This is a genomic window from Streptomyces sp. NPDC111507 (assembly GCF_055638955.1).
Genome location: NZ_JBVKBU010000002.1, coordinates 885,685 through 942,928, shown reverse-complemented (window position 1 = coordinate 942,928; position 57,244 = coordinate 885,685). Strand labels below are relative to the sequence as shown.

Here is a 57,244-nt window from a genome sequence, read left to right as displayed (position 1 = left end):
GCTGGACCTCCTGGGTGTCGTACGAGAGGGGGCCGTCGCCGTCGGCCGTCAGGGCCGTGTCGCCGTGCGCGTGGGGCTCGGCGGGGGCCGGCAGGAGCAGGTAGCCGTCGAGGTCCACCTTCGAGGCGCGCGAGCCGGAGGAGGGTGTCGCCAGGCTCCCGGCGGTGCCGACCACCTCGATACGCCCTCCGCCCAGCCGCACGTCCACAGTCCGGCCGTCGGTGAGCCGCGCTCCGCGCAGCAGCAGGGTGGCGGTGTCGGTCTGTCCCGACGAGGAGTGGGGTGGCTGCGGCTGACTGTCGGGCATCGCGCTCCTGGGGCTCGGGGGCGGCTGCGGGGAGGGGCGACTGGGGAGGTGGGGCGCTTCGGTTGAGGGGGGCGACCGGGGAGGCGGGCGCTTCGGTGGTGGGGGTGTGGGGTGGCTGGGTGGAGGAGTGGGGGGAGGGGTGGGAGGGGTGGGAGGTGGAGGGGTGGGGCGAGGTCGTGGGCGGTGAGGGGCAAGATCACGCAGCGTGAGTCGAGCCTAGGGTGGCGAGCCCTCCTCGTCCGGGAGGAGCGCAATAGTCGTACCGGTGTGGTCCGTGCACGGACAGAAAGCGGGACAGGAGAGCCGGGCACGCGAGTCGGGACGGCCGGACGGAGTCGCTGGTCGGCGGGGCGGAGAGGCTGGGACCGGGGGCTGCCGACCGGGCTGTGTGCCCGTGATCCGTGGGGCGTGAGCGGCCGGAGTCGCGGCCGTGACGCACCCTTCGTAAGGGGCCGGAGTCGCGGCGGCGAACGGCCGGGAACAGGCCGGGGCGGGTGCCGCGAAACGGATTTGGGCGATCGGCGGGCGAGCGTGTAATGTCTTCATCGCTCGCCCCAATAGCTCAGTCGGTAGAGCGTCTCCATGGTAAGGAGAAGGTCTACGGTTCGATTCCGTATTGGGGCTCTGGTGTGAGGGGTTCCCGTCGCGAGGCGGGGACCAATCGCATCACAGCGGTGTAGCTCAGTCGGTAGAGCAAGCGGCTCATAATCGCTGTGTCACCGGTTCAAGTCCGGTCACCGCTACAGACAGTAGCCGATTGTGGGGTCGGTCCTTCGATCGGCTACTCTTCTATGCGTTAATGTCCCATCCGTTCGTCAAGGAGCACTCCTGTGGCTGCCACCGACGTCCGCCCGAAGATCACGCTGGCCTGCGTGGAGTGCAAGGAGCGGAACTACATCACCAAGAAGAACCGGCGTAACGACCCGGACCGACTGGAGATGAAGAAGCACTGCCCGCGTTGCAACGCGCACACCGCGCACCGCGAAACGCGATAAATCAGGCTCGTACACGAGGCCGTCCCCAGTAACGGGGGCGGCCTCGCGTCGTTCACCGGCCGAGTGCCGACGTGCGAGTGATCGTCGAGCAGTCGCCGACAGTCCTCGTACGGGCATCGGTCCGAGAATCGCTGCACCGGCTGAAAACCAGGAGGTACCGAGCCCATGGCGCTCGACCAGTCCTTCGTGGGGCGGTCCTACCCGCCCACCGACCCCTATGAGGTCGGTCGGGAGAAGATCCGCGAGTTCGCGGAGGCCGTGGGGGACAGCAACCCGGCGTACACGGACCCGGAGGCCGCCAAGGCGCTCGGGTACTCCGATGTGATCGCCCCACCGACCTTTGTGTTCGCGATCACCTTCAAGGCCGCGGGGCAGGTCGTCCAGGACCCCCAACTGGGTCTCGACTACAGCCGTGTGGTGCATGGTGACCAGAAGTTCGCCTACACCCGTCCGGTGCGCGCGGGCGACCGGCTCACGGTCACCTCGACCATCGAGGCGATCAAGTCCATGGCGGGCAACGACATCGTGGACATCCGCGGTGAGGTCCATGACGAGGCGGGCGAGCACGTGGTGACGGCCGTCACCAAGCTCGTGGCGCGTGCGGCGGAGGAGGGCTGAGCATGACGGCGAAGATCGCGTATGACGACGTCGAGGTCGGTGCCGAGCTGCCGGCCCGGACCTTCCCCGTGACACGCGCCACGCTCGTGCGGTACGCAGGCGCCTCCGGAGACTTCAACCCCATCCACTGGAACGAGAAGTTCGCGGTCGAGGTCGGTCTTCCCGACGTCATCGCGCACGGCATGTTCACCATGGCCGAGGCGATCCGTGTCGTCACCGACTGGGTCGGTGACCCGGGTGCGGTCGTGGACTACGGCGTCCGCTTCACCAAGCCCGTCGTCGTCCCCAACGACGACAAGGGAGCGACCATCGAGGTCAGCGGCAAGGTCGCGGCCAAGCTGGACGACAACACGGTCCGCGTCGACCTCACCGCGATGAGCGCGGGGCAGAAGGTCCTGGGCATGTCGCGAGCGGTCGTTCGACTGGCCTGATGCCGTCATTTCGACTGGCCTGATGGCCGTCATGGAGGGCGAGGGTAGTAGCGGGTAAGGGGCGTCGGCTATTGGTCGGCGCCCCTTACGTACGTCTGGTCGCGCCTGGCCGTACCCGGTTCGTCCGTACCCGGTTCGTCCGTCCCTGGTCCGGTTGTCCGTCGTCCGAGATCCGGCTGTCTGCCGGCCGCGGTTCGGCTGTCCGCCGGTGGGTGGGTCGGGGCCGTGCCGGTGCGTCGAGCCCGTCGCCGCCGGATCAGACGTGGGCCGGGCAAGGGAACCGCTGCTCGATCCGGACGTAAGCGACGGGCTTGCGACGTACCGCCACGGCCCCTGCCGTGCGTGCCCGGGTGCCTGGTCGTGCGTGGCACTCGAAGCGGCTCCCGGCTACCGCTTGACTTAGTTAGTGATTGGGCACTAACTTAATCGCATGGTCAGGATGAGCGCAGACGAGAGGCGCGAGAGCGTCATCCGCGCGGCGATCGCGGAGTTCGCCCGGGGTGGGTACTACGGCACCTCCACCGAGGCGATCGCCAAGCGCGTGGGTGTCTCGCAGCCGTATCTCTTCCGGCTCTTCCCCGGCAAGCGGGCGATCTTCCTGGCGGCGGCGCGCCGTTGCATGGAGGACACCATCCGCACCTTCGGGGAGGCCGCGAAGGGCCTGGAGGGCGAGGATGCCCTGCATTCCATGGCGAACGCGTACACCAAGGCGATCGCGGAGCACCCCGAGCAGCTGCTGATGCAGATGCAGATGTACGTCGCGACCGCGGCCGCGGAGCGGGCCGGTGATCGTGAGCTCGGCGAGGTCGTACGGGCCGACTGGATGCGGCTGTGGGAGACGGTTCATCTGCCGCTCGGTGCCGAGCCGAACGACACGACGACCTTCATGGCGTACGGCATGCTCGTCAACTGCCTGGTGGCCATGGGTTTTCCGCCCGAGCACAAGGTCTGGGAAGGGATGTATCCGTCGGCGCGGGTCAAGGGTCGGCTGGAGAAGTAGGTAGGTAAGGCGGGGAAGCGGGTCTCGGCGCCCTTTTCTGCCCGTCAAAGTTAGTCATCAATAACTAACCATAGGGACGAACGCCCTTAGGGGGAGCGATGTCACAGCAGACCGCACGTCGCGGGGGAGCCACCTGGGCCCTCATCATCACCAGCGTCGCCGGATTCATGGCGGCTCTCGACAATCTCGTCGTCACCACCGCACTGCCCTCCATCCGCAAGGATCTCGGCGGAGCGCTGGACGACCTGGAATGGACCGTGAGCGCCTACACGCTCACCTTCGCCGTCCTGCTGATGTTCGGTGCGGCGCTCGGCGACCGGTTCGGCCGTCGTCGGCTCTTCCTCGTCGGTCTCTCCGTCTTCACCGGCGCCTCGGCGGCCGCCGCCATGGCGCCCGGCCTCGACTCGCTGATCGCCGCCCGCGCGGTCCAGGGCGTCGGCGCGGCGATCATGATGCCGCTCACGCTCACCCTGCTGACGGCCGCGGTGCCGGTCGCCAAGCGCGGCATGGCGTACGGGATCTGGGGCGCCGTGAACGGACTCGCGGTCGCTTCCGGGCCCCTCATCGGCGGCAGCCTCACCGAACACGTCTCCTGGCACTGGATCTTCTGGCTGAACGTTCCGCTGGGCCTCGCCCTGCTGCCCCTCGCCCGACTGCGGCTGGCCGAGTCCCACGGCACCGGCGCCCCGCTCGACATCACCGGCACCCTGCTCGTCAGCGGCGGTCTGTTCGGGATCGTGTACGGCCTGGTCCGCGGGCCGGCCGAGGGCTGGACCAGTCCGATCGTCCTGACCGGTCTGCTCGCCGGCGCCGCGCTGCTCACCGGCTTCGTCTTCCACGGCATCCGCGCCAAGAACCCGATGCTGCCGATGCGGCTCTTCCGCTCCCGTGCCTTCGCCGGGATCAACGCCGCGAGCCTGCTGATGTTCCTCGGGATGTTCGGCTCGATCTTCCTGCTCAGCCAGTACATGCAGGGCGTCCTCGGCTACTCGCCCACCCAGGCCGGCCTGCGGATGCTGCCCTGGACCGGGATGCCGATGCTCGTCGCGCCGATCGCCGGGTACCTCTCCGACCGCGTCGGCGGGCGTCCCGTGGTCGCCACCGGGCTCTTCCTGCAGGCCGCCGGGCTCGCGTACTACGCCACCGTGGTCGCCGCCCACGCCTCGTACGCCGCCCAGCTGCCCGCCCTGATCGTCAGCGGCATCGGAATGTCCCTGTACTTCGCCCCGGCCTCCAACCTGGTCATGTCCAGCGTCCGTCCGCAGGAACAGGGCATCGCCTCCGGTGCCAACAACGCGCTGCGTGAGGTGGGCGGCGCGCTCGGCATCGCGGTGATGTCCTCGATCTTCTCCGCGCAGGGCGGCTACGGGACCGCGCAGACCTTCGTGGACGGTCTGCGGCCCGCGCTCGTGGTGGGCGCGGCGGTGGTCGCCCTGGCGGGCGTCGCGGCGCTGCTCATCCCGACGGCGCGGCGTGCGGCTCAGACCCGGGTCGTCGCCCCCAAGCCGCCCCAGGGGCAGGATCTGGCCCAGGCGCCGGTTCTGGAATCCGCCTCACGCTGAGGCAAGGGAATCCGCCTCGCGGTGAGTGGGAGAGCAACCGCTCGCCGGTGGAGGGCCCAGGATCCAAACCCTTGATCGGTCCATCCCGTGCGCACACAGAAGCGGCCCCGCCTCGACCGGCGGGGCCCTTCTCGTACTCTTGAGCCCGTGCAGGAACTCCACGACGCCCCGCTCGCCCCGCTGACCACCTTCCGGCTGGGGGGTCCCGCGACCCGGCTGATCACCGCCACGACCGACGCCGAGGTGATCGCCGCCGTCCGAGAGGCCGACGACACCGGTACGCCGCTGCTGATCATCGGCGGTGGATCGAACCTGGTCATCGGTGACCAGGGCTTCGCCGGGACCGCCCTGCGCATCGCGACCACGGGCTTCGCCCTCGACGGTACGAGGCTGGAGCTGGCGGCGGGCGAGGTGTGGACCGACGCGGTCGCCCGCACCGTCGAGGCCGGGCTCGCCGGCGTCGAGTGCCTCGCCGGGATCCCCGGCTCCGCCGGCGCGACCCCGATCCAGAACGTGGGTGCGTACGGCCAGGAAGTGTCGTCCACCATCACCGAAGTGATCGCGTACGACCGCAGGGCGCGTGAGACGGTCACCCTGGCCAACGCCGACTGCGCCTTCTCGTACCGCCACAGCCGTTTCAAGGCCGACCCCGAGCGGTATGTCGTGCTGCGCGTCAGGTTCGAGCTGGAGGACGCGGACGGGCTGTCGGCGCCGATCAAGTACGCCGAGACGGCGCGCTCCCTCGGGGTCGAGCCCGGCGACAGGGTGCCGCTCGCCGCCGCCCGCGAGACCGTCCTGAAGCTGCGCTCCGGCAAGGGCATGGTGCTCGACCCCGAGGACCACGACACCTGGTCGGCCGGGTCGTTCTTCACCAACCCGATCCTCACGGACGAGGACTTCGCCGCGTTCCACGCGCGCGTGGCGCAGCGGCTGGGCACCGACGTCGCGCCGCCCGCGTACCCGGCGGGCGAAGGCCACACCAAGACCTCCGCGGCCTGGCTGATCGACAAGTCCGGCTTCACCAAGGGCTACGGCTCCGGACCCGCCCGGATCTCCACCAAGCACACGCTGGCCCTCACCAACCGGGGCCGGGCCACCACCGAGGACCTCCTCGCGCTGGCCCGCGAGGTCGTCGCAGGCGTCCGCGACGCCTTCGGGATCACCCTCGTCAACGAGCCGGTGACGGTGGGCGTGGAGCTCTAGGACCTGTCCGGCGGATCGCCCCGCGTCTGCGGCATGATCCGCCGGACAGGCCCTGGGCAGGGCTCCAGTTCCCGTACGCGACGCCGATCTAGTACGCGACTCCGACGCCCTGCTTCACCGTTCCGGGGTCGTTGACCATCGCCAGCATCGCGTGCGCCACGTCGGCGCGCCCGATGAACCGGCCCTTGAGCGGGAAGCCTCCGACGACCGTCCGGTACGAGCCGGTCACCGGCTTGTTCTGCAGGCGCGGCGGGCGTACGACCGTCCAGTCGGTCGTGCTCCGGGCCAGTTCGCCCTCCATGGCCGCCAGGTCGGCGTAGACGTCCTTCAGGATCAGCGAGATCAGGCCCCGCGCGGCGCGGTCGGCGAACGCCGCGCCCTCGGGGTCGGGACCGACCGGCCCCGCGCTCACCACCAGCAGTCGGCGCACCCCCTCGGCCTCCATGGCGCCCAGCACCGTACGGGTCAGCCGGGTGGCGATCCCGGCGTCCTTGCGGCTGCGGGCGCCGAGCCCGGAGAGGACGGCGTCCCGGTCCGCGACCGCGGGGCGCAGTGCCTGCGGGTCCGTGAGGTCCGCGCGGAACACCTCCAGGCCCGCACCCGTGACGGTCAGCCGCGCCGGGTCCCGTACGACGGCCGTGACCTGGTGGCCGGAGTCCAGCGCCTGCCGGACGATCTCCTGGCCGATGCCGCCGGTGGCCCCGAAGACGGTGAGTTTCATGACGTGATTCCCCTGGACGGATCGGGTGGGTGAGTATTCACTCACCTCTGCGTGCTCCTAGAGTGGGTAAGCACTCACCCACCCGTCAAGGCCTGACAGGGGTGACCATGGAATCCTTGGGGCCCATGCAGCAGAAACCGGCCCGGATCCGCATCCTCGACGCGGCGCACGAGCTCATGCTCACCATCGGCCTCGCCCGTGCCACGACCAAGGAGATCGCCAAGGCCGCGGGCTGCTCGGAGGCAGCGCTCTACAAGTACTTCCCGAGCAAGGAGGAACTGTTCGTCAAGGTGCTCAAAGAACGCCTGCCCCAGCTGACCCCGCTGCTGGCCGGCCTCGCGGCCGAGCCGGGCCGGGGCACCCTCCTGGAGAACCTCACCGAGATCGCCCGCCAGGCGGCCCTCTTCTATGAGCAGAGTTTTCCGATCGCGGCCTCCTTGTACGCGGAGACGCAGCTCAAGCGCCGGCACGAGGAGTCGATGCGCTCCATGGGGTCGGGCCCCCACATGCCCATCCGGGGTCTCGACGCCTACCTCCGCGCCGAACAGGACGCGGGCCGGGTTCGCGCCGGGGTCGACACCTACGCGGCCGCCTCGCTTCTGCTGGGCGCCTGCGCCCAGCGCGCCTTCGCCTACGACTCCAGCGAGGAGGGCAAGCCGCCGCCCGTGGACGAGTTCGCCCTGTCGGTCGCCCGCACGCTGCTGGGCGGAATCTCCGTTGCGGACGAGCCCTCGTGACGGTCACCCTGGCCCGATGAGACAAGCCCCCACGGCCATGCGGCGCTCCTTGTGCGGCTGAGCGTCACGGAGTTCACGCCGCGCGTCGGCCCCCACGCCTACCGGGTCGTCCAGCCGCGTCAGCTGCTGCGGCACACCACGCTCAGTGACCCCTTCGAAGGCTGGGGCTACCTCGTGGGCGACCACGACGGACTCGCCCGCCTCGCCGCGCTCTTCTCGTTCGCCGCGTTCTCCCGGCACACGATCGTGTACGTCCCGCTGCGGCGGAGCATCCCCAGGACCTACGTGCCCGGGGTGCCGGTCGACCTCGTCCTCGCCCACCGGTCGCCGGGCCTGCGTGCCTCCGCCTGGCCCGAACTGCGCCGTCGGCTGCGCGGTGGCACCCCGCGCATCGTGCGCACGAACGAGGAGCGCACCGCCGCCCACGCGGCCGCCTGGGAAGCGCGCTGGGAGCAGCGCTGGGACCGCCTCGACGCGCGGGACCGGATCCATCCGGCCGTACACGCGGGGACCCTCTTCCTCCTCGGCGCCCGCGACACCTTCGCCTCGGCCGCCACGCATCTGGAGGTGGCGGCCGGGTTCGGACCGCGTGGGAAGGGGGCCGCGAAGGGGCAGGACGTGCTCGTCGCCTCCCTCACCCCGCACCTGCCGCCGTCCCGAGGCCGTCACGTCGAGCTGGACATCGGCTTCCAGGCGTATCCGCCGTACACCCACTTCAGGCGACCGGGGCGGCCAGCCAGTCGTCGATGCCCGACAGCAGCTTCTCCTTGACGTCCTTGGGGGCCGCCGTGGCCCGCACCGACTGGCGTGCCAGCTCGGCCAGTTCCGCGTCCGTGAAGCCGTGGTGGTGGCGTGCCAGCTCGTACTGGGCGGCCAGCCGGGAGCCGAACAGCAGGGGGTCGTCGGCGCCGAGGGCCATCGGGACGCCGGCTTCGAAGAGGGTGCGCAGGGGGACGTCCTCGGCCTTCTCGTAGACCCCCAGGGCGACGTTCGACGCCGGGCACACCTCGCAGGTGATGCCGCGGTCCGCGAGCCGCTTCAGCAGCCGCGGGTCCTCGGCGGCGCGCACACCGTGCCCGATCCGGGTGGCGTGCAGGTCGTCCAGGCAGTCGCGGACCGACGCGGGGCCGGTCAGCTCGCCGCCGTGCGGCGCGGACAGCAGGCCGCCGTCCCGCGCGATCGCGAAGGCCCGGTCGAAGTCCCGCGCCATGCCTCGCCGCTCGTCGTTGGAGAGCCCGAAGCCGACGACGCCGCGGTCCGCGTAGCGCACGGCGAGCCGGGCCAGGGTGCGGGCGTCCAGCGGGTGCTTCATGCGGTTCGCGGCCACCAGGACGCGCATCCCGAGCCCGGTCTCCCGCACGGCCGAGTCCACCGCGTCCAGGATGATCTCCAGGGCCGGGATGAGCCCGCCCAGCCGGGGCGCGTACGAGGTCGGGTCGACCTGGATCTCCAGCCAGCCGGAGCCGTCCTTCAGATCCTCCTCGGCGGCCTCGCGCACCAGCCGCTGGATGTCCTCGGGCTCTCTGAGGCAGGACCGGGCCGCGTCGTACAGCCGCTGGAAGCGGAACCAGCCGCGCTCGTCGGTCGCCCTGAGCCGGGGCGGTTCGCCGCTGGTCAGGGCGTCGGTGAGGGCTTCGGGCAGCCGGACGCCGTACTTGTCGGCCAGCTCCAGCACGGTGGTGGGCCGCATCGAACCGGTGAAGTGCAGGTGCAGATGGGCTTTCGGCAGTTCAGAGAGATCACGTACGCGCTCCATTCCAGGATCCTGCCGTACGTTCCCGCCGTGTCGGTAGCGCTTTCCTCGTTAGTGGTCTTGCTCGCACGAAGAAGCGGGCCGTCTCCCCCCGGGGGGAAACGGCCCGCACACACGCGTGGAGCGCGAAAACGTCAGTCCCGTGCCTCGGCCAGGAGCTTCTGGATCCGGCTGACGCCCTCGACGAGATCCTCGTCACCCAGGGCGTACGACAGGCGCAGGTACCCCGGGGTGCCGAAGGCCTCACCCGGGACGACCGCGACTTCGGCCTCCTCCAGGATGAGCGCGGCCAGCTCGACCGTGTCCTGAGGGCGCTTGCCGCGGATCTCCTTGCCGACGAGGGCCTTGACCGAGGGGTACGCGTAGAAGGCGCCCTCGGGCTCGGGGCAGAGCACGCCGTCGATCTCGTTGAGCATCCGCACGATGGTCTTGCGGCGGCGGTCGAAGGCCTCGCGCATCTCGGCGACGGCCGTCAGATCGCCGGAGACGGCGGCGAGAGCGGCGACCTGGGCGACGTTGGACACGTTCGAGGTGGCGTGCGACTGGAGGTTGGTCGCGGCCTTGACGACGTCCTTCGGGCCGATGACCCAGCCCACGCGCCAGCCCGTCATGGCGTACGTCTTCGCGACGCCGTTCACGACGATGCACTTGTCGGCGAGCTCGGGGACGACCACCGGGAGGGAGTGGAATTCCGCGTCCCCGTAGACCAGGTGCTCGTAGATCTCGTCCGTCAGGACCCACAGGCCCTTCTCGGCGGCCCAGCGGCCGATCTCCTCGATCTGCTCGCGGCTGTAGACCGCGCCCGTCGGGTTGGACGGGGAGACGAAGAGCAGCACCTTGGTGTTCTCGGTGCGGGCGGCCTCCAGCTGCTCGACCGAGACGCGGTAGCCGGTGGTCTCGTCGGCGACGACCTCGACCGGGACACCGCCGGCGAGACGGATCGACTCCGGGTACGTCGTCCAGTAGGGCGCCGGGACGATGACCTCGTCGCCCGGGTCGAGGATCGCGGCGAAGGCCTCGTAGATGGCCTGCTTACCACCGTTGGTGACCAGGACCTGGGCGGCCTCCACCTCGTAGCCGGAGTCGCGCAGGGTCTTCGCGGCAATCGCGGCCTTCAGCTCGGGGAGCCCGCCGGCCGGCGTGTAGCGGTGGTACTTGGGGTTCGAGCAGGCCTCGATGGCGGCCTGGACGATGTAGTCCGGGGTCGGGAAGTCGGGCTCACCGGCGCCGAAACCGATCACCGGACGTCCAGCGGCCTTGAGTGCCTTGGCCTTGGCGTCCACGGCGAGGGTGGCGGACTCGGAGATCGCGCCGACTCGGGCGGAGACCCGGCGCTCGGTGGGAGGGGTTGCAGGGCTCATGGCACCCATCGTTTCAGACCGGAAACTCCCCCGGCACGCGGGTTTCACGGACTGAACACCAAGAGAACAACCGTCCGGATCCGGATCCCTCACCGGTCGATCTTCGGCGGACAAAGCCCGTACGGACACTTTCTGTTCGACGACCGGCCCCGGACCACGTACACTCTCACCTCGTTGGCCTTCACCGGCCGCACTCATCCGATGCACACCGAGCATCCGGGTGGATGCGGTACGTTGGGGGAAACAAAGGGTCGTAGCTCAATTGGTAGAGCACTGGTCTCCAAAACCAGCGGTTGGGGGTTCAAGTCCCTCCGGCCCTGCTACACACACCTTCGCCAGGATGTGTGCGCATGTACGTACCGCAATGCACCGCCGTGCGGCTCAACCGGGCGCGGCACGGCCACGACCCGGAATCAGGTGAGGACGAGTGACGGACGCCGTGGGCTCCATCGACATGCCTGATGCCGAGGCGCCCGAGTCTCAGAAGAAGGCCCGCAAGGGCGGTAAGCGTGCCAAGAAGGGCCCGCTGAAGCGCCTTGCCACTTTCTACCGCCAGATCGTCGCGGAACTCCGCAAGGTCGTCTGGCCGACTCGCAATCAGCTGACGACGTACACCACAGTGGTGATTGTCTTCGTCGTCATCATGATTGGCCTGGTGACCGTGATTGACTATGGGCTCAACCACGCCGCCAAGTACGTCTTCGGCTGAGCCGAGAGCGAAGGGCGCCGTCACCGGCGCCCCTTTCGCGCGTTCCACCCCCATGTATCCAGGAAGAAGCAGCCACCGTGTCTGACCCGAACCTGAACGATGCCAGCGAGTCGGTCGAGTCCGTTGACGACGAGCTCGACATCGTCGAGGGCGCGGACGTCGTGGACGAGTTCGAGGCTGCCGATGCCGCCACCGGCGAGCCCGCCGAGGAAGCGGCCCTGCACGTCGAGGACGAGTCCGGTGAGGACGTCGAGGACGAGGACGTTCCCGACGAGGCCCTCGCCGTAGACGCCGAGGAAGGCGACGAGGAAGAGGCCGAAGAAGAGGCCGAACCCGTCGACCCCGTCACCGCACTGCGCGAGGAGCTGCGCACGCTCCCCGGCGAGTGGTACGTCATCCACACCTACGCCGGTTACGAGAACCGCGTGAAGACCAACCTCGAGCAGCGCGCCGTCTCGCTGAACGTCGAGGACTTCATCTTCCAGGCCGAGGTGCCGCAGGAAGAGGTCGCGCAGATCAAGAACGGCGAGCGCAAGACGATCAAGCAGAACAAGCTCCCGGGCTACGTTCTGGTCCGCATGGACCTGACGAACGAGTCCTGGGGTGTCGTCCGCAACACTCCCGGTGTCACCGGCTTCGTGGGCAACGCCTACGACCCGTACCCGCTGACGCTGGACGAGATCGTCAAGATGCTCGCCCCGGAGGCCGAGGAGAAGGCCGCCCGTGAGGCCGCCGAGGCCGAGGGCAAGCCCGCTCCGCAGCGCAAGGTCGAGGTCCAGGTGCTGGACTTCGAGGTCGGCGACTCGGTCACCGTCACGGACGGCCCGTTCGCCACGCTGCAGGCGACCATCAACGAGATCAACGCCGACTCCAAGAAGGTCAAGGGCCTGGTGGAGATCTTCGGTCGCGAGACCCCGGTCGAGCTTTCGTTCGACCAGATCCAGAAGAACTAGCAGCTTCTGGACGTACGTCTTCCGAACAGGTCAGACGGGCTCACGCAGCCCGTCTGACCTGCTCGGTTTTTGGCCCCGCATGGATACCCGTTATCGTTGTGCGGTATGCCTCCATCCGGATGATCCGGGCGGAAGCTGAAAACTCTCACTAGGACCCGGAGAGAGCACATGCCTCCCAAGAAGAAGAAGGTCACGGGGCTTATCAAGCTCCAGATCCAGGCCGGCGCGGCCAACCCGGCTCCGCCGGTCGGCCCGGCGCTGGGCCAGCACGGCGTCAACATCATGGAGTTCTGCAAGGCCTACAACGCCGCGACCGAGTCGCAGCGCGGTTGGGTCATCCCGGTGGAGATCACGGTCTACGAAGACCGCTCCTTCACCTTCATCACCAAGACTCCGCCGGCCGCCAAGATGATCCTCAAGGCCGCGGGTGTCGAGAAGGGCTCCGGCGAGCCGCACAAGACCAAGGTCGCCAAGATCACCCAGGCGCAGGTCCGCGAGATCGCCACCACGAAGATGCCCGACCTCAACGCCAACGACCTGGACGCCGCGTCGAAGATCATCGCCGGCACCGCCCGTTCCATGGGCATCACGGTCGAGGGCTGACACCCACCTTCGTAGGAACCATGCGGCGCGAGCCGCACGTGGCAGGGCCTGCTCGGTCCGTACCACGACTCCTCAGAACACATCAGGAGCAGTAGTGAGCAAGCGCAGCAAGTCTCTCCGCGCTGCGGACGCCAAGATCGACCGGGAGAAGCTCTACGCCCCGCTCGAGGCCGTCCGTCTCGCCAAGGAGACCTCCACGAGCAAGTTCGACGGCACCGTCGAGGTCGCCTTCCGCCTGGGTGTAGACCCGCGCAAGGCCGACCAGATGGTCCGCGGCACCGTGAACCTCCCGCACGGCACCGGCAAGACCGCCCGGGTCCTGGTCTTCGCGACCGGTGACCGTGCCGAGGCCGCACTCGCCGCGGGCGCCGACATCGTCGGCTCCGACGAGCTCATCGACGAGGTGTCGAAGGGCCGTCTGGACTTCGACGCCGTCGTCGCCACCCCGGACCTCATGGGCAAGGTCGGCCGTCTGGGCCGTGTCCTCGGCCCGCGTGGTCTGATGCCGAACCCGAAGACCGGCACCGTGACCCCGGACGTGGCCAAGGCCGTGACCGAGATCAAGGGCGGCAAGATCGAGTTCCGCGTCGACAAGCACTCGAACCTGCACTTCATCATCGGCAAGACCTCCTTCGACGAGGCCAAGCTGGTCGAGAACTACGGCGCCGCGCTGGACGAGATCCTTCGTCTGAAGCCGTCCGCCGCCAAGGGTCGCTACATCAAGAAGGCCGCGATCAGCACCACGATCGGCCCCGGCGTTCCGGTTGACCCGAACCGCACCCGCAACCTCCTCGTCGAGGAGGACCCGGCCGCCGTCTGAGCCTTCCGCTCACCACGGTGACCGCGTCGCATACGCGTTCTTGGCACGGGCCCCGCAACCTTTCGAGGTGCGGGGCCCGTCCTCATTCCCGGATACGTGTGTCAGTGGGCTGCGTTAGCGTGCAGCTCTCAGGATTCGCATAGGGGTGGGACGAATGAAGAGCACGCACGTGCGCCGAGTGACCTTTTCGATCGCGTTGGTGAGCGCGCTGGCGGGAGTGGCGGCCTGTTCCTCGGGATCCTCCGGGGGCTCCGGCAAGGACGACAAGGCGGCCCAGGGCACGACTCACGTCAGCCCCATAGCGGCCCTGCAGTCGGCCGAGAAGTCCACCGGCGGCGCCGACACCGCCAGGGTCGAGTCCACGACGAGCCTGGGCACGCTGATGTCCATGAAGTCGGACGGTTCCATGGGCTGGGGCAAAGGCCTCACCGGTGACATGACGATCACGTACACCGGCGGCACGTTGGCCGAGGCGATGCGCAAGACGGGCAGCACCTCCATGCAGGCCCGCTATCTGTCGGACGCCTACTACACCAAGATGGGCGGGGCGTTCGCCGAGCACACGGGCGGCAAGCACTGGATCAAGTACGCGTACGACGACCTGGCGAAGATCGCGGGTGGCTCCGGCGCGTTCCTGAAGGACCAGATGCAGAACAGCTCGCCGAACCAGTCGGTGAAGCTCCTGCTGGCCTCCGGCGATGTGAAGAAGGTCGGCGAGGAGACGGTCCGCGGCGAGAAGACCACGCACTACTCGGGCACGGTGAACGTCTCGGACCTCGCGGCCAAGAGCTCCCACCTCACCGCGAGCCAACTCGCCTCCCTCAAGAAGCAGTTCACCCAGGCCGGCATCACGACGGAGGACGTCGACATCTGGGTCGACGGCAAGGATCTGCTCGTCAAGGCGGTCTCCAAGGGCGAGATGTCGAGCGGCACGATGTCCTCCACGACGTACTACAGCGACTACGGAGTGAAGGTCGCCGTCGTGGCGCCCCCGGCGGGCGACACGACCGACTTCAAGGACTTGCTGAAGACACAGGGTCTGACGCCGGGCAGCAGCGACACGTCGAGCGGGTCGGCCACCTCGAGCGGTTCAGGCACCTCGAGCTGAGGCTCCGGACGCCCAGAGGTCCAGGTACCAAGAAGCCCAGGTACCAAGAAGATCAAGTACCAAGTAACTCGATTACCAAGAAACTCAAAAGAATTCACGAGACCGCTGGAGCCTCCCTGGGCTACGCTGCGGGCGAAGTCTGTGTATCGCTCATGTGTTCCCTGGGGGGATCCTGATGTTTTCTGTGCGTAACTCCGTACGGCACGGAGCGGCGGGGGCCGCGCTCGCGGCCCTGGTCCTCGGAGGGGGCGCCGTCGCCTGTGGGAAGGGCGACGAGTCGCCGAAGATGACGCCCGCGGCGGCCGTGGCCAAGGCGGCGAAGAACAGCGAGGCCATCACCTCACTCAGCTACCGGATGACCGGCAAGGTCCCTGAGTCGGGCCGCGTCGAGGCCCAGGCGTCGATGAGCATGAACCCGCTGGCCATGAGCATGAAGATGACCGCTCTGGACCAGGGCGCCGACGGCAAGATGGAGATCCGGGTCGTCGACGGGGCGATGTACCTGGGCGGGGGTGCGGCCGCCGCCAAGGAGATGGACGGCAAGAGCTGGATGAAGTTCGACATCTCCGGGATGGCCAAGGGCTCCGGCGGCTCCCCGGGCATCGACGCGAGCAAGCTCTCCGACCAGGCCGAGCAGGACCCGTCCCAGGAGTCCACCTACCTGACCGGCTCCAAGGACGTGAAGAAGGTCGGCACCGAGAAGATCGACGGCGTGCAGACCACTCACTACAACGGCACGGTCACCCTCGACGAACTCCGCGCCGAGCTCAAGAAGAAGGACAAGGCGACGCGGGACAAGCGCGAGAAGAGCCTGAAGCAGTACGAGGAGCTGGGCGCCGACAAGCTCACGATGGACATGTGGATCGGGCCGGACGACCACACCAAGCAGGTCCGGGTGCGTGCCGCCTCCGACAAGGGCCCGCTCGACATGACCATGGTCTTCCTCGACTACAACAAGCCGGTGACGGTGAAGGCCCCGCCCGCCAAGGACACCGTCGACCTCGCGCAGATGATGAAGGACGCCCAGAAGGGCTGATCCAGCACTGAACCGTCGCTGAGCCGAGGCGCCGTGGGCGCTGAGCCGAGGCGCCGTCGAGTGCCGGAACGAGGCGCTGTCGAGCGGATTTGCTTGACAGCGACCCCGTCACGTACTGTTCCCCAGAAGCCAAAGACCGCTGGTCGTTGCCTTGTGCTCGCAAGAGGGCAGGGCGGCCGAAGGATCCGCTGAAACTGCGGACGACCCGCGTAGGTGACCGTGGATGTGCTCCCGGAGTTCGCTTGCCCCGCTTGCGGACGTACCGGTCGAGCTACGCCCCGTGCGCCTGCGCCGGGGCGTTTCGTTTTGTCCAGCCCCTTCTGAGCGGTCCTCATCACCCGGAAGGAGGCCGACGCTCTATGGCAAGGCCCGACAAGGCTGCCGCGGTAGCCGAGCTCGCGGACCAGTTCCGCAGCTCGAACGCCGCTGTGCTGACCGAGTACCGGGGTCTCACCGTGGCGCAGCTCAAGACGCTGCGTCGTTCGCTCGGTGAAGACGCCCAGTACGCCGTGGTGAAGAACACGCTGACCAAGATTGCGGCCAACGAGGCCGGGATCTCCACGCTCGACGACCTGTTCAACGGTCCGACGGCGGTCGCGTTCATCACCGGTGACCCGGTGGTGTCCGCGAAGGGTCTTCGTGACTTCGCCAAGGACAACCCCAACCTCGTCATCAAGGGCGGTGTCCTTGACGGCAAGGCGCTGTCCGCCGACGAGATCAAGAAGCTTGCGGACCTCGAGTCCCGCGAGGTTCTGCTCGCCAAGCTGGCGGGTGCCTTCAAGGGCAAGCAGACTCAGGCTGCCCAGCTCTTCCAGGCGCTCCCCTCGAAGCTCGTCCGCACCGTGGACGCTCTTCGTGCCAAGCAGGCCGAGCAGGGCGGTGCCGAGTAATTCGGCTCGCGCATTGACCGCCGCCTGGGCAGTTCCGCCTAGGCAGTGGTCGCAGCGGGCCGAAAGTACGCCCGCCTCACATGTACATCCGGCACCAGCCGAATAAGTGGAAGGATCGCCCCTCATGGCGAAGCTCAGCCAGGAAGACCTGCTCGCGCAGTTCGAGGACATGACCCTCATCGAGCTCTCCGAGTTCGTGAAGGCGTTCGAGGAGAAGTTCGACGTCACCGCCGCCGCCGCGGTCGCCGTTGCCGGTCCGGCCGGCCCCGCCGCCGTCGAGGCCGTCGAGGAGCAGGACGAGTTCGACGTCATCCTCACGGGTGCCGGCGAGAAGAAGATCCAGGTCATCAAGGTCGTGCGTGAGCTGACCTCCCTGGGTCTGAAGGAGGCCAAGGACCTCGTGGACGGCGCCCCGAAGCCCGTTCTCGAGAAGGTCGCCAAGGACGCCGCCGAGAAGGCTGCCGAGTCCCTCAAGGGCGCCGGCGCCTCCGTCGAGGTCAAGTAGTCCCACGGGCCCGCTGAGGGCCCCTCGCGAGCTGATACAGGACTACTAGTGGACCTGTAACGCTGACGCACTGAGGAGCGATCACCCAACTGGGTGGTCGCTCTTCGGCGTTCCGGGGGCCAGGTGGCGGCTGCCTTGCACTGTCGGTGGCGACGAGTATGGTGATCTTCGTTGTGCCTCCGGCCGAGCCCGTGACGGGCTGCAAGACGGGCTGCAAGACAGGTTGCACGTGACGATCGCGGCACTTGCTTAGGGCATGGGGGGCCTTGACGAACCGCACGCAGCGCGCAATTCTCAGGACGCGTCGTCACAACGATCCGGATCCGAGGCATGGATCGGTGGCGAAGAGGGCAGTATCGATGTGCATTGAGGGCGTGGCTTGCCGCAGGTGTTGAGAACAACGATGGTCTCAAGAAACCGGGACTGGACATCAGTGGGCCTAGTGGCTACACTGACCCTTTGCGCTGCCTGTTAGCTGCCTCCTGCCCGTCACCAGGGGCATGCCCTCGCGTGAGCACCGATGACTAGATCATGCCTGACCTGGCCTTTTGGCTGAATCGGGAACGGACTGTCTCTGTGCCCACAGTGGGGGGCCGGTACGCGCGTAGTGAGTCCGAGCCCTCGGAAGGACCCCCTCTTGGCCGCCTCGCGCACTGCCTCGACCGCGAATACGAACAACGGCGCCAGCACCGCCCCGCTGCGCATCTCCTTTGCAAAGATCAAGGAGCCCCTCGAGGTTCCGAACCTTCTTGCGCTGCAAACCGAGAGCTTCGACTGGCTGCTCGGCAACGACGCGTGGAAGGCTCGTGTCGAGGCGGCTCTGGACAACGGACAGGACGTCCCCACGAAGTCCGGTCTGGAGGAGATCTTCGAGGAGATCTCCCCGATCGAGGACTTCTCCGGGTCGATGTCCCTGACGTTCCGGGACCACCGCTTCGAGCCCCCGAAGAATTCCATCGACGAGTGCAAGGACCGCGACTTCACGTACGCGGCCCCGCTCTTCGTCACCGCCGAGTTCACCAACAACGAGACCGGCGAGATCAAGTCCCAGACGGTCTTCATGGGCGACTTCCCGCTCATGACCAACAAGGGCACCTTCGTCATCAACGGCACCGAGCGTGTCGTGGTGTCGCAGCTCGTCCGCTCGCCGGGCGTCTACTTCGACTCCTCCATCGACAAGACGTCCGACAAGGACATCTTCTCCGCGAAGGTCATCCCGTCCCGGGGTGCCTGGCTGGAGATGGAGATCGACAAGCGCGACATGGTCGGTGTCCGCATCGACCGCAAGCGCAAGCAGTCCGTCACCGTTCTCCTGAAGGCTCTCGGTTGGACGACCGAGCAGATCCTCGAGGAGTTCGGCGAGTACGAGTCCATGCGCGCCACCCTGGAGAAGGACCACACCCAGGGCCAGGACGACGCGCTGCTCGACATCTACCGCAAGCTGCGTCCGGGCGAGCCCCCGACCCGCGAGGCCGCGCAGACGCTTCTTGAGAACCTCTACTTCAACCCGAAGCGCTACGACCTCGCGAAGGTCGGCCGTTACAAGGTCAACAAGAAGCTGGGCGGCGAGGCCCCGCTCGACGCCGGGATCCTGACCGTCGAGGACATCATCTCGACGATCAAGTACCTGGTGAAGCTGCACGCCGGTGAGACCGAGACCGTCGGTGACAACGGCACGCAGATCGTCGTCGAGACGGACGACATCGACCACTTCGGCAACCGTCGTCTGCGCAACGTCGGCGAGCTCATCCAGAACCAGGTCCGCACGGGTCTGGCTCGTATGGAGCGCGTCGTCCGCGAGCGCATGACGACCCAGGACGTCGAGGCGATCACGCCGCAGACCCTGATCAACATCCGGCCGGTCGTCGCCTCCATCAAGGAGTTCTTCGGCACCAGCCAGCTGTCGCAGTTCATGGACCAGAACAACCCGCTGTCGGGTCTCACCCACAAGCGCCGTCTGTCGGCTCTTGGCCCGGGTGGTCTTTCCCGTGAGCGGGCCGGCTTCGAGGTCCGTGACGTGCACCCCTCGCACTACGGCCGCATGTGCCCGATCGAGACCCCCGAAGGCCCGAACATCGGTCTGATCGGCTCGCTCGCCTCCTACGGCCGGGTCAACGCGTTCGGTTTCGTCGAGACGCCGTACCGCAAGGTCACCGGCGGTGTCGTCACCGACGAGGTCGACTACCTCACGGCCGACGAAGAGGACCGATTCGTCATCGCGCAGGCCAACGCGCCGCTGACGGACGAGCTCCGCTTCGAGGAGTCCCGCGTTCTGGTCCGCCGTCGTGGCGGAGAGGTCGACTACGTCCCCGGTGAGGACGTCGACTACATGGACGTCTCGCCGCGCCAGATGGTGTCGGTCGCGACCGCCATGATCCCGTTCCTCGAGCACGACGACGCCAACCGTGCCCTCATGGGCGCGAACATGATGCGCCAGGCCGTGCCGCTCATCAAGTCCGAGGCGCCGCTGGTCGGCACCGGCATGGAGTACCGCTGCGCGGTCGACGCCGGTGACGTACTGAAGTCGGAGAAGGACGGTGTGGTCCAGGAGGTCTCCGCGGACTACGTCACCACCGCCAACGACGACGGCACGTACACCACGTACCGCCTGCACAAGTTCTCGCGCTCGAACCAGGGCACCTCCGTCAACCAGAAGGTTGTCGTGGACGAGGGCGCCCGGGTCATCGCCGGTCAGGTTCTGGCCGACGGCCCGGCGACCGAGAACGGCGAGATGGCGCTCGGCAAGAACCTGCTCGTGGCGTTCATGCCGTGGGAGGGTCACAACTACGAGGACGCGATCATCCTGTCGCAGCGCCTCGTGCAGGACGACGTCCTCTCCTCGATCCACATCGAGGAGCACGAGGTCGACGCCCGTGACACCAAGCTCGGCCCCGAGGAGATCACCCGGGACATCCCGAACGTCTCCGAGGAGGTCCTCGCCGACCTCGACGAGCGCGGCATCATCCGCATCGGTGCCGAGGTCGTCGCCGGCGACATCCTGGTCGGCAAGGTCACGCCCAAGGGTGAGACCGAGCTGACCCCGGAGGAGCGCCTGCTCCGCGCGATCTTCGGTGAGAAGGCGCGCGAGGTGCGCGACACCTCGCTGAAGGTGCCGCACGGTGAGATCGGCAAGGTCATCGGCGTCCGCGTCTTCGACCGTGAAGAGGGCGACGAGCTGCCGCCGGGCGTGAACCAGCTGGTTCGTGTCTACGTGGCGCAGAAGCGCAAGATCACGGACGGTGACAAGCTCGCCGGCCGTCACGGCAACAAGGGTGTCATCTCCAAGATCCTGCCGATCGAGGACATGCCGTTCCTGGAGGACGGCACCCCGGTCGACATCATCCTCAACCCGCTCGGTGTCCCGTCCCGAATGAACCCGGGACAGGTCCTGGAGATCCACCTCGGCTGGCTCGCCAGCCGCGGCTGGGACGTCTCCGGTCTCGCCGACGACTGGGCGCAGCGACTGCAGGCCATCGAGGCCGATGTGGTCGCCCCGGGCACCAACGTCGCCACCCCCGTCTTCGACGGTGCGCGTGAGGACGAGCTCGCGGGTCTGCTGCAGCACACGATCCCGAACCGGGACGGCGAGCGCATGGTGCTCCCGACCGGCAAGGCGCCGCTGTTCGACGGCCGCTCCGGCGAGCCGTTCCCGGAGCCGATCTCGGTCGGCTACATGTACATCCTCAAGCTCCACCACCTGGTCGACGACAAGCTGCACGCCCGCTCGACCGGTCCGTACTCGATGATCACCCAGCAGCCGCTGGGTGGTAAGGCCCAGTTCGGTGGCCAGCGCTTCGGTGAGATGGAGGTGTGGGCGCTGGAGGCGTACGGCGCCGCTTACGCCCTCCAGGAGCTGCTGACCATCAAGTCCGACGACGTGACCGGCCGCGTGAAGGTCTACGAGGCCATCGTCAAGGGCGAGAACATCCCCGAGCCCGGCATCCCCGAGTCCTTCAAGGTGCTCATCAAGGAGATGCAGTCTCTCTGCCTCAACGTGGAGGTGCTGTCCAGCGACGGTATGTCCATCGAAATGCGTGACACCGACGAGGACGTCTTCCGCGCGGCGGAGGAGCTCGGCATCGACCTGTCCCGGCGCGAGCCGAGCAGCGTCGAAGAGGTCTGACGGGAGTTCGGCGGGCCTTTGAACGCCCTTGGAAAAGGTGCATAAGGCCCGCCGGCCCCAGGACCCCCGTTTCAGACCCCAAGACTTACAACCCTGAGAGGGATTGACGCATAGTGCTCGACGTCAACTTCTTCGATGAGCTCCGGATCGGTCTGGCCACCGCTGACGACATCCGTCAGTGGAGCCACGGCGAGGTCAAGAAGCCCGAGACCATCAACTACCGCACCCTCAAGCCCGAAAAGGACGGACTCTTCTGCGAGAAGATCTTCGGTCCGACCCGGGACTGGGAGTGCTACTGCGGTAAGTACAAGCGTGTCCGCTTCAAGGGCATCATCTGTGAGCGCTGCGGCGTCGAGGTCACTCGCGCCAAGGTGCGTCGTGAGCGGATGGGCCACATCGAGCTGGCCGCTCCCGTCACCCACATCTGGTACTTCAAGGGCGTTCCGTCGCGTCTGGGCTACCTGCTCGACCTCGCCCCGAAGGACCTCGAGAAGGTCATCTACTTCGCGGCGTACATGATCACGTTCGTCGACGAGGAGCGCCGCACCCGCGACCTGCCCTCGCTGGAGGCGCACGTCTCCGTCGAGCGTCAGCAGATCGAGAACCGTCGCGACGCCGACCTCGAGGCCCGCGCCAAGAAGCTCGAGACCGACCTGGCCGAGCTCGAGGCCGAGGGTGCCAAGGCCGACGTGCGCCGCAAGGTGCGCGAGGGTGCCGAGCGTGAGATGAAGCAGCTGCGTGACCGTTCGCAGCGCGAGATCGACCGTCTCGACGAGGTGTGGACCCGCTTCAAGAACCTGAAGGTCCAGGACCTTGAGGGTGACGAGCTCCTCTACCGCGAGCTGCGTGACCGCTTCGGCACGTACTTCGACGGTTCGATGGGTGCCGCGGCGCTGCAGAAGCGCCTGGAGTCCTTCGACCTCGACGAGGAGGCCGAGCGCCTCCGCGAGATCATCCGCACCGGCAAGGGCCAGAAGAAGACCCGTGCGCTCAAGCGCCTCAAGGTCGTCTCCGCGTTCCTGCAGACCAGCAACAGCCCCAAGGGCATGGTGCTCGACTGCGTGCCGGTCATCCCGCCGGACCTGCGTCCGATGGTGCAGCTGGACGGTGGCCGCTTCGCGACCTCCGACCTGAACGACCTGTACCGCCGCGTGATCAACCGCAACAACCGTCTGAAGCGACTCCTTGACCTCGGTGCCCCCGAGATCATCGTGAACAACGAGAAGCGCATGCTTCAGGAGGCCGTCGACGCGCTCTTCGACAACGGCCGTCGTGGTCGCCCCGTCACGGGCCCCGGCAACCGTCCGCTGAAGTCCCTCAGCGACATGCTGAAGGGTAAGCAGGGTCGATTCCGTCAGAACCTGCTCGGCAAGCGTGTGGACTACTCCGCGCGTTCCGTGATCGTCGTCGGTCCGCAGCTGAAGCTGCACCAGTGTGGTCTGCCCAAGGCCATGGCGCTGGAGCTCTTCAAGCCGTTCGTGATGAAGCGCCTGGTCGACCTGAACCACGCGCAGAACATCAAGAGCGCCAAGCGGATGGTCGAGCGCGGCCGCACGGTCGTGTACGACGTCCTGGAAGAGGTCATCGCGGAGCACCCGGTTCTGCTGAACCGTGCGCCCACGCTGCACCGCCTCGGCATCCAGGCCTTCGAGCCGCAGCTGGTCGAGGGCAAGGCCATCCAGATCCACCCGCTCGTCTGCACCGCGTTCAACGCGGACTTCGACGGTGACCAGATGGCCGTCCACCTGCCGCTCTCCGCGGAGGCGCAGGCCGAGGCCCGCATCCTGATGCTGTCCTCGAACAACATCCTCAAGCCCGCCGACGGCCGCCCGGTCACGATGCCGACCCAGGACATGGTCCTCGGTCTGTTCTTCCTGACCACGGACGGCGAGCTGCGCGACGTCAAGGGCGAGGGCCGTGCCTTCGGCTCGACCGCCGAGGCGACGATGGCGTTCGACGCCGGGGAGCTCGCGCTCCAGTCGGCCGTCGACATCCGCTTCCCGGTGGGCACCATCCCGCCGCGTGGCTGGACCCCGCCGGCGCAGGAGGAGGGCGAGCCCGAGTGGCAGCAGGGTGACACCTTCCGCCTCCGTACGACCCTGGGCCGTGCGCTCTTCAACGAGCTGCTGCCCGAGGACTACCCGTTCGTCGACTACTCGGTGGGCAAGAAGCAGCTCGGCGAGATCGTCAACGACCTGGCCGAGCGTTACCCCAAGGTCATCGTGGCGGCGACGCTCGACAACCTGAAGGCGGCCGGCTTCTACTGGGGCACCCGCTCCGGCGTCACCGTGGCCATCTCCGACATCGTCGTTCCCGAGGCGAAGAAGGAGATCGTCAAGGGCTACGAGGCGCAGGACGAGAAGGTCCAGAAGCAGTACGAGCGCGGTCTGATCACCAAGGAAGAGCGCACTCAGGAGCTCATCGCGATCTGGACCAAGGCGACCAACGAGGTCGCCGAGGCGATGAACGCGAACTTCCCGAAGACGAACCCCATCTTCATGATGGTTGACTCGGGTGCCCGAGGAAACATGATGCAGATGCGTCAGATCGCCGGTATGCGTGGTCTGGTGTCGAACGCCAAGAACGAGACGATCCCGCGTCCGATCAAGGCGTCCTTCCGTGAGGGTCTGTCCGTGCTGGAGTACTTCATCTCCACGCACGGTGCCCGTAAGGGTCTGGCGGACACCGCCCTGCGTACCGCCGACTCGGGTTACCTCACCCGTCGTCTGGTGGACGTCTCGCAGGACGTCATCATCCGCGAGGAGGACTGCGGCACCGACCGTGGTCTGCGTCTGGCCATCGCCGAGCGCGGCGAGGACGGCGTGCTGCGCAAGACGGAGAACGTCGAGACCAGCGTGTACGCACGTGCGCTGGCCGAGGACATCACCGTCGACGGCAGGGTGCTGGCCCCGGCCAACACCGACCTCGGCGACGTCCTCATCGACGAGCTGGTCAAGCACGGCATCGAGGAGGTCAAGACCCGTTCGGTCCTGACCTGCGAGTCCGCCGTCGGCACCTGCGCCATGTGCTACGGCCGTTCGCTGGCCACCGGCAAGCTGGTCGACATCGGTGAGGCGGTCGGCATCATCGCCGCCCAGTCCATCGGTGAGCCCGGTACCCAGCTGACGATGCGTACCTTCCACACCGGTGGTGTGGCCGGTGACGACATCACCCAGGGTCTGCCCCGTGTCGTCGAGCTCTTCGAGGCTCGTACGCCCAAGGGTGTCGCCCCGATCTCCGAGGCCTCCGGCCGCGTGCGGATCGAGGAGACCGAGAAGACCAAGAAGCTCGTGGTCACCCCGGACGACGGCAGCGACGAGACGGCGTTCCCGATCTCGAAGCGTGCCCGGCTCCTGGTGTCCGAGGGCGAGCACGTCGAGGTGGGCCAGAAGCTCACCGTGGGTGCCACCAACCCGCACGACGTGCTGCGCATCCTGGGTCAGCGTGCCGTCCAGGTCCACCTGGTCGGCGAGGTCCAGAAGGTCTACAACTCGCAGGGTGTGTCGATCCACGACAAGCACATCGAGATCATCATCCGGCAGATGCTGCGCCGTGTGACGATCATCGAGTCGGGCGACGCGGAGCTGCTGCCCGGCGAGCTGGTCGAGCGCTCGAAGTTCGAGACCGAGAACCGTCGTGTGGTCCAGGAAGGCGGCCACCCGGCCTCCGGCCGTCCGCAGCTGATGGGTATCACCAAGGCCTCGCTGGCGACCGAGTCGTGGCTGTCGGCGGCGTCCTTCCAGGAGACGACCAGGGTTCTGACGGACGCGGCGATCAACGCCAAGTCCGACTCCCTGATCGGCCTCAAGGAGAACGTCATCATCGGTAAGCTCATCCCGGCCGGTACGGGTCTGTCCCGTTACCGCAACATCCGGGTCGAGCCGACCGAGGAGGCCAAGGCCGCGATGTACTCGGCCGTCGGCTACGACGACATCGACTACTCGCCGTTCGGCACCGGCTCCGGCCAGGCCGTCCCGCTGGAGGACTACGACTACGGTCCGTACAACCAGTAAGGCGTACGTCTGAAGTACTGAAGGGCGGCCACTCCGTTTCGTACGGGGTGGCCGCCCTTCGGCGTTGTCCGGTGCCGGGCGTCCGTGGTCAGCGGCCGAGCTGGAGGTAGGGCTCCAGGGCCTGGAGCCGGGTGTAGTTGTCCGGGTGGGTGGTCAGCAGCCTGGCCAGGCCGCCCGGTTCCTTGAGCTGCCTGCCCTGCGCCGCGGCCTGCGCCTTCACGGCGTCCTCCTGGGCCTGGAAGTGGTGCAGGACCTGCGCCAGTTGGGGCGCGAAGCCGAGGTCGGCCGCCTGCCGGTCGGCACGCAGCTCGCCCTGGCGTCCCACGTAGGCGAGCAGATAGGGGGCGACGACGAGCGGCACGGTGATGTACCAGGCGGCGACGAACCCGCCGATCACGAACATCCCGATGAAGAGGTAGACCATCCCGGTCGCGGCGAGCGAGAAGACGCTCGCGACCCGGATCGCGATCCGGGCGATGCCCCGCATGAAGGCCCAGGCGATCCGGCCGGGCAGGGAGTACCAGTAGCCGAGCAGGCCCGTCCAGGCATGACCGCCGGTGTGGTGGCCGAGCTCATGGGCGAGTACGGCGGCGAGGTTGCTGCTGGGGATCTCGTTCAGCGCGTACGTCGTGACGCCGACGACATGGCCGGCGGCCGCCACCGCGTTCAGGTCCGTGCTGTTCTCCACCATCAGCTCGTACGTGTGTGCCTCGATGCCCGCTCGGGCGGTGACCTCGCGCCAGATCGGCTCCAGACGGGCCCGCTCCTCGGCGAGCGGCGCCCTGAGCTTCATCATGTGCCGGGCGAAGGCCAGCTCGGTGGGCCGGTGGAAGACGAGCGCCCCGGAGGCCAGCCAGGCGAGGATGACCAGCCAGCCGATGGCCGTGCCGAGGATCCCAACGGCGAACGAGGCGACCACGGCGAGGCTCACCAGGAAGCCCGGCACCTGGACCGCCAGCTGCCCGATCGCGGTGGCGTCGGTACCGCGCTGGTGCGCGGCCACGTGGATGCGGGAGCCCGCGTGACGGTAGTCGAGGTCGTCGGGTGCGGGGGCCTCCGGCGGTGCCGCGGGTGTGGGGGCGGGGGGCGGCTGCGGCGGGATGTACGGCGGTGCGGTGGCGGTGGGCTGCGGGTCGCTCGGGTAGGTGGGCGTGGCCCCCGGGTAGGCGGGCGGCGCCGCGGGGTACGAAGGCGCGGCCCCGGCCGCCGGGTACTGGGGTGCGCCGCCCGGATAGGGCGGGGGCGCGGAGGTCTCCGGGTACAGGGGCGGAGCGGCGGACCCGGGGTATGGGATCGGGGGACCGGCGGACCCGGGGTACGGGGGTGCGGAGGCGGCGGACCCGGGATACGGGGGCGAGGGAACGGCGGACCCCGGATAGGGGGGCGAAGGAACGGCGGACCCGGGATAGGGGGGCGGAGTCGAGGCCGCCCCGGGGTACGAAGGCGATGGCGTGCCTGGGTACGAAGGCGCGGGCGTGCCTGGGTACGGGGGTGCGGGCGTGCCTGGGTATGGGGGGTCCGGGTAGACGGGGCCGGGCTCCGGGGCGGCCGGGTCTGGTGGGTAGGACAAGGTGGGGCTCCTTCAGGGTGGGGACGTCAGCCGATGAGCAGCCCGGCGGGAAGCAGAACCGTGCCCGCGCAGAAGGCGATCAGGCCCGTGCGGATCCACTGGTGCTTGCGGGCGGCGATACGGCTGGTCTCGGTGAGCGCCGCGGTGAGTCCGATGGCGGGGTCGCGGTCGGTGTCGGCGAGAGCGGTCGCCAACTGACCTTCACGTACGGCTTGTTGGATGTCGCCGAAGAAACAGAGGGGCCGGCCCGGGGCCCATGAACTGGCGCGGTACCGGGGGAGCACCGCGAGCAGCAGCGCGAACAGGGCGAAGGCGAGGGCCAGGGCGCCGGTCCACCAGACGGCCGTACCGGGCGCGGAGAGCGAGCTCGGTGACCAGTTCCGTCCGGCCAGCAGCCCGCTGAACACCCCTGCCGTCATCCCGAGCGCCGCCACGAGCACGGACGCCTTGCTGTCGGCCCGGGCGATCTCGCCCCGCAGCTCCTCCAGCAGCCGTTCGGCGGTTCTGGCGCCGGGAGCGGTGGTGGTCACTCCGGGCCCGTCTCGGAGGACTCCGGCGCCGGGGGCGGGGGCGGCGGATAGGCGGAGGGCGCGGGCGGAATGACGGGCGTGGGAGCCACGGCCGGCGGCGGCGGAGCCTGGTCGTACGGGATACCGGCCGGGGGCGCCTGGTACGGCCCCGGCGGCACGGTTCCGGGCGCGGGCGGTACGTACGGCTGGTGGGACACGGGCGGCCCCGGCGGGGTGGAGGGGGCGCCCGGTGCGCCTCCGGGGGCCGGAGCGCCGCCGTAGGGCTGGGCGCCGGCTCCGTACGGCGGTGAGGGGCTGAACGGCTGCGGCTGCGAGGGGTCGTACGGCTGCTGCGGTACGCCCCCGGGCGGTGGCGCCGGTCGGCCGGGAACCGGGGGCTGTGGCGGGGGCTCCTGGCGGCTGTTGAGTTCCTTGACGACGCGCAGGGTGGAGCGGGCCGACTCGGCCTTCTGGTAGTCCTCCAGGGTGTCTCCGGCGATCAGTTCCAGCTGGCTCTCGATGGCGGAGAGCTGGTCCTTCTGGAGGGCGCTGATGACCATCCGGGTGTCCTCGGGGTGCGCGGCGAGGTGGAAGGCCCACTGGGCGACACCCCCGTGTTGCAGGTGGTGCTGGTAGAAGGCGATCTTCTGGGCCATCAGCTCCTGGGACTGGTGCTGGCGCAGCACCTCCAGCTCGTGCAGCTGCTGGGCCTGGCGCAGCCGGTACTCGTGCTCGGGGTCGAGCATGTCGGCCTCGTAGCGCAGCGCCCGTTTGCGCCGTCTGTGCGCGATCGCGTCGTCGTCCAGGCGCAGCCGCACCGCGCAGGTGACCGCGAGCCCGATGCCGTCGGCGAAGACGCCGCTCTCGACCGCGTACTGGACCTCGGCCTCGGCGTCCCGGCTGTCCTCGATGGAGAACCGGCGGCTGACCGGTCGCGCCAGCTGGTGGAGTTCACGGGCGAGCCGTGTGGGCACATCGCGTTCGCCGCCGGCCACGTACGCGATCGGGTCCGCGACGCGCCAGGTCAGATCGGCGGTGGCGCCGAACGAGAACGCGTCGTCGTCGCTGGGCAGTTCGAGTTCCAGTTGGACCGGGTGGCTGCCCATGTCGACCTCGTAGACCGAGGTGTAGCGGCGGGTCGCGGCGTCCGTGCGGCTCGGCCGGTGCGGGGGCATGTATGCGTCGTAGCCGCCGCCCGCGGTGGCGAACACCAGTGCGTGGTCGATCGCGGAGACCGGCCGCCGGGCCGTGTAGTCGAAACGGGAGATCGGCCGCACGGTGAGCACCGGGTCGATCAGCGTGGTGTGCCGGTCGGCCTGTTGCTGCCACTCCGGCGGGCGGCGGAATTCCGCCATGGGTCAACTCCTCGTAACTCTGTGTCAGGCTGTCGGGACGGGGGGACGCAGTGCGGCGAGCAGGCGGTCGGCCAGGGGCGGGCGCGGGCTGCCGTCCCGGCCGCGCAGGGTGCGCAGTTCGTGGCTGAGGCGTTTGTGGTCGTCCGCCGTGACCACCAGTGCGGGCAGCAGCAGCTCCAGGGCCTGGGCCGCGTCCGGGCGGCGCTCGGCCACGTACACCCAGGTGTGCAGGGCGTTCAGGGCGCCCCGGGTGTGGGCGCGGTCGCCGAGGGCGGTGCGCCAGAGGGTGGCGAGGTCGCGGGCCGAGTCCGCCTGGTACATGCCGTCGCCGGCGTACCACTCGACGAGCGCGCCCTCCTCGGCGTTGTCGCACGCCAGAACGAAGGCGCCCAGCGCCAGCGCGCGGACCGCGGAAGTGTCGTGGTGGAGCAGCCGCACCAGCTCGGAGAGCATCTCGCCGCGCCTGAGGCCCACCGAGAGCAGCAGGGCCGTGGACTCGATCAGGTTGGCCGCCTCGGCCGGGCTGCTGTGGTCCGCGCGGGCCAGGGTCGCGAGGGCGCTCAGGGCCGGGGCCACCAGGTCCGGGCGTAACGGCGCGAGCAGCCCGAAGGCGCGGATCGCGGTCCAGCGGCGGGCCGGGTGGGCGTCCGTGCACCACTGGGTGAGCAGGCGCAGGACGACGGGCGCGTCGAGGAGCTGGGCGAGCGTGAGGGTGTTCGCGGCGGTGACACGGGGGCCGAACGTCTTCGACACCGCCCAGCCGTCGATCAGCAGCGCGACCGCGGAGGGCAGGTCGGCGAGCGCGAGCATGGCGGTGGCCGCGGCGGCCCGGGTCCGTACGACGGGACGCCCGTCGCGGGCCAGTTCCCGCAGCCAGGCGATCAGCGCGGGCCGGGCCGAGGGATGTCCCGTCCACACCTCGGTGAGCAGGGCGCGCGGGGTGTTCTCCTTCCGGAAGAACGCGGTGAACTGCGGTACCGGGCCCCATTCGGTCGCCTCGTTCCGCACTTCCCCCTCGGCGCGGGCCCGCGCGAGCCGGGTCTCGGCGGCGAGCCCGAACACCGGGATCTCCGGCGGCTCCTCGGGGTGCTGCAAGCGCTGGAAGTGCACGAACAGCTTGTCGGCGAGCTCGGCGGCGAGGACGTACGGCGCCCGGTCGAAGACGGCGAGCGAGATGAGGAAGGCCTTGTCACGCAGCGTGGACTCGGGGTCGCTCAGCCACTCCCGGCACTGCTGCTCCACGGCCGCCTGCCCGAACTCCGCGAGCCGGGTCGCAGCCGCCTCGCCGCCGTCGTAACCCGCCACCTCCTTCGCGAACTCGGCCGCCTCGGCGGGCTGATGGTGCCCCCGGGCGAGGAAGTCCCGCACCGGGGCGAGGGCGAGGAGGCCGTCGGTGTCCTGCGCGCGGTGCCTGCTCACATACGCGCGGACGACGGACGACGCCTCCGGCGGCTGCCAGACGGAGGGAGTGGCGCCCAGCAGGAAGGGTGAATTCTCGACCGTCACCACCAGATACCCGTCGACCTTCTTGAGCTGGTCGCGGGCCGCGTAGAGATGGGTGTCGCGCAGCGGCCGGTTGCGGCTCAGCGGCAGATCGCGCAGGACGTGCCCGCCGGGCGCGGTGAGCGGGGCGCTCAGGGTCGCCGGACTCGTCTCCGGCGAGAGGGCGTGCACGGCGGGCACGCCCAGACGGTGCAGGAGCATCAGCGCGGCGGCGTGGCGGCCGGTGGCGTGGGCGCCGGCGAGGACGAGGACGCGTTCTTCGCGGAGCCGGTCCAGGGCGGCGGCGAAGGCGGGGCTCTCGACGAAGACGGCGTCCAGGTCCTCGAGGTGGCGCCGTGGGATCTCTCCGGAGGCGTACGGCGCCGAAGCCGCCGAGCCGTGGTGGTGGATCTCCGTCTTGCCGCCCATGAACACGTCACCGGCGACCTCGCCGCCGGACACGCCGTGCTGGGCGCCGCCGACCAGGCTCCCGCCGAAGGACGCGGCCGAGCCGAGGATGAACCCCGGGGTGTGCGCGAAGAGCTCGCGCTGAGCCGCGCGCGCCTCCTGCGTCCGCTCCTGTTCTCCCTCTCCTTCCCCCTCCGCGTCCTGGCGCCGGGTGTCCGGTTCGGGGGCCGGGTGTACGTCCTTCGGGGGTACGTCGTCGGGGCCCGGCGCCGTGGGTGGAGGCACGGTCACGCCGACTCACCCCCGGACCCGCCGAGGTGGACGTCTCCGGTGACCTGGCCGCCCGACACGCCGTGCTGGTCGCCGCCGACGAGGCTGCCGCCGAAGGTGGGGGCGCCTCCGTCGAAGTGGAAGACGGCGCCCGCGGGAGGGGCGGAGGGCCGCGCCTCGGGGGCCTGGGACCCGGGCACCTGGTCCGCTGGCTGGTTCCACCTCGGTGCCGGACGCTCCCCCGAGCTGGCGCCCGGCACCGAGGTTCCCCCCTTCTCACTGTGGTCGTCGCCGGCCCCCGGTACCGGGCCGTGCAGCCAGGCGCGCAACGGGCCGTTCTTGCTGTCCACGGTCACCGCGTGGAAGTCCTCCGCGGGGATGCCCGCGTGACCGTGCCGCACGATCCCCGTGTGCACGCTCTCCGAGACGCACAGGGCGAAGTCGTCCGTCCGCTCCCGCAGGGCCGCGCGCAGCAGCTGGGCGTCGAGGAGGCGGCAGGCGTGGTTGAGGTCGGAGCCGACCCAGCCGTCGTGCTCGTCCACGGCGACGTAGCCCGTGGCGACGACGCCGCGCAGCCGGATCTGAGCCGAGCTGGACGCCATCCGGTTGACCGCGTGCAGCTGGGCGGGGACCTCGGTGAGCAGGGCGCGCAGCAGTGCGGTGACGGAGGCGTTGGCGTCGATCAGCTCCATCACGGAGTCGCCCCGGTCGGCGCGCAGGCGCAGGCGTTCGTCGATGCCGGCGCGCTCCAGGGTGCGGTCGGCGACGTCGTACAGCATGCGCCGCAGGTACGCCTGCTCGATGTCGTCCCGGTCGCTGTACTTCTCGATGTCGAGCAACAGGATCGTCCGGCTCACGGGGTCGGTCATGGTCGCCTCTCGCAGGTGGTGCGGCAGTGGCAGAAGAGTGGCGGGCGGGGTTGGGGTGATGTGAGGGCGGATGACGCATTCGGAGTGTGACGGCGTACACAGAACCCGTGCTCTCTCGCCCGCCCGACCAGCCCCCACCGGCCGGCAGCCGAAGTGATCCACCAGACCCACGTCACCCCCGCGCGATCCGCCGCAGCACATCCGGCCGCACGATCACCAGCGCCCGGCGCCCCGTCATCACGACCCCCCGCTCCCGCAGGTCCTTCAGCAGGCGTTGGACCATCTCGCGGGAGGCCCCCACCGACCCGGCGAGTTCCTGTTTGCTCAGGGGGACGGAGAGTTCGATGCCCTGGTCGGTGCGCCGCCCGTGGGTGCGGGCGAGGTCCAGCAGCAGAATCGCGAAGCGCTCCCGCACGCTGAGGGAGGCGAATTCCAGGCGGCGCCGATCGGCCGCCCGGGTGCGATCGGAGGTGAGGCCGAGGAGGGCGAAGGAGACGGCGGGGGAGCGGGCGAGGAACTCGGTGAACCGGCCGCGTTCGACCGCGACCGTACGGACCGGCTCCAGGGCCGTCACGGTGGCCGACCGTGGGCGCCCGGTGAGCGCCGCGGACTCCCCGATGATGTCGCCGGGGCCGCGCAGCGCGAGCAGCGCCTCGTAGCCGTTGGAGGCGGCCGCGGTCACCTTCGTCCAGCCGTGCGTGACGAACAGGACGTGCGAGGACGGTTCGCTCTGGTGCAGGAGCACCACCCGGGGCGCGTACGAGAGCTCGTGCCCGAGATCGAGCAGCGCCGAGCGGTCCTCGCTCTCCAGCCGGGCCAGGAACGGCACCCGGTCGTCGAGCCCCCCGTCGCCGGGTAAGCCCGACGAGTCCCACGAACCAGGTAAGTCCGATGACCCGGATGAGCCGGATGGGTCCGGTGCGTGTGCTGCCGTCATGGTTCCCCCGATCGCCACAGCCGACCGATCAAGGTACTGAAGGGCACACGGCGAGGGACAGAGATTGCGCGGTACCGTCGTGGATCGGAAACTTTTGGGGACGGGCGCCCCGGGAATGCGCTAAGGCCGGCCCAACAATCACCCCGCATCGGCCCCGCATCGGCCCCACGGCCGCCCCGTCTCCGAGTCGCGTCCGACCTGCGGGAGCACCGCGCTGACGTGGCAAGAAGTCCGGCGTGTCGCCCTGGACAGCATTTGTTTTGACCGAAGTCGTTGAGGTAGGTACGCTCAGACCTTGTGCCTGGGGTGTGCCCTGGCTCGCGTGCGTGCCTTCAAACCGCAAGGCGAGCCGTAACCGGCCACCGTAATCTGCGCCCTTTTCGCCTCGCGGCGGGAGTCTGCAGCATTCGACACACCCGACCGCGTGGGTCGGAGATGTTCCAGGTTAGCTTCACCATTCGGCACACAGAAACCGGAGAAGTAGTGCCTACGATCCAGCAGCTGGTCCGGAAGGGCCGGCAGGACAAGGTCGAGAAGAACAAGACGCCCGCACTTGAGGGTTCGCCCCAGCGTCGCGGCGTCTGCACGCGTGTGTTCACGACCACCCCGAAGAAGCCGAACTCGGCCCTGCGTAAGGTCGCGCGTGTGCGTCTGACCAGCGGGATCGAGGTCACCGCTTACATTCCGGGTGAGGGACACAACCTGCAGGAGCACTCCATCGTGCTCGTGCGCGGCGGCCGTGTGAAGGACCTGCCGGGTGTTCGCTACAAGATCATCCGTGGTTCGCTTGACACCCAGGGTGTCAAGAACCGCAAGCAGGCCCGCAGCCGCTACGGCGCCAAGAAGGAGAAGTAGAAATGCCTCGTAAGGGCCCCGCCCCGAAGCGCCCGGTCATCATCGACCCGGTCTACGGTTCCCCTCTGGTGACCTCCCTCATCAACAAGGTGCTGCTGAACGGCAAGCGCTCCACCGCCGAGCGCATCGTCTACGGCGCCATGGAGGGTCTGCGTGAGAAGACGGGCAACGACCCGATCATCACGCTGAAGCGCGCGCTGGAGAACATCAAGCCGACCCTCGAGGTCAAGTCCCGCCGTGTCGGTGGTGCGACGTACCAGGTTCCGATCGAGGTCAAGCCCGGTCGTGCCAACACGCTCGCGCTGCGCTGGCTCGTCGGTTACTCCCGCGCCCGTCGCGAGAAGACCATGACCGAGCGTCTGCTCAACGAGCTTCTCGACGCCTCCAACGGCCTTGGTGCCGCTGTGAAGAAGCGCGAGGACACCCACAAGATGGCCGAGTCCAACAAGGCCTTCGCGCACTACCGCTGGTAGTCGCTACCCCCATCGAGACCGAGAGAAGACCGAAGCCTTATGGCTACCACTTCACTTGACCTGGCCAGGGTCCGCAACATCGGGATCATGGCCCACATCGACGCGGGCAAGACGACCACCACCGAGCGGATCCTCTTCTACACCGGCGTCAGCTACAAGATCGGTGAGGTCCACGACGGCGCTGCCACCATGGACTGGATGGAGCAGGAGCAGGAGCGTGGCATCACGATCACCTCTGCTGCCACCACCTGTCACTGGCCGCTCGAGGACAACGACTACACGATCAACATCATCGACACCCCGGGGCACGTCGACTTCACGGTCGAGGTGGAGCGCTCGCTGCGCGTCCTCGACGGTGCCGTCACGGTGTTCGACGGTGTCGCCGGTGTCGAGCCGCAGTCCGAGACGGTGTGGCGTCAGGCCGACCGCTACGGCGTGCCGCGCATCTGCTTCGTGAACAAGCTGGACCGTACCGGCGCTGAGTTCCACCGCTGCGTGGACATGATCAAGGACCGGCTCGGTGCCGTTCCGATCATCATGCAGCTGCCGATCGGTGCCGAGATGGACTTCAAGGGCGTTGTGGACCTGGTCCGCATGAAGGCGCTCGTGTGGTCCGCCGAGGCGGCGAAGGGCGAGATGTACGACGTCGTCGACATCCCCGCCACGCACACCGAGGCTGCCGAGGAGTACCGCGGCAAGCTGGTCGAGACCGTCGCGGAGAACGACGACGAGATCATGGAGCTGTTCCTGGAGGGCCAGGAGCCCACCGAGGAGCAGCTGTACGCCGCGATCCGTCGCATCACCATCGCGTCCGGCAAGGGTGACGGCGTCACGGTCACCCCGGTGTTCTGTGGCACCGCGTTCAAGAACAAGGGCGTTCAGCCCCTGCTCGACGCGGTCGTGCGCTACCTGCCGACTCCGCTTGACGTCGAGGCCATCGAGGGCCACGACGTGAAGGACCCGGAGCTGGTCGTCAAGCGCAAGCCGTCCGACGACGAGCCGCTCTCCGCCCTCGCGTTCAAGATCATGAGCGACCCGCACCTGGGCAAGCTCACCTTCGTCCGGGTCTACTCGGGCCGCCTGGAGTCCGGCACTGCCGTGCTGAACTCCGTCAAGGGCAAGAAGGAGCGCATCGGCAAGATCTACCGCATGCACGCGAACAAGCGTGAGGAGATCGAGTCGGTGGGCGCCGGCGACATCGTCGCCGTCATGGGCCTGAAGCAGACCACCACCGGTGAGACGCTGTCCGACGACAAGAACCCGGTCATCCTGGAGTCCATGGACTTCCCGGCGCCGGTCATTCAGGTCGCCATCGAGCCCAAGTCCAAGGGTGACCAGGAGAAGCTGGGTGTCGCCATCCAGCGTCTCGCGGAGGAGGACCCCTCCTTCCAGGTTCACTCGGACGAGGAGACCGGCCAGACCATCATCGGTGGTATGGGCGAGCTGCACCTCGAGGTGCTGGTCGACCGTATGCGCCGTGAGTTCAAGGTCGAGGCCAACGTCGGCAAGCCGCAGGTCGCCTACCGTGAGACGATCCGCAAGACCGTCGAGCGTCACGACTACACGCACAAGAAGCAGACCGGTGGTACCGGTCAGTTCGCCAAGGTGCAGATCGCGATCGAGCCGATCGAGGGCGGCGACGCCTCGTACGAGTTCGTGAACAAGGTCACCGGTGGCCGCATCCCGAAGGAGTACATCCCTTCGGTCGACGCGGGTGCGCAGGAGGCCATGCAGTTCGGCATCCTGGCCGGCTACGAGATGACGGGCGTCCGCGTCATTCTTCTCGACGGTGGCTACCACGAGGTCGACTCCTCCGAGCTCGCGTTCAAGATCGCCGGTTCGCAGGCCTTCAAGGAGGCCGCGCGCAAGGCCAGCCCCGTGCTGCTCGAGCCGATGATGGCCGTCGAGGTCACCACGCCCGAGGACTACATGGGTGAGGTCATCGGCGACCTCAACTCCCGCCGTGGCCAGATCCAGGCCATGGAGGAGCGCAGCGGCGCCCGCGTCGTGAAGGGCCTCGTGCCCCTCTCGGAGATGTTCGGCTACGTCGGCGACCTCCGCAGCAAGACCTCGGGTCGCGCAAGCTACTCGATGCAGTTCGACTCCTACGCCGAGGTTCCCCGGAACGTCGCCGAGGAGATCATCGCGAAGGCCAAGGGCGAGTAACGCACCCCGTTTACACGCTTTAGGCTTGACACCGACCGCCGGGGCTTCGAACCGGCAAGGGGACGAGAGATCGTCCCCCGGGGGAGAACCCCGGCGGGCGGCATCCCAGCAAAGATCACCTGGCGCCGATGAGTAAGGCGTACCAGAACCACTCCACAGGAGGACCCAGTGGCGAAGGCGAAGTTCGAGCGGACTAAGCCGCACGTCAACATCGGCACCATCGGTCACATCGACCACGGTAAGACGACCCTCACGGCCGCCATTACCAAGGTGCTGCACGACGCGTACCCGGACCTGAACGAGGCCTCGGCCTTCGACCAGATCGACAAGGCTCCTGAGGAGCGCCAGCGCGGTATCACCATCTCCATCGCGCACGTCGAGTACCAGACCGAGACGCGTCACTACGCCCACGTCGACTGCCCCGGTCACGCGGACTACATCAAGAACATGATCACGGGTGCGGCGCAGATGGACGGCGCCATCCTCGTGGTTGCCGCCACCGACGGCCCGATGCCGCAGACCAAGGAGCACGTGCTCCTGGCCCGCCAGGTCGGCGTTCCCTACATCGTTGTCGCCCTGAACAAGGCCGACATGGTGGACGACGAGGAGATCCTGGAGCTCGTCGAGCTCGAGGTTCGCGAGCTGCTCTCCGAGTACGAGTTCCCGGGCGACGACCTGCCGGTCGTCAAGGTCTCGGCGCTCAAGGCCCTTGAGGGCGACAAGGAGTGGGGCCAGACCGTCCTCGACCTGATGCAGGCCGTCGACGAGAACATCCCGCAGCCCGAGCGTGACGTCGACAAGCCGTTCCTGATGCCGATCGAGGACGTCTTCACGATCACCGGTCGTGGCACCGTCGTCACCGGTCGTATCGAGCGTGGTGTCCTCAAGGTCAACGAGACCGTCGACATCGTGGGCATCAAGCAGGACAAGACCACCACCACGGTCACCGGCATCGAGATGTTCCGCAAGCTGCTCGACGAGGGCCAGGCCGGTGAGAACGTCGGTCTGCTCCTCCGTGGCATCAAGCGCGAGGACGTCGAGCGCGGCCAGGTCATCATCAAGCCCGGTTCGGTCACGCCGCACACCGAGTTCGAGGCCCAGGCCTACATCCTGTCCAAGGACGAGGGTGGCCGCCACACGCCGTTCTTCAACAACTACCGTCCGCAGTTCTACTTCCGCACGACGGACGTGACCGGCGTTGTGACCCTCCCCGAGGGCACCGAGATGGTCATGCCGGGCGACAACACTGAGATGACCGTTTCGCTCATCCAGCCCGTCGCCATGGAGGAGGGCCTGAAGTTCGCCATCCGTGAGGGTGGCCGGACCGTGGGCGCCGGCCAGGTCATCAAGATCAACAAGTAGTCCTTGTTGGCTTGACAGCCTGGTAGCTCCTCGCGAGCTCCTTGAAGGGGCCCGTACGACTTCGGTCGTACGGGCCCCTTTGCCGTGCCTGTCGCGCACACTGCGTGGATGGATTCCAACGGCCTGGGCGCGGTGGGACGTCGGCCGCTGCCGGCGAAGCCGGTTCTTCCGGACGTGGCGGCGGCGCATCTGCGGGGCCCGGCCGATGTCGTGGAGGAGCGGTGGCGGCGGCTGGCGCTGGTGTGGCAGTGGCGTCGCGAGCGGCAGGAGGTCCTCCGGCCAGGGGTGGGGTACCCGGGCATCGTGCACCTCATCGAGGTGGCCCACGCGGAACGGACACTGCGGCAGCTGTATCCGTACAACAGCCACTTCGCCCTGCATCTGAGCAGCTGTACCCGGTACCCGTACGTGGTGCGGGTGCCGAGCGTCCTGCCTCGGCACGACGGGCGCTTCCAGGTCTTCGTGCCACGCGTCGGGACCATCCTCGGCGAGACCGACACGGCGGAAGCGGCCGTCGCCCTGGTCGTGGCCCACCTTCCGGCGGGACTCGGCCCGGCCGTGGCCGGCACCGCCGACGATCTGTGCCGATGACGGTCTCCGTAGGCCGATCACGGTCTCTGTAAACGTGCTGATCGCCTTCGTGGGCAGCTGATGGCGGTCTCCGTAAGCGTGATGACGCCTCCGCCGGCCAATGACGACCTCCGTTGGCCGATGGCGGTCTCCGTAAGCGAGACGGTGTCTCCGTAGCCCCGAAGGCGGCCCCCGTAAGCCGACGACGGCCTTCGAAAGTATTCGACGCCGACGACCCATTCCCCCCGCGTGACCCTCCCTCCACTATTTGTCATGCCGCTGAGCAAATTCGTACGCCGTCGGGGCGAGGGGTGAGGCATGTCTGGAGACGTCAGTCGCAGGACCGTTCTCGGTGCGGGGCTCGGTGCGGGGCTCGCGGCGCTACCGGTGCTGTCGGGCGAGGCGTGGGCGGACGGTGGACGGCCGCGGCCCACCGACCCCGGCGCGTACATCTCCTTCACCGGCGGAGCGTTCTCGCTGGTGGGCGCGCCGGTCGTGGTGTCCCCGGAGGACCACCCCGGAGTCGTACGGGTGGCGGGCGACCTCCGTGACGACCTCGAACGGGTGACGGACGTACGGTCCGGTGACGGGATGGCCCGGGAGGTCGTGCTCGTCGGGACGATCGGGCGCAGCCCGCTGATCGACGGCCTGATCACCTCCGGGAAGGTGGATGTCACGGGGGTGCGGGGACGGTGGGAGACCTCCCTGCAGACCGTCGTGGAGCGGCCGATGCCCGGCGTCGACCGGGCCTTCGTCATCGCGGGCAGCGACCCCCGCGGCACGATCTTCGGCGCGTACGACGTCTCGTACGGCATCGGCGTCTCGCCCTGGTACTGGTGGGACGACGTACGCCCGGTCCACCGCGACGCGCTCCACGTGCTGCCGGGACGGCACACCCAGGGCACTCCCGCGGTGAAGTACCGCGGGATCTTCATCAACGACGAGAACCCGGCCCTCGGCACCTGGGCCCCCGCCTACTTCGGCCCCGGCAAGGCGCCCGGGTACGACGGCGGCTTCAACGCGAAGGTCTTCGAGGTACTGCTCCGCCTGAAGGCGAACTACCTGTGGCCGGCGGTGTGGGGCCGCGCCTTCGCCGAGGACGATCCGCGCAACCATGCCCGCGCCAAGGAGTACGGGATTGTCATGGGCACGTCTCACGAGGCGCCCATGATGCGGGGCATCGAGGAGTGGAACCGGCACGCGGTACCCGCCGTGCGTGACAGCGCCGGAACCGTCGTCACGCCCGGCCATGACCCGTACGGCGGTACGGGGGAGTGGTCGTTCCGCCGCAATGCCGACGCGCTCAAGGCGTACTGGCGCGACGGCATCCGCCGGATGGCCGACCAGGACTTCGAGGGCGTCGTCACGCTCGGGATGCGCGGAAACGGCGACACCAGCCTGCCGGACGGCGACGGCGTCGAGCTGATGCGGGAGATCATCGACGCGCAGCGGACGATCATCGCCGAGGTGACGGGCCGCGACCCGGCCTCGGTCCCCCAGGTGTGGACGCTCTACAAGGAGGTCCAGCGGTACTGGGACCGCGGGCTGCGGGCTCCGGACGACGTCACCGTCGTACTGACGGACGACAACTGGGGCAACATCCGCAAGCACCCCGACCCGGCCGAACCCGCGCGGCCCGGTGGCTACGGCCTCTACTACCACTTCGACTACGTGGGCGCGGGCCGCAACTACAAGTGGGTCGACACGGCCAACCTGCCCAACCTCTGGGACCAGCTCCACCAGGCGCACGCGTACGGCAACCACGGGCTGTGGGTGACGAACGTCGGCGACCTCAAGGGCAACGAGCTGCCCACCGAATTCTTCCTCGACTACGCGTGGAATCCCGGCCGTTGGGACGACCCTGCCGCGCTCGGCGCGTGGGAGAGGCGGTACGTGCGGCAGAACTTCGGCGCGCGGTACGCGGCAGCCATCGCGGACGTACTGGCGACGTACGGACAACTCCAGTCGCGCCGCAAGCCGGAACTCCTCAACCGCCGGATCACCCTCCACCCGGCATCGGGCGCGGTGGTGTACGACGACCAGGCAACCCCCTTCTACGGCCGCGAACTCGAGCAGGTCACGCAGGAGTGGCGGACGCTCGCGGCACGGGCCGGGCACATCGCGCGACGGCTGCCGGACTCGGCGCGGGACGCGTGGTTCGAGCTCGTCGGCTACGAGGTCGAGGCGACGGCCAACCTGTACGAGCTGCGGGAGGCCGAGTTCACGAACCTGCTCTACGCCGCACAGGGCCGGGCGGCGACGAACGACCTGGCCGCGGCGGCCGAGGCGGGCCTGCGACGGGACTTCGCGCTCGCCGAACGCTTCAACCACGGCGTCGCGGGCGGCAAATGGGCGGGCTTCCAGACGCAGCCGCACATCGACTACGGCGATGTGGCGCGCTACGGCCCGAACGCGAGCTGGCAGCAGCCGGAGCTGAACAACGTGGCACTGCCGGACGTCCTGTTCCCCGCGGTGCGCCGCATCGAACTGCCGCCGGGCGCCGAGCTGGGGGTGGCGGTCGACGGTTCCCCGAGCGCGGAGGCGGTGCTGAGCCCGTACCGGACGGGCCCCGCGCCGTACATCGAGGTGTTCAACCGGGGCCGGGACGCCTTCGACTACCGGATCGAGGCCTCGGAGCCGTGGATCACCGTGGACCGTCCGCGCGGGAGAGTCCGTGACCAGGCGCGGGTGGTGGTGAAGGCCGACTGGTCGCGGGCGCCGCACGGCCGTACGCAGGCCCGGATCACGGTGAGCGGCGCGGGAGCCTCGGTGGTCGTGCCGGTGATCGCCGAGCACCCCGCCGCCCGTGGGCTGCGGGGATTCGTCGAGGCGGGCGGGTATGTGGCGATGGACGCGGAGCACTGCGTACGGGCGGTGGGCACCTGGCGGCGGATCGACCGGATCGGCCGCACCGGGGCGGGCATGACGCCGTACCCCGTGACGGCCCCGCGCCGGACGCCGGGCAGCGCGGACTCCCCCCGCCTGGAGTACGAGGTGAGCCTGTTGAGTGCCGGCACGGTGACCGTGTGGGCGTACCTGTCCCCGCGCAACCCGGCCCTCCCGACGGGCGGCCTGCGCTACGCGCTCTCCTTCGACGACGCGCCGCCGCGGATGGTCGACATCCACGCGGCCACGGGAGCCGACGACGGCCTGATGAACAGCCAGTGGGCCCGCAACACCTCGGACAACGTGAACGTGACGTCGACGAGGCATGTGATGGCCGCTCCCGGGGTGCACCGCCTGAAGTTCTGGATGGTCGACCCGACGGTGGTGCTGCAACGGCTGGTGATCGACACGGGTGGGCTCGGGCCGACGTACCTGGGCCCGCCGGAGAGTCACCGTGTGGACCGGGGTGTCACCAGGTGACGGGCAAGGCCACCGGACCGCGGATCATCGTGCGCTGCCGGAAGGGGACCTGGTCGGCGGGTACGGCGAGACGCAGCCCGGGCAGGCGTTCGAGCAGGGTGTCGATCAGCAGCTCGATCTGCATACGGGAGAAGACGGCGCCCGTGCAGAAGTGCGGCCCGTTGCCGAACGACACGTGGGCGCCCGGGTCCCGGTCGAAGTCGATCCGGTCGGGGTCGGGGAAGACGTCCGGGTCGCGGTTGGCGGCCAGGTAGGAGACGTAGACGGCGTCGCCCGCGCTGACGAGGGTGCCGTGGATGTCGACGTCCTGCGTGGCGATGCGGGGCAGACCGACGGCGGCGCGGTGCGGGATGTGGCGCAGGAGTTCCTCGATGCCCGCCGGGCGGGAGGCGGGGTCGTCGCGGAAGCGTTCCAGCAGGTCGGGCCGGGTGAGGAGGAGGTAGAACATCTGGCCACTGTTGTTGGTGACGGCCTCGCCGCCGATCTGGAGCGGCCCGGCGACACTGATCGCCTCCTCCAGGCCGAGCTCGCCGCGCCGCACGGCACCACCGAGCAGGGCCAGCACATCTGTGCGGTCACCGTCGCTTTTGCTCTTGCTCTCGCTCTCGCTGTCGCGGTGCTCGCGGACGGCCTCCCCGATCCACCCGAAGAGCCCCTTCTTGGCCTGCTCGGAGGCCTCGGCGCCGCCCGCCGTGGAGATGATCTCCCGCGTCCAGTCGTGCAACTTCTGCCGCTCGTCGACGGGTACGCCCATGACCTCGCAGACGACGTTGATCGGGAAGGGTTCGAGGACCCGCTCGACCAGGTCGGCCGGGGGGCCGTCCGCCACCATCCCGTCCACCAGGACGTCGAGCATCTCCTGGGCACGGGGGCGCAGGCGCTTCACGGCGCTCACGGTGTAGGCGGCCGTGACGGCGTTCCGGAGCCGGTTGTGGTCGGGCTGATCGGCCCAGGCCAGGGCCCCGGGGCGCGGCGCGAAGTGCGGCGCGAGTCGCGTGACCTGCTGGACGGAGGCCTCCCGCCGGCTGAACCGGGGATCGTTCGTGATCATCTTCACGTCGTCGTAGCGCGTCGCCAGCCACGCCCAGCCCTCCCCGTACGGCAGCCGGATCCGCGTCAGCGGCCCCTCCCGCATCAGCTCCGCGAGCACCGGCTCGAACTCGGTGGCGTTCAGCTCACCGGCGGGCCAGTCCCGGACAGGGGGAAGGGGCCGCTCGGGCCGCTCGGCGAGTGTGCTGGTCTCTTCTGCCATGCGTTCAGCATGGTGGGGCGGGGGTGAGGTGTCGCGGCGGAGTGCTCCGGGCGCGGCAGCGGAATGCCTTCGTCGCGCCTTCGTCGCCGCGGTCCGGCTTACTGGTTCGGGTACCGGGGCAGGTCCGCGGTCGAGATCGTCCACTCGGCGATGGTGACCTCTTCGCCGTAGACGAAGTCCTTGCGGGTGGCGTAGCGGGGGCCGTGCGGGGTGGAGTGGATGTCGGAGAGGACGGCACCCTCTCCCACGCGCGGGTCGAAGATCACGTACAACGGAATGCCCAGCAACGGATAGTCCCGCACCTTGCTCACCCAGTCGTTGTCCGGGTTCGAGCGGGAAACGATCTCGATGGCGGCGATGATCGTACGGGGGTCGAAGGAGCCGTCTCCCTCCATGTCTGCCTCGGCGATCAGCATGACGTCGGGGTGGCGCATGACGCCCTCGGGCTCGTTTTCCACGTCCGGGGTACCGGTGTGGGCCACGAGGCTCTCCGGCATCACCTTCTCGAGGCGTTTCCGGAGGCGCAGCGCGGTGAGTTCGTGCTGCTTCACGGGCGACATCATGTCGTGGACGATCCCTTCCCTGGTGATCTCGAACTTGCCGGGAAGGGTGTCGTCCATGGACTGAACGAAGTCCCGCATGGCCCGGTACAGATGGGAGGCGCCCTGCTGCGCGTCGTCCGCGGCGATGGTCATGGCGCTCGCTCCTCGTCTGCCGTGCCCGGGGGCAAGGATCGTCACGTTCATGCTATGCGGCCTCCAGGAGATCGGATCGGCACTCGCGGCAGCGCCCGGGCACGGGGGAGCGGAAGGCGCGGTCGCAGCCCTCGCAGTTCTGGAGCGGATGTCGTACGTCCGGGGGCGGCGCGGGCCCGCGGAACGGCGGCGGAGGCGGCAGCTGCGCGGCGAGTCGATGGGCGAGAAGGGCGGCTGGGCGGCGTAGATCCTCCGGTGGCAGGTCCGCGGTCAGCGCGTGTTGTACGGCGGTGGGGGTGAGGTCGCGTTCCAGCCAGGCGGCGACTCCGGGGGCGAGGTGCTCCGTGTCGCTGCCGGAGAGAAGCAGGCGGGGGTCGTGACGGCGGAGGCCGGCGAGGAGGTCGGTGGCGATCCGGAGGAGGGTGGGGGAGGCGTGCGCGGGCCGGGGCACGGTGGGGAGGAGCTTGCGGGGCGGGCGTTCGGCTGGGACCGGGCGTCGGGTGGGCCTGCTGGGGGTGTCGGCCGTGGTCCCGTGCTGTCCGGGCTGGTTGCAGGAGATCGTGCGGGTGACGATGCGGCCGCCGGGGGTGCGTTCGCGGGTGCGGCGGAGGTAGCCGTGGGTTTCGAGCTCGCGCAGGGCGGCGGCGATACGGGTCGGGCCTTCGGGGAACCGGGCGGCGAGGGTCTTGATGTCGACGCGGGCACCGGTGGGGAGCGACTGGATGTAGACGGCCAGCCCGATCGCGAGTCCTGAGAGCTCCGGGTGCTGGGCGAGGTGGTTGCCGATCACCGTGAAGCGGGTGGTGTGGCGGGTGTTGTCGTGGATGACGCCACCGGGACGGGCGTGAGCGTTCTGGTGGGGGTGGTTTTTGCCCGCGATACGGGACTGGGGGTGCGAGGGCGCGCTAGGGTTCGGGGTGTCCATCAGGAAGGGCCTAACTTCCTCGGTGGTCAGGCCCTCGCAGGGATCGCTAGTCCCGGCGGGGGCCGTCGCATGTCCGCCGTATGTCTGCGGTTGTGTTCTGTCGCGCTGAGCGTAAGGCAGGCAACCGACCCCGAATCCACCTGAGTTGGGCATATTCACTCGCGGGAGTGAGTTTGCGCGGTGGTCACCGTTTCGGCGGGCGGGAGGGGTGGGGCTTGGTGGGGTTTCTTTCTCCTCGTGGTTCTTAGGGAAGAGCGCCGGTGGCACCGGAACACACTCCGCCGTGCTCCGGTGATGAGAGATCGAGATCGAGATCGAGATCGAGAGTTCGGCCGGGACGGACACTTGGATACCCCCGCTCCCGCAGATGAGTACGGACACTCATGTGCCGTCTCCTGCGGGGGGGGGGTTGAGTGGAGCCATGCCCTTGCTCACCGGCCTAGGCGACTGTCCGAGTCACCCTTCAGAGTGGCCCGATTCCGGTCACTCTCCGCCAGAGGCCGTCTGTGGACTGTCACAGTCGATAGCTAGAGTTGCAGCTGAAGCTTCGGCTGATTTGGCTGTACGGGGGAGAGATTGTGTTGCCGAGCGATAGTGGGGCGGCGCCTGGACCGTCGTCGTGGGCGTCGGGCGTGTTCGACGCGGCGCAGAACGCGATCGGTGATGTGGTCACCGAGCTGTCGTCGTTCACGAAGTTCCAGAAGCGTGTGGATGACTTGATCCGCGACCTGAAGGGTTCGGCGGCGGGTCCGGGCGAGGTGGGGCAGGAGCAGCTGGCACGCCACCAGTTCGGCGGCGGAGCGGGCGAGTGGGCGGAGGCATCGGGACTGTTCACCTCGTACGAGACGGTGATCACGGAGCTGGAGAGCCTCTCCAAACTGCTGTCCGACTCCATGGAGGGCATGAACATCGCGGTGCTGGCCTCGCACAAGGGCTATCAGAACATCGACCTGGACGTACGCGACCGTATGAAGGCGATCAGCGCGGAGACCGCGAAGCACTACGGCGGGGAATACGACCCCGGCCTCCCGAAGAAGAGCCACGACGGCGGCAGCGACGCGAAGCCGGACCAGACGCCTTCGGGCGGCGACTCGGGAGGCACGATCTGATGTCCGGAAAGGGAACCGGCGGCAGTACGTCCTTCGAGGACATGAGCCACGACCAGATGCTGGCGTGGCTCGACCAGGCGAACGCCGGCACGGTGCAGGCCGCCGCCACCCGGCTGACCGCGGCGGCCAAGGAGATCCGCAAGATCGCCGAAGAGCTCAAGGTCCGCCCGCAGTGGGTGGAATGGAAGGGCGAGGGAGCGGACGCGTTCCGCGCCTGGACGGGCGACCTCGCCAACTCGACCCTGCGCCTGGGCGACTTCAGCGAGGACTCGGCGACCTGGCTGGGGCACGCCTCCGACGCGATCGCCACGGTCCAGGCGTCGATCCCCCGCGACAAGGCCGGCGCCCAGGCGAACCTGGACGCGGCGACAGCCGCCCACAACGACCCCGACGCGGCAGCGGTGAGCAGCAAGTCCACGACCGAACTCGCGGCACTGGCGGCGAACAAGGAGAAGGTCCGCCAGGAGGCAGCCGCCCAGATGACAAAGCTGGGACAGGCGTACCAGCTGTCGGCGACGCAACTGGATGGGCTGGAAAGGCCTAAGTTTCCGCCGCCGCCGGAGGCGATTCAGCCGACACCGGGCAAAGTTTCTGACGATGAGGTCGTGTCCGGCGGAGGCGGCGGCGCTCGCACATCCTCGGCCGGAGGAGTGACGGAAGTTTCTCCGACCAGCGGATCACATCGAGTGATGACCCAGGCAACTGGGGGCGACGGAGCAGCCAACGTCGAATCCCACTCGCGTGGCACACCCCAGCAGTCGTTGCCCGATCCCTCGGACCGTGTGCGTATGAACGTTGACGGGACGGAGGTGCTTCCGCAATCGCCATCAGCACCTTCAGCGAGCCCGGTCGGGCCGCCGAACGGAGGCAGGGCTGATGGCGGCGGGGCACTGCCCACGGGGCCGATCCCGCCGACGGTAAGCGGCGTACCAAGCCCATCCGTGAAACCCCCGAGACTGGGCCGCACGACAATCGGTGGCCGTCCTTCGGCCCAACCCGGGCGTGGGCCGGCAGGCCCGGTCTCCAGAGGTGTGCCGGGTATCGGTGGTACGACCGAGCCGCAGGGCCCGACAGGCACGGCGCGGCCAGTGGTCGGCGGCCGCCCCGCAGTGCCTCCGGGCCGAGGAATCACGGGCGCAACTCCCGGGCGTGCGCCGGGCGGCAGCTCCGGCATCGTCGGAGGCCGCCCCACGTCGTCGGCCGCTGGATCGCCCGCGGGTCGGCCCGCCGGTGGATTGCCGCGAGGCAATGTTGTCGGCGGTGAAACGCACAGCTCGGCTGGTGGCCGTGGCTCGACCACTCAGAGGACCCCCGCCAGTACAGGGCGAGCGGGCGTCGGGCAGAGTGCGACACCGGCCGGCCGTCGGGCCATGGGCACGGGCGCAGGCGCGGACCGTGGAGTCGTCGGCGGCCGTCCACAGCCGCAGAGACGCTCGGGAAGCCGGCCGTTCACCCCTGGTGGCTCGGGCTTGGTACGGAACCAGGACTCTGGTGACGGCACGCCCGCATCAAGCGCAGCTGGACGTACGGGTGCGCTGTCGAACGGCACTCGGCCATCGAATTCGCGACAGAACAACAAGCAGGGCAGAAGGGCCGACGAGCGAAGCGAGGAGCAGGAGACCGAGCAGCAGAACGGCCGCTCGACCACCTAGTCACCAGCTATCGACTGAACCTGCACACACCAAGAGGAAGCAGATGCCTGCCACCACGATGAGGAATGCCCGCTACGGAAGCGTTGTCTGCGGAGCCGTGGGCCTGCTGTTGGTCGGTAGCGCGGCCACTCCCGCCCACGCGGAGTCCATCCGTGAGAGGGAGTGGCACCTCACGGCCATGAAGGCCGAGCAGATGTGGCAGACCAGCACGGGCAAAGGGGTGACGGTCGCTGTCATCGACACAGGAGTCAAGGACGACCTCGCCGACTTGAAGGGGCAGGTACTCCCGGGCAAGGACGAGGCACCGCTGTCGCCCGGAGATGAACACACGGACTACGACGGCCACGGAACTGCGATGGCCCTTGCGATTGCCGGCACCGGCAAGGCAAATGGGGGCACCGGAACTTTCGGCCTCGCGCCTGGCGCAAAGGTGCTCCCCATCCGAGTACCAGACCGTGGATTGGACTCCAACCTGTACAGCAAGGAGTTCAACGACACGGTTAGCACCGGAATCCGCTACGCCGTCGATTCCGGTGCACGGGTCATCAACATTTCGATGCGGACGTTCGAAGGATCGAAACAACTCGCCGCGGCTGTGAGGTACGCCTTGGACAAGGGGGCGTTGATCTTCGCCGGTACGGGAAACGACGGCACTTCGGGCCTGGAGTACCCAGCGGCAACTCCGGGTGTGGTGGGCGTCGGTGCAGTCGGCCGCAGCCTTCACAAGACCAGCGAATCCCAGTACGGCCCCCAAGTGGACATCGCTGCACCCGGTGACGAGATTTACCACACGTGTTTGAACGGCACCGACCTGTGCCGCTCCCACGGCACCAGCGACGCCACCGCCCTGGCCTCAGCCAGCGCCGCCCTGATCTGGTCCAAACACCCGACCTGGACCAACAACCAGGTCCTACGGGTCATGCTCAACACCGCCGGCGGCCCCACAGACGGTTCGAAACGCAACGACTCCATCGGCTACGGCATCGTTCGCCCCCGCATCGCCTTGCAGACCCCGGGTGACCCGGGCCCGGCCGACGTCTACCCGCTCGCGGACTTCCCTGGCGGCACCTCGGCGTCACCGTCGCCTGGAGCTGCTGCCGGCAAGGACCCCGCTGCTCCGGCAAAGGACGCGGCAGCCGAAGCCTCCTCGAAGGACCACGGCAGCAACACCCTCTGGATCACGCTGGGTATCGGCGCCGTCGCACTCCTCGGCGCGGCGGTCGGGGCTTTCCTGGTCATCCGCAAGCGCAGGGCCACCGTGAGCCCGAGCTCGGCAACAGCGACCACAGCAGGACAACTCCCTTATACGGCACCGGGGTTCGCGCCTCCGCCGTATTCGCCTCCCAGCGCTCCGGACGGCAATGCCTCTTCCAGTCGAGGCCCTGGCGCCGTCTGAGTACGGATACTCAAGCGCTGTGGTGGCCGATACGGATGGGGCATGTGATGAAGCGGCGCTACCGTATTTCTCGATCATCAAAGCGTCGCGGGTGCACATTCACATGGGCGAGGCGGCGTACGGCGAGATACGGGGGAGGGGCCACGCATGGCGTGGGACGAGTGGGAACAGCTCAAGACCGCGGCGGCAGGTCGGGATTCTGCCCAGATGCAGCTGAACCACGTACCGATGGACCCGGGTGGTGCCGGCGGCACGCTGGTGTCGAACAGGCGCGCCTGGGCCAAGGCAGGGGAAGACGTCGGTTCACTCCGTGAGGGCATCGGCAAGGCGCTGGAGAGGCTGGCGGGCGGCCAGAACGGCATTGCTGAGGATGCCGGCTGCCTGACCGTGGGGGCCCAGAAGGACGTCTACGACTCGTGGGAGCGCTACGTCAAGGATGTGAGCGGACGGTGCGGGAAGCTCTCGGGTGTGCTGGAGAAGACGGGTAACGAGCATTTGAAGACCGACGAGGCCGTCGAGGTCGAGATCGGCAATCTGAAGGTCGCGTATTCGGATACCCCGGCTGTCGGCGGGCAGGACAAGGGGCGGTAACGACACGTCATGGACCTCGCAGCACTCAAAGCCCTCAAGCCGACCGAGTTCTCGGAAGCGGCCGACGGATATCGCAGCACCTCTGACATGGCGAGGGCGGCCAAGGACCGTATCGACAACCAGATCGTCGTGGCCATGAGGAACTCCCTCAAGGGCGAGGCCGCGACCGCGGCGATCACGCAACTGACGGAGCTGGGCAAGAACTTCCACTACGTCCAGGTCGAGTGCGGTCTCGTCAGCACGGCTCTCGAAGCCTTCTCGTACGAGGTAGGAGCGGCCAAGAGCAAGCTCGACGGGGCGCTCGATGGCGCGCAGGCGGCGAAGCTCACCGTGAACGCCGACGGCTCGATCACCTATCCGCCGGGCGGGGAGAAGGGCGAGGACGACAAGATCCCCGAGGGCGGCACGGTGGGCGGTCTGACGGATGACACGGCCTCCGCGGTGGGCCGTCAGGCGGCCAATTTCGACCCCAACCCCAACCATCGCCTCGCACAGGACTACGCGGACCAGATCGCCGCTGCCCTCAAGGAGGCGACGGAGGCCGACGAGAAATGGGCGCCGAAGCTGCGGGCGCTGAAGGCGGACGACGATCTGACCGTTTCAGACAAGGACTGGGCCGACGCTTCCTCGGACACGAAGGGTGTGAGCGAGGCGGGCAAGAAGTATCTCGACTCGCTGCCGCAGCCGCCCAAGAACGGCAACCCGAAGGACAACGCGGAGTGGTGGAAGGGACTCAGCGCGGAGGAGCAGGCCGCGTGGGTCTCCATGCGTCCCGACTCCGTGGGCGCGCTCGACGGCCTGCCTGCCACGGTTCGGGACGAGGCCAACCGGATCGTGTTCGACGAGAAGCGGGGCACGATGCAGACTGAGCTGAATTCGATGCCGGCACCGCCGTTCAATGAGTGGACCTGGATCAGCGCCGGGGGCTACGCGTCCAAGGTGCATACCGATGAATGGATGGAGTGGTACAACAAGTACGGGGACCGGTACGACCACCTCACCGCATCCCTCAAGGGCATGGAATCGATCCAGACCCGCTTCGACGCGACGGGTAATGGTGGACTGCCCGAGGCGTACCTCCTAGGGTTTAGCGCGGACGGCAATGGGCGGGCGATTGTCGCCAACGGAAATCCCGATACTGCTGATCACCAGGCAGTGTATGTGCCGGGCACCACATCGAATCTGGGTAAAGTCAACGGTGATATCGGCCGGATGACAGACCTGTGGCGTGTGGCCAATACCGAGGCACATGGCGAGTCAGTTTCCACTATCACCTGGCTCGGCTACGATGCGCCTCAGAATCTCGTCAAAGACTCGCCGTTTGAACATTATGCATATGACGGTGCTCCGGCATTCCGCGACTTCATGGACGGTCTTGATGCGTCGCATTCAGGTGATTCGGATCCACACCGGACTGTGATCGCGCACTCGTACGGAACGACCCTTGTCGGCGCTGCGGCCCAGACAGGGCAGCTCAACGCCGATGATGTTGTCCTCGCGGGCAGCCCCGGCGTCAAGGTTTCCCACGCAACGGACCTGGATGTCCCGGCGGGGCACGTGTGGAACGAGGAGGCCGACGGAGACCCTGTTCCGGATATCGGTCGCTTCGGCCACGGTGGGGACGGCTGGGTTGTCCCCAGCGATCCGAGCTTCGGCGCCAACCAGATGACCACGGATACCGAGGGCCACAGCGGTTACTGGGATGTGGGCTCCGACAGCCTGCGGAACCAGGCCCGGGTCGCGGTCGGTAAGGGCGACGACGTACAGCTCAAGCCGCCGCCGGACCCCTGGGCGCATGTGAAGTAGGAAGCATGGCTGCCCGACCAACAGGCCGGCCCGTGTCCCGGTTCGATCGAACGAGGTCCCCGATTTGAAGACGAAACTGGGCGCAATCGCGCTCACCCTGCCCATCGCCCTTGCGACCCTCACCGGATGCAGCATGACTGACACCAATAGTTCCGACGAAATCCCATCTTCCGGCGTCAGCACGTCGAGTGAAGCTGCCGAGCATGCGAAGAAGACTTCCAGCGAGCTGTACAACCTGATCGGTCTCAAAGGGAAGGCGTCCGACACTGGACCGGGGGTCAAGGAGTGCGGAAAGAAGGACCCGGATAAGTACTTCCAGATCTTCCATTCCTGGTCATTCACTCCGACCGCGTCCGAGCGGCTCGAGGGCGCGATGGAACAGCTGAAGTCAGAACTGCCCAAGCATGGCTGGGAGGTTGTCGAATACGGACCGGACAGCAGCCGGAACAAGAACCTCAGCCTCAGGGCCGACAACGACACGAAGAAATTCAGCGTCAACGTCATCTATCAGGCAAAGGACAATCCTCCGAACCTCAACTTCTTCGTCGTATCCGGTTGCTATCAGGTTCCGGACGGCCAGAAGATCGAGCAGTTCTGATCGGCCCGACAGGTGGTACGGCCGTGGGTGGTCGTCAGGACACAGCCACTGCCACGCCCATGACTGTCCCAGAGCTCGCCGTGGGCCCGGCACAGGCTGTGATCCCAGGTGAGAAGCGGCAGAACCCCATCGACGACGGCCGCCCGAGGCATCGGGAGGCGTACTCATCACGTCCGTGCGCGCATACTCAGGCAGGTTGATCCGATGGGCTTCTTCGACAAGTTGACCGGCACCAAGTACCCCGACAGCGCTGTCGTACCGCTGCCGGCCATGGAACTCCGGGCGGCGCTGCTCGCGCTCAACGGGCCGGACGTACCGTTCCGCGTGCGCAACGCACTCCCCGCCGAGAAGGCTGATCTCGTGGCGGAGTGGCGGGTCCTGGAGCCCGCCACGGGCTCCGCGTCCTTCCGTAGGCAATTGGAGCGGTCCCTCAAGACCCGGATGCGGCTGGACCCGCAGAGGCGCGAGGTGCGGACCCTCGACGAGCAGTTGCAGGTGACCTTGATCGGGGACCCGCCCAGGCGGGGCTTGTCGCGCGAGTACGGCCGCGGGCGGTCGACCACGGTCTCCCGCCAGTGGACGTACGAGCGGGGAACCGACGGGCGCCGACGCAAGGTCGAGACGTTCCGTTTCGACACGCGGGATATGAGGAACCCCCTCCAGCAAGTGGTCCTCGACGCGGGTTGGACCTGGCGCGGGGTGCTGTTCAAGGTGTGACGGGCAGGCCGGTGAGACACGGGCTTGGGCGAAGGACTCCACGGCCGTTGGACCAGACGGCAGTTGAGTACGGGTGCTCATGACCCCCTTGCCGTGTCCGTCGCACGATCTCCGCATGACACAGCTACGCGGTCCCCTCGGAACGCACCGGAAAATCCTTCTCGCCACAGCCGCCGCGTTGGCCATGGCCGTGACGGCTGCCGGAGGGGTGTCGGTCGCTCGTGGGGTCGGGACGCTCTGGAACGGCGATCCCTACCCCGTCGCGGATCCAGCCGTCACCTCGCAACGCCTCGACGGCCTCACGCAACAGGTCTACGACACACTCGACCTGCCACAGGCCACGCTGGACCCCAAATGGCCCAGCGGCGGTCAGGAGGCCGACCGCTCCGGGTGCTACTACACCGGGCTCAAGGACCTGGCCAAGCAGGTGAGCGACTCACCGCCCAGTGTGCCGGGTGTGGTCGCGGTGAGCAGCGAATGGGGGTTGAAGGGCGTTACCCCGTCTCAGGCGGTGTCGGCGCTGCGACGGGCGCGCAAGGAATTGACGCGGCGCGGTTGGAAAGTCACCAGGTACGAGATCAGCGACTACTGGACCGTACTGAGCGTGCAGCCCCCGGGCACCGGCGACGTCGTCCGGGTCGAGGCTTACCCCTATGACCGTCTGGGTGTAGACGCCTACTCCGAGTGCGCCCGATATCCGTCGGGTACGCCCATGACCGAGTGGGGCGATCCGGAACTCCCGGCTCAGCAGGCGCCGGCCCCGCTGCGGAGCTGACGTATCCGCGCTGATCGCTGCCGCTGTGGTCAGTGCGCGGTTGATGATTCGGCGAGCGTCACCTGGTGTGTGGATGCGTACTCACCGTGTATGCGCATCCCGGTCCGTCACCCCAAGGTCGGTGAGAACGACCTCCGCCAGGGCGCGCACGCTCCCTGGGTTTGACCTGCGTCACCTTCGGGGTACGATCCTCGGCTTCGATTGGCCAGCCCCCCGCCGCGTATGGCAGACTAACGGGGTTGCTCGGTCGAGTGCCGATGCTGCGCGCCTCCCGCCGGGAGGACTGGAAGCGAGTCCCACAGTACTCGTCGCTCGATCTGTCGTGAGGCAGCGCTCGGGCGGACGTACGGGAATCTTCCGGGAAGTGTCAGCGGGGTGCAGACCAGGCTCCCGGTGGGTGTTCAGCCCCCGGTCCTGCGGTTGCTTTCGGGCGGGCCGCGTCCCTTGTAGGGAAATCCGTATACGGATATCTCTGCGGCAGGAGCGCGACACACCCGACCGCGTGGGTCGGAGGCAAGGGACGCGAACCCCCGGGTTCCAGGGCGTTTAACGAGACAAAGGACTACTGAGTAGCCATGGCGGGACAGAAGATCCGCATCCGGCTCAAGGCCTACGACCACGAGGTCATCGACAGCTCGGCGAAGAAGATCGTCGAGACGGTGACCCGCACTGGTGCGTCGGTCGCGGGCCCGGTGCCGCTGCCCACTGAGAAGAACGTGTACTGCGTCATCAAGTCGCCGCACAAGTACAAGGACTCGCGCGAGCACTTCGAGATGCGCACGCACAAGCGCCTGATCGACATTCTCGACCCGACGCCCAAGACCGTTGACTCTCTGATGCGACTCGACCTCCCGGCCGGTGTCGACATCGAGATCAAGCTCTAGGGATCGGTGATCTGAGAATGGCTAAGCAGATCAAGGGCATCCTGGGCGAGAAGCTCGGCATGACGCAGGTGTGGGACGAGAACAACCGTGTTGTTCCGGTCACCGTCGTCAAGGCCGGCCCGAACGTCGTCACCCAGGTGCGTACCAACGACAGCGACGGCTACGAGTCGGTCCAGATCGCCTTCGGCGAGATCGACCCGCGCAAGGTGAACAAGCCCCTCAAGGGTCACTTCGCCAAGGCCGACGTCACCCCCCGTCGTCACCTCGTCGAGATCCGCACCGCGGATGCCTCCGAGTACACCCTCGGCCAGGAGATCTCCGCCGAGGTCTTCGAGGCGGGCGTGAAGGTCGACGTCACCGGCAAGAGCAAGGGCAAGGGCTTCGCCGGTGTCATGAAGCGTCACAACTTCAAGGGCCTCGGCGCCGGCCACGGTGTCCAGCGCAAGCACCGCTCTCCCGGCTCCATCGGTGGCTGTGCCACCCCGGGCCGTGTGTTCAAGGGCGTCCGCATGGCGGGCCGCATGGGCAACGAGCGGGTCACCACCCAGAACCTGACCGTTCACGCCGTTGACGCGGAGAAGGGCCTGCTCCTCATCAAGGGAGCCATCCCGGGTCCGAACGGCGGCCTCGTCCTGGTCCGTACCGCGGCCAAGGGGGCCTGAGGACTATGAGCACCATTGACATTCTGTCGCCCTCCGGCGACAACGCCGGGACCGTTGAGCTCCCGGCCGAGATCTTCGATGTAGAGAAGATCAGCATTCCCCTGCTTCACCAGGTCGTCGTCGCACAGCTGGCCGCCGCCCGTCAGGGCACGCACAAGGTCAAGCGTCGTGGCGAGGTCCGCGGTGGCGGTAAGAAGCCTTACCGCCAGAAGGGCACCGGCCGCGCGCGCCAGGGTTCGACCCGTGCGCCGCAGTTCGCCGGCGGTGGCGTCGTCCACGGCCCCACGCCGCGTGACTACTCGCAGCGGACCCCGAAGAAGATGAAGGCCGCGGCCCTGCGCCACGCCCTCACCGACCGGGCCCGCAACGCTCGCATCCACGTCATCACCGGCGTGATCGAGGGCGAGACCCCCTCCACCAAGGCCGCCAAGAGCTTCCTCGGCAAGGTCAGCGAGCGCAAGAACGTGCTCCTGGTCATCGAGCGCTCCGACGAGGCCGCGCTGCTCTCCGCGCGCAACCTGCCCCAGGTCCACATCCTGGAGCCGGGCCAGCTGAACACGTACGACGTTCTCGTCTCGGACGACGTGGTCTTCACCCAGGCCGCTTTCGAGTCCTTCGTGTCTGGCCCCAAGGCCGCTGACACCGAAGGGAGCGAAGCCTGATGGCTACGCGTCACCCGAGCATTGCCTCCAAGGCGGCCAAGGCCGCCAAGGCCGCGCGCGTCGCCAAGGCGAAGCGCCACGAGGCCGAGGGCAAGAACACCGTCGAGACGCCGGCGAGCAAGAGCTTCACGGACCCCCGTGACGTGCTCCTCAAGCCGGTCGTCTCCGAGAAGAGCTACGCGCTGCTCGACGAGGGCAAGTACACCTTCGTCGTCGCGCCGGGCGCCAACAAGACCCAGATCAAGCAGGCCGTCCAGGCGGTCTTCTCGGTCAAGGTCACCGGGGTCAACACGATCAACCGCCAGGGCAAGCGCAAGCGCACCAAGAGCGGTTTCGGTAAGCGTGCTGACACCAAGCGCGCCATCGTGACCCTCGCTGAGGGCGACCGTATCGACATCTTCGGCCAGGCCTCCTAACGGAGCGCCCTGGTCCGATATCGGACGAGGACTGAGAAATGGGAATCCGCAAGTACAAGCCGACGACGCCGGGCCGTCGTGGCTCCAGCGTCGCCGACTTCGTCGAGGTCACGCGGTCCACGCCGGAGAAGTCGCTGGTTCGCCCCCTGCACAGCAAGGGCGGCCGTAACAATTCCGGTCGTGTGACCGTTCGCCACCAGGGTGGCGGACACAAGCGCGCCTACCGAGTGATCGACTTCCGTCGTCACGACAAGGACGGCGTGCCGGCGAAGGTCGCGCACATCGAGTACGACCCCAACCGCACCGCGCGCATCGCGCTGCTGCACTACGCGGACGGCGAGAAGCGCTACATCCTCGCCCCCCGCAACCTGTCGCAGGGTGACCGCGTCGAGAACGGTCCTGGGGCCGACATCAAGCCGGGCAACAACCTGGCGCTCCGCAACATCCCGGTCGGTACCACGATCCACGCGATCGAGATCCGTCCCGGTGGCGGCGCCAAGTTCGCCCGCTCCGCCGGCGCCTCGGTGCAGCTGCTCGCGAAGGAGGGCACGATGGCCCACCTCCGCATGCCCTCCGGTGAGATCCGCCTGGTCGACCAGCGCTGCCGCGCCACGGTCGGCGAGGTCGGCAACGCCGAGCAGAGCAACATCAACTGGGGTAAGGCCGGCCGCAAGCGCTGGCTGGGCGTTCGCCCGTCCGTCCGCGGTGTGGCGATGAACCCGGTTGACCACCCGCACGGTGGTGGTGAGGGCAAGACCTCCGGTGGTCGCCACCCGGTCTCCCCGTGGGGTCAGAAGGAGGGTCGTACTCGTTCGCCGAAGAAGGCTTCGAACAAGTACATCGTCCGCCGCCGCAAGACGAACAAGAAGCGCTAGGAGCGGGTTTAGATGCCGCGCAGTCTCAAGAAGGGACCCTTCGTTGACGGCCACCTCGTAAAGAAGGTGGACGCTCAGAACGAAGCCGGTACCAAGAACGTCATCAAGACCTGGTCCCGTCGCTCGATGATCATCCCGGCCATGCTCGGCCACACGATCGCGGTGCACAACGGCAAGACCCACATTCCGGTGTTTGTCACCGAGTCGATGGTCGGCCACAAGCTCGGCGAGTTCTCGCCGACGCGCACCTTCCGGGGTCACGTCAAGGACGACCGGAAGTCGAAGCGCCGCTAACGCGGGGTGGAATCGACCATGACAGACACTGGAAGGACAACCATGGAAGCCAGGGCCCAGGCGCGGTACATCCGCGTTACGCCCATGAAGGCCCGCCGCGTGGTGGACCTTATCCGTGGCATGGATGCCACGGAGGCTCAGGCGGTCCTGCGTTTCGCCCCGCAGGCCGCGAGCGTGCCGGTCGGCAAGGTGCTTGACAGCGCCATTGCCAACGCCGCGCACAACTACGACCACACCGACGCCGACAGCCTCTTCATCTCCGAGGCGTACGTCGACGAGGGTCCGACCCTGAAGC

General features: G+C 68.3%; 52 protein-coding genes and 3 tRNA genes (2 of these 55 running past the window's edge). 42 read left to right on the top strand and 13 right to left on the bottom strand.

Annotated elements, in window-relative coordinates:
- Positions 1-307: the 5' end (the start) of an amidohydrolase family protein gene (locus ACZ7M2_RS11800; protein WP_471595072.1), read on the bottom strand. The gene continues 944 nt to the left of window position 1, outside the view; the window shows 307 of its 1,251 coding nt (coding positions 1-307); the start codon lies at positions 305-307; the stop codon falls past the left edge of the window.
- 551 nt (positions 308-858) lie between these two features.
- Between ACZ7M2_RS11800 and ACZ7M2_RS11795 the strand changes: the two genes are divergently transcribed.
- The 8 genes from ACZ7M2_RS11795 to ACZ7M2_RS11760 all read left to right on the top strand — a co-directional run bounded on the left by ACZ7M2_RS11795 (position 859) and on the right by ACZ7M2_RS11760 (position 6,116).
- Positions 859-931 (top strand) — tRNA-Thr (locus ACZ7M2_RS11795).
- A 46-nt stretch (positions 932-977) separates the two neighbouring features.
- A tRNA-Met gene (locus ACZ7M2_RS11790) sits at positions 978-1,050 on the top strand.
- Between the two features lie 87 nt (positions 1,051-1,137).
- Positions 1,138-1,302: a 50S ribosomal protein L33 gene (gene rpmG, locus ACZ7M2_RS11785; protein WP_004571794.1), complete on the top strand. Its 165-nt coding sequence runs from the start codon at positions 1,138-1,140 to the stop codon at positions 1,300-1,302.
- A gap of 165 nt (positions 1,303-1,467) precedes the next feature.
- On the top strand, positions 1,468-1,920 hold the full coding sequence (locus ACZ7M2_RS11780; protein ID WP_471595071.1) for an FAS1-like dehydratase domain-containing protein: 453 nt from the start codon (positions 1,468-1,470) through the stop codon (positions 1,918-1,920).
- A gap of 2 nt (positions 1,921-1,922) precedes the next feature.
- The gene (locus ACZ7M2_RS11775; protein WP_352046397.1) at positions 1,923-2,351 is read left to right on the top strand and encodes a MaoC family dehydratase; all 429 of its coding nucleotides are present in this window, start codon (positions 1,923-1,925) and stop codon (positions 2,349-2,351) included.
- A 430-nt stretch (positions 2,352-2,781) separates the two neighbouring features.
- Positions 2,782-3,351, top strand: a complete 570-nt coding sequence (locus ACZ7M2_RS11770) for a TetR/AcrR family transcriptional regulator (protein ID WP_352046398.1) — start codon at positions 2,782-2,784, stop codon at positions 3,349-3,351.
- Positions 3,352-3,449: 98 nt separating this feature from the next.
- Positions 3,450-4,913 carry a DHA2 family efflux MFS transporter permease subunit gene (locus ACZ7M2_RS11765; protein ID WP_471595070.1) on the top strand — a complete coding sequence of 488 codons (1,464 nt, stop codon included), beginning with the start codon at positions 3,450-3,452 and terminating at the stop codon, positions 4,911-4,913.
- A gap of 147 nt (positions 4,914-5,060) precedes the next feature.
- A complete protein-coding gene (locus ACZ7M2_RS11760; protein WP_471595069.1) occupies positions 5,061-6,116 on the top strand; it encodes a UDP-N-acetylmuramate dehydrogenase in 1,056 nt (351 codons plus the stop codon).
- 88 nt (positions 6,117-6,204) lie between these two features.
- On the opposite strand, the gene ACZ7M2_RS11755 is transcribed toward ACZ7M2_RS11760, so the two are convergent.
- The gene (locus tag ACZ7M2_RS11755; protein ID WP_471595068.1) at positions 6,205-6,837 is read right to left on the bottom strand and encodes an NAD(P)-dependent oxidoreductase; all 633 of its coding nucleotides are present in this window, start codon (positions 6,835-6,837) and stop codon (positions 6,205-6,207) included.
- 125 nt (positions 6,838-6,962) lie between these two features.
- On the opposite strand from ACZ7M2_RS11755, the gene ACZ7M2_RS11750 reads away from it, so the two are divergent.
- On the top strand, positions 6,963-7,574 hold the full coding sequence (locus ACZ7M2_RS11750) for a TetR/AcrR family transcriptional regulator (RefSeq protein WP_471595067.1): 612 nt from the start codon (positions 6,963-6,965) through the stop codon (positions 7,572-7,574).
- A 51-nt stretch (positions 7,575-7,625) separates the two neighbouring features.
- Positions 7,626-8,345, top strand: a complete 720-nt coding sequence (locus ACZ7M2_RS11745; protein WP_471595066.1) for a hypothetical protein — start codon at positions 7,626-7,628, stop codon at positions 8,343-8,345.
- Here ACZ7M2_RS11745 and ACZ7M2_RS11740 read toward each other — a convergent pair.
- Together ACZ7M2_RS11740 and ACZ7M2_RS11735 are read right to left on the bottom strand one after the other, a co-directional pair.
- Entirely contained in the window at positions 8,290-9,330 is a 1,041-nt protein-coding gene (locus ACZ7M2_RS11740; RefSeq protein ID WP_351302474.1) for an adenosine deaminase, read from the bottom strand. The genes ACZ7M2_RS11745 and ACZ7M2_RS11740 overlap by 56 nt on opposite strands.
- 131 nt (positions 9,331-9,461) lie before the next feature.
- Positions 9,462-10,688: a pyridoxal phosphate-dependent aminotransferase gene (locus tag ACZ7M2_RS11735; RefSeq protein WP_099921157.1), complete on the bottom strand. Its 1,227-nt coding sequence runs from the start codon at positions 10,686-10,688 to the stop codon at positions 9,462-9,464.
- Between the two features lie 247 nt (positions 10,689-10,935).
- Between ACZ7M2_RS11735 and ACZ7M2_RS11730 the strand changes: the two genes are divergently transcribed.
- From ACZ7M2_RS11730 to ACZ7M2_RS11680, 11 genes are all read left to right on the top strand, one after another.
- A tRNA-Trp gene (locus tag ACZ7M2_RS11730) sits at positions 10,936-11,008 on the top strand.
- A 107-nt stretch (positions 11,009-11,115) separates the two neighbouring features.
- Positions 11,116-11,397: a preprotein translocase subunit SecE gene (gene secE, locus ACZ7M2_RS11725; protein WP_067367170.1), complete on the top strand. Its 282-nt coding sequence runs from the start codon at positions 11,116-11,118 to the stop codon at positions 11,395-11,397.
- Positions 11,398-11,474: 77 nt separating this feature from the next.
- Complete coding sequence (gene nusG / locus ACZ7M2_RS11720; RefSeq protein ID WP_075028541.1) at positions 11,475-12,350, top strand: transcription termination/antitermination protein NusG; 876 nt, start codon at positions 11,475-11,477, stop codon at positions 12,348-12,350.
- Between the two features lie 168 nt (positions 12,351-12,518).
- Positions 12,519-12,953 (top strand): 50S ribosomal protein L11, encoded by a 435-nt coding sequence (gene rplK, locus ACZ7M2_RS11715; protein WP_030359033.1) that lies wholly within the window; start codon positions 12,519-12,521, stop codon positions 12,951-12,953.
- A gap of 94 nt (positions 12,954-13,047) precedes the next feature.
- Complete coding sequence (gene rplA / locus ACZ7M2_RS11710) at positions 13,048-13,773, top strand: 50S ribosomal protein L1 (protein ID WP_060901502.1); 726 nt, start codon at positions 13,048-13,050, stop codon at positions 13,771-13,773.
- Positions 13,774-13,927: 154 nt separating this feature from the next.
- Positions 13,928-14,881: an SCO4651 family lipoprotein gene (locus tag ACZ7M2_RS11705; protein ID WP_471595065.1), complete on the top strand. Its 954-nt coding sequence runs from the start codon at positions 13,928-13,930 to the stop codon at positions 14,879-14,881.
- 184 nt (positions 14,882-15,065) lie between these two features.
- Positions 15,066-15,917: an SCO4651 family lipoprotein gene (locus ACZ7M2_RS11700; protein WP_471595233.1), complete on the top strand. Its 852-nt coding sequence runs from the start codon at positions 15,066-15,068 to the stop codon at positions 15,915-15,917.
- A 359-nt stretch (positions 15,918-16,276) separates the two neighbouring features.
- Entirely contained in the window at positions 16,277-16,807 is a 531-nt protein-coding gene (gene rplJ, locus ACZ7M2_RS11695; RefSeq protein ID WP_060901499.1) for a 50S ribosomal protein L10, read from the top strand.
- A 124-nt stretch (positions 16,808-16,931) separates the two neighbouring features.
- Positions 16,932-17,312: a 50S ribosomal protein L7/L12 gene (rplL, locus tag ACZ7M2_RS11690; protein WP_352046406.1), complete on the top strand. Its 381-nt coding sequence runs from the start codon at positions 16,932-16,934 to the stop codon at positions 17,310-17,312.
- A gap of 637 nt (positions 17,313-17,949) precedes the next feature.
- Positions 17,950-21,435 (top strand): DNA-directed RNA polymerase subunit beta, encoded by a 3,486-nt coding sequence (gene rpoB, locus ACZ7M2_RS11685; RefSeq protein ID WP_403690332.1) that lies wholly within the window; start codon positions 17,950-17,952, stop codon positions 21,433-21,435.
- 113 nt (positions 21,436-21,548) lie between these two features.
- A complete protein-coding gene (locus ACZ7M2_RS11680; RefSeq protein ID WP_095853118.1) occupies positions 21,549-25,448 on the top strand; it encodes a DNA-directed RNA polymerase subunit beta' in 3,900 nt (1,299 codons plus the stop codon).
- An 88-nt stretch (positions 25,449-25,536) separates the two neighbouring features.
- Here the strand turns inward: ACZ7M2_RS11680 and ACZ7M2_RS11675 are convergent, their stop codons facing one another.
- The 6 genes from ACZ7M2_RS11675 to ACZ7M2_RS11650 all read right to left on the bottom strand — a co-directional run bounded on the left by ACZ7M2_RS11675 (position 25,537) and on the right by ACZ7M2_RS11650 (position 32,740).
- Positions 25,537-26,451: a M48 family metalloprotease gene (locus tag ACZ7M2_RS11675; RefSeq protein WP_471595064.1), complete on the bottom strand. Its 915-nt coding sequence runs from the start codon at positions 26,449-26,451 to the stop codon at positions 25,537-25,539.
- 593 nt (positions 26,452-27,044) lie between these two features.
- Positions 27,045-27,548, bottom strand: coding sequence for a Pycsar system effector family protein (locus ACZ7M2_RS11670; protein WP_471595063.1), 504 nt, complete (start codon positions 27,546-27,548; stop codon positions 27,045-27,047).
- Entirely contained in the window at positions 27,545-28,882 is a 1,338-nt protein-coding gene (locus ACZ7M2_RS11665) for a PE-PGRS family protein (protein ID WP_471595062.1), read from the bottom strand. Before ACZ7M2_RS11665 ends, ACZ7M2_RS11670 begins: the two co-directional genes overlap by 4 nt.
- Before the next feature lie 24 nt (positions 28,883-28,906).
- Complete coding sequence (locus ACZ7M2_RS11660) at positions 28,907-31,063, bottom strand: hypothetical protein (RefSeq protein ID WP_471595061.1); 2,157 nt, start codon at positions 31,061-31,063, stop codon at positions 28,907-28,909.
- A complete protein-coding gene (locus ACZ7M2_RS11655; protein WP_471595060.1) occupies positions 31,060-31,911 on the bottom strand; it encodes a hypothetical protein in 852 nt (283 codons plus the stop codon). Before ACZ7M2_RS11655 ends, ACZ7M2_RS11660 begins: the two co-directional genes overlap by 4 nt.
- 172 nt (positions 31,912-32,083) lie before the next feature.
- On the bottom strand, positions 32,084-32,740 hold the full coding sequence (locus tag ACZ7M2_RS11650; protein WP_352046412.1) for a Crp/Fnr family transcriptional regulator: 657 nt from the start codon (positions 32,738-32,740) through the stop codon (positions 32,084-32,086).
- Between the two features lie 591 nt (positions 32,741-33,331).
- Here ACZ7M2_RS11650 and rpsL point away from each other — a divergent pair.
- From rpsL to ACZ7M2_RS11620, 6 genes are all read left to right on the top strand, one after another.
- Positions 33,332-33,703 (top strand): 30S ribosomal protein S12, encoded by a 372-nt coding sequence (gene rpsL, locus ACZ7M2_RS11645; protein ID WP_003948652.1) that lies wholly within the window; start codon positions 33,332-33,334, stop codon positions 33,701-33,703.
- 2 nt (positions 33,704-33,705) lie between these two features.
- Positions 33,706-34,176 carry a 30S ribosomal protein S7 gene (gene rpsG / locus ACZ7M2_RS11640; RefSeq protein WP_003992340.1) on the top strand — a complete coding sequence of 157 codons (471 nt, stop codon included), beginning with the start codon at positions 33,706-33,708 and terminating at the stop codon, positions 34,174-34,176.
- A gap of 39 nt (positions 34,177-34,215) precedes the next feature.
- Positions 34,216-36,342 carry an elongation factor G gene (gene fusA, locus ACZ7M2_RS11635; RefSeq protein ID WP_352046413.1) on the top strand — a complete coding sequence of 709 codons (2,127 nt, stop codon included), beginning with the start codon at positions 34,216-34,218 and terminating at the stop codon, positions 36,340-36,342.
- Between the two features lie 168 nt (positions 36,343-36,510).
- The gene (tuf, locus tag ACZ7M2_RS11630) at positions 36,511-37,704 is read left to right on the top strand and encodes an elongation factor Tu (protein WP_101400105.1); all 1,194 of its coding nucleotides are present in this window, start codon (positions 36,511-36,513) and stop codon (positions 37,702-37,704) included.
- A 108-nt stretch (positions 37,705-37,812) separates the two neighbouring features.
- Entirely contained in the window at positions 37,813-38,295 is a 483-nt protein-coding gene (locus tag ACZ7M2_RS11625; RefSeq protein WP_471595059.1) for a DUF6193 family natural product biosynthesis protein, read from the top strand.
- 297 nt (positions 38,296-38,592) lie between these two features.
- Positions 38,593-41,640, top strand: coding sequence for a glycosyl hydrolase 115 family protein (locus ACZ7M2_RS11620; RefSeq protein WP_471595058.1), 3,048 nt, complete (start codon positions 38,593-38,595; stop codon positions 41,638-41,640).
- Here ACZ7M2_RS11620 and ACZ7M2_RS11615 read toward each other — a convergent pair.
- The 3 genes from ACZ7M2_RS11615 to ACZ7M2_RS11605 all read right to left on the bottom strand — a co-directional run bounded on the left by ACZ7M2_RS11615 (position 41,630) and on the right by ACZ7M2_RS11605 (position 44,512).
- On the bottom strand, positions 41,630-42,892 hold the full coding sequence (locus ACZ7M2_RS11615; protein ID WP_471595057.1) for a cytochrome P450: 1,263 nt from the start codon (positions 42,890-42,892) through the stop codon (positions 41,630-41,632). The genes ACZ7M2_RS11620 and ACZ7M2_RS11615 overlap by 11 nt on opposite strands.
- A 98-nt stretch (positions 42,893-42,990) precedes the next feature.
- Positions 42,991-43,587: a Uma2 family endonuclease gene (locus ACZ7M2_RS11610; protein ID WP_471595056.1), complete on the bottom strand. Its 597-nt coding sequence runs from the start codon at positions 43,585-43,587 to the stop codon at positions 42,991-42,993.
- 52 nt (positions 43,588-43,639) lie between these two features.
- A complete protein-coding gene (locus ACZ7M2_RS11605) occupies positions 43,640-44,512 on the bottom strand; it encodes a helix-turn-helix domain-containing protein (protein ID WP_471595055.1) in 873 nt (290 codons plus the stop codon).
- A 632-nt stretch (positions 44,513-45,144) separates the two neighbouring features.
- Between ACZ7M2_RS11605 and ACZ7M2_RS11600 the strand changes: the two genes are divergently transcribed.
- From ACZ7M2_RS11600 to rplV, 15 genes are all read left to right on the top strand, one after another.
- Positions 45,145-45,621: a hypothetical protein gene (locus ACZ7M2_RS11600; protein WP_471595054.1), complete on the top strand. Its 477-nt coding sequence runs from the start codon at positions 45,145-45,147 to the stop codon at positions 45,619-45,621.
- A complete protein-coding gene (locus tag ACZ7M2_RS11595; RefSeq protein ID WP_471595053.1) occupies positions 45,621-47,273 on the top strand; it encodes a translation initiation factor IF-2 in 1,653 nt (550 codons plus the stop codon). The genes ACZ7M2_RS11600 and ACZ7M2_RS11595 overlap by 1 nt, the downstream gene beginning before the upstream one ends.
- A gap of 43 nt (positions 47,274-47,316) precedes the next feature.
- Positions 47,317-48,669 carry a type VII secretion-associated serine protease mycosin gene (gene mycP, locus ACZ7M2_RS11590; RefSeq protein WP_471595052.1) on the top strand — a complete coding sequence of 451 codons (1,353 nt, stop codon included), beginning with the start codon at positions 47,317-47,319 and terminating at the stop codon, positions 48,667-48,669.
- 147 nt (positions 48,670-48,816) lie between these two features.
- Entirely contained in the window at positions 48,817-49,260 is a 444-nt protein-coding gene (locus ACZ7M2_RS11585; RefSeq protein ID WP_471595051.1) for a hypothetical protein, read from the top strand.
- A 9-nt stretch (positions 49,261-49,269) separates the two neighbouring features.
- Positions 49,270-51,066: an alpha/beta hydrolase gene (locus ACZ7M2_RS11580; protein ID WP_471595050.1), complete on the top strand. Its 1,797-nt coding sequence runs from the start codon at positions 49,270-49,272 to the stop codon at positions 51,064-51,066.
- A gap of 64 nt (positions 51,067-51,130) precedes the next feature.
- Positions 51,131-51,664 carry a hypothetical protein gene (locus tag ACZ7M2_RS11575; protein ID WP_471595049.1) on the top strand — a complete coding sequence of 178 codons (534 nt, stop codon included), beginning with the start codon at positions 51,131-51,133 and terminating at the stop codon, positions 51,662-51,664.
- 204 nt (positions 51,665-51,868) lie between these two features.
- Positions 51,869-52,381, top strand: a complete 513-nt coding sequence (locus ACZ7M2_RS11570; protein WP_471595048.1) for a hypothetical protein — start codon at positions 51,869-51,871, stop codon at positions 52,379-52,381.
- A gap of 115 nt (positions 52,382-52,496) precedes the next feature.
- A complete protein-coding gene (locus ACZ7M2_RS11565) occupies positions 52,497-53,156 on the top strand; it encodes a hypothetical protein (protein WP_471595047.1) in 660 nt (219 codons plus the stop codon).
- Between the two features lie 575 nt (positions 53,157-53,731).
- The gene (rpsJ, locus tag ACZ7M2_RS11560) at positions 53,732-54,040 is read left to right on the top strand and encodes a 30S ribosomal protein S10 (protein ID WP_003948644.1); all 309 of its coding nucleotides are present in this window, start codon (positions 53,732-53,734) and stop codon (positions 54,038-54,040) included.
- Between the two features lie 17 nt (positions 54,041-54,057).
- The gene (gene rplC / locus ACZ7M2_RS11555) at positions 54,058-54,702 is read left to right on the top strand and encodes a 50S ribosomal protein L3 (protein WP_319090400.1); all 645 of its coding nucleotides are present in this window, start codon (positions 54,058-54,060) and stop codon (positions 54,700-54,702) included.
- A 5-nt stretch (positions 54,703-54,707) separates the two neighbouring features.
- Positions 54,708-55,364 (top strand): 50S ribosomal protein L4, encoded by a 657-nt coding sequence (gene rplD, locus ACZ7M2_RS11550; RefSeq protein WP_266437244.1) that lies wholly within the window; start codon positions 54,708-54,710, stop codon positions 55,362-55,364.
- Positions 55,364-55,780 carry a 50S ribosomal protein L23 gene (rplW, locus tag ACZ7M2_RS11545; RefSeq protein ID WP_067367110.1) on the top strand — a complete coding sequence of 139 codons (417 nt, stop codon included), beginning with the start codon at positions 55,364-55,366 and terminating at the stop codon, positions 55,778-55,780. The genes rplD and rplW overlap by 1 nt, the downstream gene beginning before the upstream one ends.
- 38 nt (positions 55,781-55,818) lie before the next feature.
- Complete coding sequence (rplB, locus tag ACZ7M2_RS11540) at positions 55,819-56,655, top strand: 50S ribosomal protein L2 (protein WP_153289116.1); 837 nt, start codon at positions 55,819-55,821, stop codon at positions 56,653-56,655.
- Between the two features lie 12 nt (positions 56,656-56,667).
- Positions 56,668-56,949 carry a 30S ribosomal protein S19 gene (rpsS, locus tag ACZ7M2_RS11535; protein ID WP_015035577.1) on the top strand — a complete coding sequence of 94 codons (282 nt, stop codon included), beginning with the start codon at positions 56,668-56,670 and terminating at the stop codon, positions 56,947-56,949.
- Between the two features lie 42 nt (positions 56,950-56,991).
- Positions 56,992-57,244, top strand: the 5' portion of a protein-coding gene (gene rplV / locus ACZ7M2_RS11530; protein WP_003974262.1) for a 50S ribosomal protein L22. 95 nt of this gene lie beyond the right edge of the window; 253 of the gene's 348 nt are visible here — the first part of the coding sequence; it begins with the start codon at positions 56,992-56,994; its stop codon lies off the right edge, out of view.

What these genes read in the sequence shown, in the direction of transcription:
- ACZ7M2_RS11735 (WP_099921157.1), bottom strand. Translation starts at nt 10,688, where the DNA reads ATGAGCCCTGCAACCCCTCCCACCGAGCGCCGGGTCTCCGCCCGAGTC.
- rplD (WP_266437244.1), top strand. Translation starts at nt 54,708, where the DNA reads ATGAGCACCATTGACATTCTGTCGCCCTCCGGCGACAACGCCGGGACC.
- rplL (WP_352046406.1), top strand. Translation starts at nt 16,932, where the DNA reads ATGGCGAAGCTCAGCCAGGAAGACCTGCTCGCGCAGTTCGAGGACATG.
- fusA (WP_352046413.1), top strand. Translation starts at nt 34,216, where the DNA reads ATGGCTACCACTTCACTTGACCTGGCCAGGGTCCGCAACATCGGGATC.
- rplJ (WP_060901499.1), top strand. Translation starts at nt 16,277, where the DNA reads ATGGCAAGGCCCGACAAGGCTGCCGCGGTAGCCGAGCTCGCGGACCAG.
- ACZ7M2_RS11570 (WP_471595048.1), top strand. Translation starts at nt 51,869, where the DNA reads ATGGGCTTCTTCGACAAGTTGACCGGCACCAAGTACCCCGACAGCGCT.
- ACZ7M2_RS11585 (WP_471595051.1), top strand. Translation starts at nt 48,817, where the DNA reads ATGGCGTGGGACGAGTGGGAACAGCTCAAGACCGCGGCGGCAGGTCGG.
- ACZ7M2_RS11740 (WP_351302474.1), bottom strand. Translation starts at nt 9,330, where the DNA reads ATGGAGCGCGTACGTGATCTCTCTGAACTGCCGAAAGCCCATCTGCAC.
- ACZ7M2_RS11580 (WP_471595050.1), top strand. Translation starts at nt 49,270, where the DNA reads ATGGACCTCGCAGCACTCAAAGCCCTCAAGCCGACCGAGTTCTCGGAA.
- ACZ7M2_RS11780 (WP_471595071.1), top strand. Translation starts at nt 1,468, where the DNA reads ATGGCGCTCGACCAGTCCTTCGTGGGGCGGTCCTACCCGCCCACCGAC.
- ACZ7M2_RS11755 (WP_471595068.1), bottom strand. Translation starts at nt 6,837, where the DNA reads ATGAAACTCACCGTCTTCGGGGCCACCGGCGGCATCGGCCAGGAGATC.
- ACZ7M2_RS11655 (WP_471595060.1), bottom strand. Translation starts at nt 31,911, where the DNA reads ATGACCGACCCCGTGAGCCGGACGATCCTGTTGCTCGACATCGAGAAG.
- ACZ7M2_RS11765 (WP_471595070.1), top strand. Translation starts at nt 3,450, where the DNA reads ATGTCACAGCAGACCGCACGTCGCGGGGGAGCCACCTGGGCCCTCATC.
- mycP (WP_471595052.1), top strand. Translation starts at nt 47,317, where the DNA reads ATGCCTGCCACCACGATGAGGAATGCCCGCTACGGAAGCGTTGTCTGC.
- rpsS (WP_015035577.1), top strand. Translation starts at nt 56,668, where the DNA reads ATGCCGCGCAGTCTCAAGAAGGGACCCTTCGTTGACGGCCACCTCGTA.
- ACZ7M2_RS11665 (WP_471595062.1), bottom strand. Translation starts at nt 28,882, where the DNA reads ATGGCGGAATTCCGCCGCCCGCCGGAGTGGCAGCAACAGGCCGACCGG.
- rpsG (WP_003992340.1), top strand. Translation starts at nt 33,706, where the DNA reads ATGCCTCGTAAGGGCCCCGCCCCGAAGCGCCCGGTCATCATCGACCCG.
- ACZ7M2_RS11595 (WP_471595053.1), top strand. Translation starts at nt 45,621, where the DNA reads ATGTCCGGAAAGGGAACCGGCGGCAGTACGTCCTTCGAGGACATGAGC.
- ACZ7M2_RS11750 (WP_471595067.1), top strand. Translation starts at nt 6,963, where the DNA reads ATGCAGCAGAAACCGGCCCGGATCCGCATCCTCGACGCGGCGCACGAG.
- ACZ7M2_RS11605 (WP_471595055.1), bottom strand. Translation starts at nt 44,512, where the DNA reads ATGGACACCCCGAACCCTAGCGCGCCCTCGCACCCCCAGTCCCGTATC.
- rplK (WP_030359033.1), top strand. Translation starts at nt 12,519, where the DNA reads ATGCCTCCCAAGAAGAAGAAGGTCACGGGGCTTATCAAGCTCCAGATC.
- ACZ7M2_RS11775 (WP_352046397.1), top strand. Translation starts at nt 1,923, where the DNA reads ATGACGGCGAAGATCGCGTATGACGACGTCGAGGTCGGTGCCGAGCTG.
- rplW (WP_067367110.1), top strand. Translation starts at nt 55,364, where the DNA reads ATGGCTACGCGTCACCCGAGCATTGCCTCCAAGGCGGCCAAGGCCGCC.
- ACZ7M2_RS11610 (WP_471595056.1), bottom strand. Translation starts at nt 43,587, where the DNA reads ATGACCATCGCCGCGGACGACGCGCAGCAGGGCGCCTCCCATCTGTAC.
- ACZ7M2_RS11615 (WP_471595057.1), bottom strand. Translation starts at nt 42,892, where the DNA reads ATGGCAGAAGAGACCAGCACACTCGCCGAGCGGCCCGAGCGGCCCCTT.
- ACZ7M2_RS11565 (WP_471595047.1), top strand. Translation starts at nt 52,497, where the DNA reads ATGACACAGCTACGCGGTCCCCTCGGAACGCACCGGAAAATCCTTCTC.
- ACZ7M2_RS11620 (WP_471595058.1), top strand. Translation starts at nt 38,593, where the DNA reads ATGTCTGGAGACGTCAGTCGCAGGACCGTTCTCGGTGCGGGGCTCGGT.
- ACZ7M2_RS11705 (WP_471595065.1), top strand. Translation starts at nt 13,928, where the DNA reads ATGAAGAGCACGCACGTGCGCCGAGTGACCTTTTCGATCGCGTTGGTG.
- rplC (WP_319090400.1), top strand. Translation starts at nt 54,058, where the DNA reads ATGGCTAAGCAGATCAAGGGCATCCTGGGCGAGAAGCTCGGCATGACG.
- rplB (WP_153289116.1), top strand. Translation starts at nt 55,819, where the DNA reads ATGGGAATCCGCAAGTACAAGCCGACGACGCCGGGCCGTCGTGGCTCC.
- ACZ7M2_RS11770 (WP_352046398.1), top strand. Translation starts at nt 2,782, where the DNA reads ATGGTCAGGATGAGCGCAGACGAGAGGCGCGAGAGCGTCATCCGCGCG.
- rpsJ (WP_003948644.1), top strand. Translation starts at nt 53,732, where the DNA reads ATGGCGGGACAGAAGATCCGCATCCGGCTCAAGGCCTACGACCACGAG.
- ACZ7M2_RS11625 (WP_471595059.1), top strand. Translation starts at nt 37,813, where the DNA reads ATGGATTCCAACGGCCTGGGCGCGGTGGGACGTCGGCCGCTGCCGGCG.